Origin of the sequence: Spectribacter hydrogenoxidans, assembly GCF_031846275.1 — a bacterium.
Taxonomy (GTDB): Bacteria; Pseudomonadota; Gammaproteobacteria; order Nevskiales; family Salinisphaeraceae; genus Spectribacter; species Spectribacter hydrogenoxidans.
Map to the genome: position 1 here is coordinate 57,672 of NZ_JAVRIB010000012.1, position 57,417 is coordinate 115,088.

At 65.3% G+C, this 57,417-nt stretch carries 54 protein-coding genes, 3 tRNA genes and 1 pseudogene (2 of these 58 running past the window's edge); 42 read left to right on the forward strand and 16 right to left on the reverse strand.

Translation table 11 applies throughout. From position 1 onward, the window contains the following. From RM532_RS11870 to RM532_RS11950, 17 genes are all read left to right on the forward strand, one after another. Nucleotides 1–431 carry the end of a 2-oxoglutarate dehydrogenase E1 component gene (locus tag RM532_RS11870; protein ID WP_311653549.1) on the forward strand. It extends 2,473 nt beyond the left edge of the window, so only the last 431 of its 2,904 coding nucleotides appear in the window; its start codon lies beyond the left edge, outside the window; its stop codon occupies nt 429–431. A 9-nt stretch (nt 432–440) separates the two neighbouring features. Continuing rightward, the gene (gene odhB, locus RM532_RS11875; protein WP_311653550.1) at nt 441–1,730 is read left to right on the forward strand and encodes a 2-oxoglutarate dehydrogenase complex dihydrolipoyllysine-residue succinyltransferase; all 1,290 of its coding nucleotides are present in this window, start codon (nt 441–443) and stop codon (nt 1,728–1,730) included. 63 nt (nt 1,731–1,793) lie between these two features. After that, on the forward strand, nt 1,794–3,245 hold the full coding sequence (gene lpdA, locus RM532_RS11880) for a dihydrolipoyl dehydrogenase (RefSeq protein ID WP_311653551.1): 1,452 nt from the start codon (nt 1,794–1,796) through the stop codon (nt 3,243–3,245). Between the two features lie 173 nt (nt 3,246–3,418). After that, on the forward strand, nt 3,419–4,162 hold the full coding sequence (locus RM532_RS11885; protein WP_311653552.1) for a YebC/PmpR family DNA-binding transcriptional regulator: 744 nt from the start codon (nt 3,419–3,421) through the stop codon (nt 4,160–4,162). A gap of 5 nt (nt 4,163–4,167) precedes the next feature. Next, entirely contained in the window at nt 4,168–4,674 is a 507-nt protein-coding gene (ruvC, locus tag RM532_RS11890) for a crossover junction endodeoxyribonuclease RuvC (protein WP_311653553.1), read from the forward strand. Beyond that, nucleotides 4,671–5,270, forward strand: coding sequence for a Holliday junction branch migration protein RuvA (gene ruvA / locus RM532_RS11895; protein ID WP_311653554.1), 600 nt, complete (start codon nt 4,671–4,673; stop codon nt 5,268–5,270). Before ruvC ends, ruvA begins: the two co-directional genes overlap by 4 nt. A gap of 1 nt (nt 5,271) precedes the next feature. Continuing rightward, entirely contained in the window at nt 5,272–6,336 is a 1,065-nt protein-coding gene (gene ruvB, locus RM532_RS11900) for a Holliday junction branch migration DNA helicase RuvB (protein WP_311653555.1), read from the forward strand. Nucleotides 6,337–6,403: 67 nt separating this feature from the next. Continuing rightward, on the forward strand, nt 6,404–6,847 hold the full coding sequence (gene ybgC / locus RM532_RS11905) for a tol-pal system-associated acyl-CoA thioesterase (protein WP_311653556.1): 444 nt from the start codon (nt 6,404–6,406) through the stop codon (nt 6,845–6,847). Continuing rightward, a complete protein-coding gene (gene tolQ, locus RM532_RS11910; protein ID WP_311653557.1) occupies nt 6,848–7,549 on the forward strand; it encodes a protein TolQ in 702 nt (233 codons plus the stop codon). A 33-nt stretch (nt 7,550–7,582) separates the two neighbouring features. After that, nucleotides 7,583–8,017 (forward strand): protein TolR, encoded by a 435-nt coding sequence (gene tolR / locus RM532_RS11915; RefSeq protein WP_311653558.1) that lies wholly within the window; start codon nt 7,583–7,585, stop codon nt 8,015–8,017. After that, entirely contained in the window at nt 8,010–9,056 is a 1,047-nt protein-coding gene (gene tolA, locus RM532_RS11920) for a cell envelope integrity protein TolA (RefSeq protein ID WP_311653559.1), read from the forward strand. Before tolR ends, tolA begins: the two co-directional genes overlap by 8 nt. Nucleotides 9,057–9,071: 15 nt before the next feature. Beyond that, a complete protein-coding gene (tolB, locus tag RM532_RS11925) occupies nt 9,072–10,385 on the forward strand; it encodes a Tol-Pal system beta propeller repeat protein TolB (RefSeq protein WP_311653560.1) in 1,314 nt (437 codons plus the stop codon). Between the two features lie 68 nt (nt 10,386–10,453). After that, nucleotides 10,454–11,023 (forward strand): peptidoglycan-associated lipoprotein Pal, encoded by a 570-nt coding sequence (pal, locus tag RM532_RS11930; RefSeq protein ID WP_311653561.1) that lies wholly within the window; start codon nt 10,454–10,456, stop codon nt 11,021–11,023. Between the two features lie 8 nt (nt 11,024–11,031). Further along, on the forward strand, nt 11,032–11,883 hold the full coding sequence (gene ybgF, locus RM532_RS11935; protein ID WP_311653562.1) for a tol-pal system protein YbgF: 852 nt from the start codon (nt 11,032–11,034) through the stop codon (nt 11,881–11,883). Then, nucleotides 11,883–12,581: a 7-carboxy-7-deazaguanine synthase QueE gene (gene queE / locus RM532_RS11940; protein WP_311653563.1), complete on the forward strand. Its 699-nt coding sequence runs from the start codon at nt 11,883–11,885 to the stop codon at nt 12,579–12,581. Before ybgF ends, queE begins: the two co-directional genes overlap by 1 nt. A 3-nt stretch (nt 12,582–12,584) precedes the next feature. Continuing rightward, nucleotides 12,585–13,280 (forward strand): 7-cyano-7-deazaguanine synthase QueC, encoded by a 696-nt coding sequence (gene queC, locus RM532_RS11945; protein WP_311653564.1) that lies wholly within the window; start codon nt 12,585–12,587, stop codon nt 13,278–13,280. 65 nt (nt 13,281–13,345) lie between these two features. After that, nucleotides 13,346–13,421: transfer RNA gene (locus RM532_RS11950), tRNA-Lys, on the forward strand. Between the two features lie 13 nt (nt 13,422–13,434). Here RM532_RS11950 and RM532_RS11955 read toward each other — a convergent pair. Then, nucleotides 13,435–14,274, reverse strand: a complete 840-nt coding sequence (locus RM532_RS11955) for a prolipoprotein diacylglyceryl transferase family protein (RefSeq protein ID WP_311653565.1) — start codon at nt 14,272–14,274, stop codon at nt 13,435–13,437. Between the two features lie 175 nt (nt 14,275–14,449). Here RM532_RS11955 and RM532_RS11960 point away from each other — a divergent pair, with 175 nt between their 5' ends. Further along, entirely contained in the window at nt 14,450–14,890 is a 441-nt protein-coding gene (locus RM532_RS11960) for a PaaI family thioesterase (protein WP_311653566.1), read from the forward strand. A 6-nt stretch (nt 14,891–14,896) separates the two neighbouring features. Here RM532_RS11960 and RM532_RS11965 read toward each other — a convergent pair whose 3' ends face one another. Both RM532_RS11965 and RM532_RS11970 read right to left on the reverse strand, forming a co-directional pair. Continuing rightward, on the reverse strand, nt 14,897–16,255 hold the full coding sequence (locus RM532_RS11965) for a succinylglutamate desuccinylase/aspartoacylase family protein (protein WP_311653567.1): 1,359 nt from the start codon (nt 16,253–16,255) through the stop codon (nt 14,897–14,899). Between the two features lie 246 nt (nt 16,256–16,501). After that, nucleotides 16,502–16,588: transfer RNA gene (locus RM532_RS11970), tRNA-Leu, on the reverse strand. A gap of 312 nt (nt 16,589–16,900) precedes the next feature. Here RM532_RS11970 and RM532_RS11975 point away from each other — a divergent pair. The 15 genes from RM532_RS11975 to RM532_RS12045 all read left to right on the forward strand — a co-directional run bounded on the left by RM532_RS11975 (nt 16,901) and on the right by RM532_RS12045 (nt 37,507). Beyond that, on the forward strand, nt 16,901–18,886 hold the full coding sequence (locus tag RM532_RS11975; RefSeq protein ID WP_311653568.1) for a hydantoinase/oxoprolinase family protein: 1,986 nt from the start codon (nt 16,901–16,903) through the stop codon (nt 18,884–18,886). After that, on the forward strand, nt 18,883–19,281 hold the full coding sequence (locus RM532_RS11980) for an acetone carboxylase subunit gamma (RefSeq protein WP_311653569.1): 399 nt from the start codon (nt 18,883–18,885) through the stop codon (nt 19,279–19,281). Before RM532_RS11975 ends, RM532_RS11980 begins: the two co-directional genes overlap by 4 nt. After that, on the forward strand, nt 19,278–21,425 hold the full coding sequence (locus tag RM532_RS11985) for a hydantoinase/oxoprolinase family protein (RefSeq protein ID WP_311653570.1): 2,148 nt from the start codon (nt 19,278–19,280) through the stop codon (nt 21,423–21,425). Before RM532_RS11980 ends, RM532_RS11985 begins: the two co-directional genes overlap by 4 nt. Nucleotides 21,426–21,556: 131 nt before the next feature. Continuing rightward, the gene (locus RM532_RS11990) at nt 21,557–23,617 is read left to right on the forward strand and encodes a hydantoinase B/oxoprolinase family protein (RefSeq protein ID WP_311653571.1); all 2,061 of its coding nucleotides are present in this window, start codon (nt 21,557–21,559) and stop codon (nt 23,615–23,617) included. Next, nucleotides 23,617–24,516 carry a uroporphyrinogen decarboxylase/cobalamine-independent methonine synthase family protein gene (locus RM532_RS11995; RefSeq protein ID WP_311653572.1) on the forward strand — a complete coding sequence of 300 codons (900 nt, stop codon included), beginning with the start codon at nt 23,617–23,619 and terminating at the stop codon, nt 24,514–24,516. The genes RM532_RS11990 and RM532_RS11995 overlap by 1 nt, the downstream gene beginning before the upstream one ends. Continuing rightward, the gene (locus RM532_RS12000; RefSeq protein WP_311653573.1) at nt 24,513–25,856 is read left to right on the forward strand and encodes a phenylacetate--CoA ligase family protein; all 1,344 of its coding nucleotides are present in this window, start codon (nt 24,513–24,515) and stop codon (nt 25,854–25,856) included. Before RM532_RS11995 ends, RM532_RS12000 begins: the two co-directional genes overlap by 4 nt. An 18-nt stretch (nt 25,857–25,874) precedes the next feature. Beyond that, complete coding sequence (locus RM532_RS12005) at nt 25,875–27,065, forward strand: thiolase family protein (RefSeq protein WP_311653574.1); 1,191 nt, start codon at nt 25,875–25,877, stop codon at nt 27,063–27,065. 47 nt (nt 27,066–27,112) lie between these two features. After that, complete coding sequence (locus tag RM532_RS12010; RefSeq protein ID WP_311653575.1) at nt 27,113–28,672, forward strand: benzoate-CoA ligase family protein; 1,560 nt, start codon at nt 27,113–27,115, stop codon at nt 28,670–28,672. Nucleotides 28,673–28,674: 2 nt separating this feature from the next. Continuing rightward, the gene (locus RM532_RS12015) at nt 28,675–29,511 is read left to right on the forward strand and encodes an alpha/beta fold hydrolase (protein ID WP_311653576.1); all 837 of its coding nucleotides are present in this window, start codon (nt 28,675–28,677) and stop codon (nt 29,509–29,511) included. Next, nucleotides 29,504–30,079 carry a DUF309 domain-containing protein gene (locus RM532_RS12020; RefSeq protein ID WP_311653577.1) on the forward strand — a complete coding sequence of 192 codons (576 nt, stop codon included), beginning with the start codon at nt 29,504–29,506 and terminating at the stop codon, nt 30,077–30,079. The genes RM532_RS12015 and RM532_RS12020 overlap by 8 nt, the downstream gene beginning before the upstream one ends. Nucleotides 30,080–30,176: 97 nt before the next feature. Next, complete coding sequence (gene boxC / locus RM532_RS12025) at nt 30,177–31,880, forward strand: 2,3-epoxybenzoyl-CoA dihydrolase (protein WP_311653578.1); 1,704 nt, start codon at nt 30,177–30,179, stop codon at nt 31,878–31,880. A 24-nt stretch (nt 31,881–31,904) separates the two neighbouring features. Next, on the forward strand, nt 31,905–33,350 hold the full coding sequence (boxB, locus tag RM532_RS12030) for a benzoyl-CoA 2,3-epoxidase subunit BoxB (protein ID WP_311653579.1): 1,446 nt from the start codon (nt 31,905–31,907) through the stop codon (nt 33,348–33,350). Between the two features lie 91 nt (nt 33,351–33,441). Beyond that, on the forward strand, nt 33,442–34,341 hold the full coding sequence (locus RM532_RS12035; RefSeq protein ID WP_311653580.1) for a helix-turn-helix transcriptional regulator: 900 nt from the start codon (nt 33,442–33,444) through the stop codon (nt 34,339–34,341). Nucleotides 34,342–34,360: 19 nt separating this feature from the next. Further along, nucleotides 34,361–35,896, forward strand: coding sequence for a tryptophan halogenase family protein (locus RM532_RS12040; protein WP_311653581.1), 1,536 nt, complete (start codon nt 34,361–34,363; stop codon nt 35,894–35,896). 228 nt (nt 35,897–36,124) lie between these two features. Further along, entirely contained in the window at nt 36,125–37,507 is a 1,383-nt protein-coding gene (locus RM532_RS12045) for a DUF1329 domain-containing protein (RefSeq protein ID WP_311653582.1), read from the forward strand. A 223-nt stretch (nt 37,508–37,730) separates the two neighbouring features. Here RM532_RS12045 and RM532_RS12050 read toward each other — a convergent pair. The 3 genes from RM532_RS12050 to RM532_RS12060 form a co-directional block, all read right to left on the reverse strand. Next, nucleotides 37,731–37,818 (reverse strand) — tRNA-Leu (locus tag RM532_RS12050). Between the two features lie 63 nt (nt 37,819–37,881). After that, on the reverse strand, nt 37,882–38,715 hold the full coding sequence (locus RM532_RS12055) for an SDR family oxidoreductase (RefSeq protein ID WP_311653583.1): 834 nt from the start codon (nt 38,713–38,715) through the stop codon (nt 37,882–37,884). Then, on the reverse strand, nt 38,712–40,199 hold the full coding sequence (locus tag RM532_RS12060) for a class I adenylate-forming enzyme family protein (RefSeq protein WP_311653584.1): 1,488 nt from the start codon (nt 40,197–40,199) through the stop codon (nt 38,712–38,714). Before RM532_RS12060 ends, RM532_RS12055 begins: the two co-directional genes overlap by 4 nt. A gap of 290 nt (nt 40,200–40,489) precedes the next feature. On the opposite strand from RM532_RS12060, the gene RM532_RS12065 reads away from it, so the two are divergent. From RM532_RS12065 to RM532_RS12085, 5 genes are all read left to right on the forward strand, one after another. Further along, the gene (locus RM532_RS12065) at nt 40,490–40,933 is read left to right on the forward strand and encodes a MaoC family dehydratase N-terminal domain-containing protein (protein ID WP_311653585.1); all 444 of its coding nucleotides are present in this window, start codon (nt 40,490–40,492) and stop codon (nt 40,931–40,933) included. After that, nucleotides 40,933–41,352, forward strand: a complete 420-nt coding sequence (locus RM532_RS12070; RefSeq protein WP_311653586.1) for a MaoC/PaaZ C-terminal domain-containing protein — start codon at nt 40,933–40,935, stop codon at nt 41,350–41,352. The genes RM532_RS12065 and RM532_RS12070 overlap by 1 nt, the downstream gene beginning before the upstream one ends. A gap of 70 nt (nt 41,353–41,422) precedes the next feature. Continuing rightward, the gene (locus RM532_RS12075) at nt 41,423–42,667 is read left to right on the forward strand and encodes a PqiA/YebS family transporter subunit (RefSeq protein WP_311653587.1); all 1,245 of its coding nucleotides are present in this window, start codon (nt 41,423–41,425) and stop codon (nt 42,665–42,667) included. Further along, complete coding sequence (gene pqiB / locus RM532_RS12080) at nt 42,664–44,313, forward strand: intermembrane transport protein PqiB (protein WP_311653588.1); 1,650 nt, start codon at nt 42,664–42,666, stop codon at nt 44,311–44,313. The genes RM532_RS12075 and pqiB overlap by 4 nt, the downstream gene beginning before the upstream one ends. Then, nucleotides 44,310–44,888, forward strand: coding sequence for a PqiC family protein (locus RM532_RS12085; RefSeq protein WP_311653589.1), 579 nt, complete (start codon nt 44,310–44,312; stop codon nt 44,886–44,888). The genes pqiB and RM532_RS12085 overlap by 4 nt, the downstream gene beginning before the upstream one ends. Here RM532_RS12085 and RM532_RS12090 read toward each other — a convergent pair. Together RM532_RS12090 and RM532_RS12095 are read right to left on the reverse strand one after the other, a co-directional pair. Further along, nucleotides 44,859–46,268, reverse strand: a complete 1,410-nt coding sequence (locus tag RM532_RS12090; protein ID WP_311653590.1) for a DUF3482 domain-containing protein — start codon at nt 46,266–46,268, stop codon at nt 44,859–44,861. The genes RM532_RS12085 and RM532_RS12090 overlap by 30 nt on opposite strands. Next, nucleotides 46,265–47,641 (reverse strand): DUF2868 domain-containing protein, encoded by a 1,377-nt coding sequence (locus tag RM532_RS12095; RefSeq protein WP_311653591.1) that lies wholly within the window; start codon nt 47,639–47,641, stop codon nt 46,265–46,267. Before RM532_RS12095 ends, RM532_RS12090 begins: the two co-directional genes overlap by 4 nt. An 87-nt stretch (nt 47,642–47,728) precedes the next feature. Here RM532_RS12095 and RM532_RS12100 point away from each other — a divergent pair, with 87 nt between their 5' ends. Next, nucleotides 47,729–48,949 carry an NAD(P)/FAD-dependent oxidoreductase gene (locus RM532_RS12100; RefSeq protein WP_311653592.1) on the forward strand — a complete coding sequence of 407 codons (1,221 nt, stop codon included), beginning with the start codon at nt 47,729–47,731 and terminating at the stop codon, nt 48,947–48,949. A gap of 36 nt (nt 48,950–48,985) precedes the next feature. After that, entirely contained in the window at nt 48,986–49,306 is a 321-nt protein-coding gene (locus tag RM532_RS12105) for a 2Fe-2S iron-sulfur cluster-binding protein (protein ID WP_311653593.1), read from the forward strand. A 10-nt stretch (nt 49,307–49,316) separates the two neighbouring features. On the opposite strand, the gene RM532_RS12110 is transcribed toward RM532_RS12105, so the two are convergent. From RM532_RS12110 to RM532_RS12145, 8 genes and pseudogenes are all read right to left on the reverse strand, one after another. Then, entirely contained in the window at nt 49,317–51,863 is a 2,547-nt protein-coding gene (locus RM532_RS12110; protein ID WP_311653594.1) for a mechanosensitive ion channel domain-containing protein, read from the reverse strand. Between the two features lie 228 nt (nt 51,864–52,091). Next, nucleotides 52,092–52,289, reverse strand: coding sequence for a DUF3565 domain-containing protein (locus RM532_RS15955; protein ID WP_349255317.1), 198 nt, complete (start codon nt 52,287–52,289; stop codon nt 52,092–52,094). Nucleotides 52,290–52,396: 107 nt separating this feature from the next. Further along, nucleotides 52,397–52,764 (reverse strand): annotated as a pseudogene (locus tag RM532_RS16060) (tRNA-specific adenosine deaminase). An 88-nt stretch (nt 52,765–52,852) separates the two neighbouring features. After that, nucleotides 52,853–53,851 carry an NAD(P)H-dependent flavin oxidoreductase gene (locus tag RM532_RS12125; RefSeq protein ID WP_311653597.1) on the reverse strand — a complete coding sequence of 333 codons (999 nt, stop codon included), beginning with the start codon at nt 53,849–53,851 and terminating at the stop codon, nt 52,853–52,855. After that, a complete protein-coding gene (locus RM532_RS12130; RefSeq protein ID WP_311653598.1) occupies nt 53,832–54,713 on the reverse strand; it encodes a GTP cyclohydrolase I FolE2 in 882 nt (293 codons plus the stop codon). Before RM532_RS12130 ends, RM532_RS12125 begins: the two co-directional genes overlap by 20 nt. Nucleotides 54,714–54,753: 40 nt before the next feature. After that, the gene (locus tag RM532_RS12135) at nt 54,754–55,464 is read right to left on the reverse strand and encodes a helix-turn-helix transcriptional regulator (protein ID WP_311653599.1); all 711 of its coding nucleotides are present in this window, start codon (nt 55,462–55,464) and stop codon (nt 54,754–54,756) included. After that, on the reverse strand, nt 55,454–55,921 hold the full coding sequence (locus tag RM532_RS12140; RefSeq protein ID WP_311653600.1) for a DUF2231 domain-containing protein: 468 nt from the start codon (nt 55,919–55,921) through the stop codon (nt 55,454–55,456). The genes RM532_RS12135 and RM532_RS12140 overlap by 11 nt, the downstream gene beginning before the upstream one ends. A 13-nt stretch (nt 55,922–55,934) precedes the next feature. Further along, on the reverse strand, nt 55,935–56,285 hold the full coding sequence (locus RM532_RS12145) for a hypothetical protein (protein WP_311653601.1): 351 nt from the start codon (nt 56,283–56,285) through the stop codon (nt 55,935–55,937). Nucleotides 56,286–56,373: 88 nt separating this feature from the next. Here RM532_RS12145 and RM532_RS12150 point away from each other — a divergent pair, with 88 nt between their 5' ends. After that, complete coding sequence (locus RM532_RS12150) at nt 56,374–56,685, forward strand: carboxymuconolactone decarboxylase family protein (RefSeq protein WP_311653602.1); 312 nt, start codon at nt 56,374–56,376, stop codon at nt 56,683–56,685. Nucleotides 56,686–56,694: 9 nt separating this feature from the next. Then, a protein-coding gene (locus RM532_RS12155; RefSeq protein ID WP_311653603.1) for an NAD(P)H-dependent flavin oxidoreductase crosses the window boundary here: on the forward strand, nt 56,695–57,417 show its 5' portion. The gene runs 216 nt beyond the window's last position; the window shows 723 of its 939 coding nt (coding positions 1–723); its start codon is at nt 56,695–56,697; its stop codon lies beyond the right edge, outside the window.

Genomic DNA, 57,417 nt, shown 5'->3' on the forward strand with positions numbered 1-57,417 from the left:
GCATCAAGCGCGTGGTTTTCTGCAGCGGCAAGGTCTACTACGACCTCTATCAGGCCCGCGAGGAGCAGAAGCTGGACGACGTGGCGCTGGTACGCATCGAGCAGCTCTATCCGTTCCCGGCGGACGAGTATGCCGCGGCGATAGCCCGCTACCCGAATGCCACGCAGATCGTCTGGTGCCAGGAGGAACCCGAGAACCAGGGCGCCTGGTACCAGATCAAGCACAGACTGACCGTGCCGCTGGCGGGTAAACACACCCTGCTGTACGCCACCCGAGCCGGCTCTGCCAGCACCGCGGTTGGCTACCACAAGCTGCACGTCAAACAGCAGAAGGAGGTCGTCGACGCCGGGCTGCGCGGCGGCCTGGAACTGGTCGATCGCGGCAAGAGCCGCAACCGCAACGGCCGACAATCCCGCAAGAAGAAGTCATAAGGACGCCTCATGAGCATGGAGATCAAGGTTCCGGAACTGCCGGAATCCGTTTCGGAAGCAACTGTCGGTGAATGGCATGTGGCCGCCGGCGACAGCGTGGACCGCGACCAGAACGTGGTGGACCTGGAAACCGACAAGGTCATGCTGGAGGTCCCCGCCACTGCCGCCGGGACGATCAAGGAAATCCGTGTCGAAGCCGGCCAGACGGTCCATGCCGGCGACGTGCTGGCGATCGTCGAGGAAGGCGAGGGTGGTGCGGCCGGGGGCGCCGATGACACTTCGAGCGACGATGCCTCGCCAACGGCGTCCGATGAAGACACCGATGATGGCGAGGACAAGGACGACGGGGATCATCCAATCCCGAGTCCGGCTGCCCGCAAACTGATGGACGAGCACGGCCTGGCGGCCGGCGACGTCAAGGGCAGCGGCAAGGACGGCCGCATCACCAAGGGGGATGTGCTGTCCGCGGTGGAAGACAAGCCGGAGGCGCCGGCGCCTGCCAAATCGAAGCCGCAGGCAGAGCCCGCCGCCGACACGGACAAGGCACCGGCCAGCGCCGACAAGGCGGATCAGGCAGCGATCAAGGCCGGCGCGGGCGAACGGCTGGAACAGCGTGTGCCCATGACCCGCATCCGGGCCCGCATCGCCGAGCGTCTGCTCGAGGCCACCCAGAGCACCGCCATGTTGACCACCTTCAACGAGGTGGACATGCAGGCGGTCACCGACGTGCGGGATCGTTACAAGGAGAAGTTCGAGAAGGATCACGACGTCCGGCTGGGCTTCATGTCCTTCTTCGTCAAGGCGGCGGTGGAAGCCCTCAAGCGTTTCCCGGTGGTCAACGCCTCGATCGACGCCGAGGACATCGTCTACCACGGCTACTACGACGTGGGCATTGCGGTGTCCTCGCCGCGCGGTCTGCTGGTGCCGATCCTGCGCGATGCCGACCAGCTCAGCTATGCGGAAATCGAATCGAGCATCCGCAGCCTCGGCAAGCGCGCGCAGGAAAGCAAGATCACCATGGATGAACTGTCCGGCGGCACCTTTACCATCACCAATGGCGGCGTGTTCGGCTCCATGCTGTCCACGCCCATCCTGAATCCGCCGCAGAGCGCGATTCTGGGCATGCATGCGGTCAACGACCGGCCGATGGTGGTCGACGGCGAGATCCGCGTGCGGCCGATGATGTATCTGGCGCTGTCCTACGATCACCGCATCATCGACGGGCGTGACGCCGTGCTGTTCCTGCGCACCATCAAGGAACTGATCGAGGATCCGGCCCGTCTGCTGCTGCAGATCTAGTCCGGTCTCACGAATCTCGCGCCGGGTGCCGCGCCGTGCGGCCCGCGCCCACAGGAACTGCTTATGAGCGACAAGTACGACGTCATTGTCATCGGCGCCGGGCCGGCCGGCTACGTCGCCGCAATCCGCGCCGCCCAGCTGGGCATGCGGGTCGGCTGTATCGACCGCTGGCTGGATGATCAGGGTGATCCGTCCTTGGGCGGCACCTGCCTGAATGCCGGCTGCATTCCCTCCAAGGCGCTGCTGGAATCCTCCGAACTCTATCACCGGGCCCATCACGATTTCGCCGACCACGGGCTGGATATCAAGGATGTGACGATGGATATCGGCCGCATGCAGAAGCGGCGCGAGAAGATCGTTTCCCAGCTCACCGGCGGCATTGCCGGCCTGTTCAAGGCCAACGGCGTGGAATGGCTGCAGGGCAGCGGCAGCGTGGCCGATGCCGGCAAGGTGGCGTTCGAGCCGGTGGGCAAGAATGCCCGTAAGAAAACGCTTGAGGCGGACAACATCATCATCGCCAGCGGCTCGGAGCCGGTGGCGCTGGATATCGCCCCGTTCGACGATGAACGCATCCTGGATTCGCGCGGCGCGTTGACGCTGCCGGATGTACCCAAGCGCCTGGGCATCATCGGCGCCGGCTACATCGGGGTGGAACTGGGCAGCGTGTGGTCACGCCTGGGGGCGGAAACCGTGATTCTGGAAGCCCAGGAAAGTTTCATGCCCATCGCCGACACCCAGATTGCCCGCGAGGCCCTGCGCCAGTTCGGCAAGCAGGGCATGGATATCCGTCTCGGCGCCCGGGTGGTATCGGCGAAGGCCAAGACGGGCAAGTCTGGCAACGTGACCGTGCGCTACAGCGTGGACGGTGATGAAAACGAAGAGGTGTTCGACCGCCTGATCGTGGCCGTTGGCCGTCGTCCCTGCACCGACGGTCTGCTCGGCGGTGATGCCCAAGTGGAGCTGGATGACAAGGGATTCGTCTCGGTGGACGAGGAGTTTCGTACCAGCCTGCCGGGCGTATATGCGGTCGGCGACGTGATCGGCGGACCGATGCTCGCCCACAAGGGGATGGAAGAGGGTAGCGCGGTAGCCGAGATTCTCGCGGGACAGAAACCGCACGTGAACTACGAGACGGTGCCCTGTGTGGTCTACACCTCGCCGGAAATTGCCTGGGTCGGCAAGACCGAGGCCCAGGCCAAATCCGAGGGTATCGACTACCGCGTGGGAGCGATTCCGTTTGCCGCCAACGGTCGGGCCAAGGCGCTGGGGCAGGAAATCGGTCAGGTCAAGCTGATCGCCGATGCGAAGACCGACCGGATTCTGGGTGCGCACATGATCGGGCCCTATGTCTCCGAGTTGATTCAGGAAATCGTGGTGGCGATGGAGTTCCAGGCCTCCAGCGAGGACATCGCGCGCATCATCCACGGGCACCCGACGCTGTCCGAGAACGTCCACGAGGCAGCACTGGCCGTCGATGGCCGGCCGATTCACTTCGCGCCGAAGAAGCGGAAATAGGATTGGCAGGGCCGGCATCAGCCGGCCATCCGGGCAAGGTGAAACCGCCATTGCCCCGTTCGATACCGCAAGCGGGCTTCAAGTCCGCCCTGCACTCGACGGGGCCAAAGAAGCCGTAGCAGCGTGACTTCCGTTAAAATGGCGTCAACACTCTCCATACGACTCCGTGGACAATGGCCGGCCACAGCAAATGGGCGAATATCCAGTACCGCAAGGGTGCCCAGGACAAGAAACGCGGCAAGATATTCACCAAGCTGATTCGTGAAATCAGCGTCTCGGCGCGCACCGGCGGCGGGGACCCGGACGCCAATCCCCGGCTACGCCTGGCCATCGACAAGGCGCTGTCGAACAACATGCCCAAGGACAACATCGAGCGCGCGATCAAGCGTGCCACCGGTGATGCCGACGGCGCCCACTACGAAGAGGTCCGCTACGAGGGCTACGGTCCCGGCGGCGTGGCGATCATGGTGGACTGTCTCACGGACAACAAAAACCGCACCGTGGCCGAAGTACGACATGCATTCTCCAAGCACGGGGGCAATCTCGGCGCCGACGGGTCAGTGGCCTATCTGTTTTCCCGTGCCGGCGTGATCAGCTACGGACCGGAGGTTGATGACGAACCGGTACTGGCCGTGGCGCTGGAAGCCGGGGCCGAGGATATCGCCGAATACGACGACGGTTCGTTCGACGTCCTCACCGCGCCTGACGACTACCGGCAGGTGCGCGATGCACTCGCGGCCGCTGGCCACGAACCCAGCGCGGCCGACGTGACCATGCGGCCGGCTACCACTACCGAACTGGAGGGGGGTGACGCGGAGACCTGCCTCAAGCTGCTGGACATGCTCGAGGACCTGGATGACGTCCAGAATGTCTACTCGAATGTGGAACTCCCGGAAGACGTGCTGGCGGCGGGCTGATTCCCATGAGCCGCATTCTGGGCATCGACCCGGGTTCGCGCGTGACCGGCTACGGCTTGATCGATGGTGACGCCGGTCGCCCCGTCCTGGTGACCCACGGCTGTATCCGGCAGCCCGAGGGCGAACCGTTTCCCGAACGGCTGGCGCGCATCTTCGCCGAGGTGACCTCGGTGATTCAGGCGCATGATCCTGCCGAGATGGCCATCGAGGATGTCTTTGTAAGCCGCAACGCTGCGAGTGCCCTCAAGCTGGGCCAGGCCCGCGGGGCGGCGATCTGCGCCGGTGCGGCGGCCGGACTGCCGGTGGCGGAATATACCCCGGCCAGGGTCAAACAGGCGCTGGTGGGGCGCGGCGGGGCCGACAAGCGCCAGGTGGCCCACATGGTGGGCATGTTGATGGGCGTGCGCGAGCCGCTGCAGGCGGATGCCGCCGATGCGCTGGCGGTCGCGATCTGCCATCTGCACCACCGCCAGACCGCCGAGCGTCGTCCCGCCCGGGTTCGTGCCTCGTGATCGGCCGTCTCGAAGGTCGGCTGCTGGAAAAGCGCCCGCCCTGGCTGGTGCTTGACGTGGGCGGCGTCGGTTACGAGGTGGAGGCGCCGATGTCCACCTTCTACAAGTTGCCGGCCGTGGGAGAATCCGTGGTGCTGCGCACCCATCTGGTGGTCCGGGAGGATGCCTTCAGCCTGTTCGGATTCGGCGCGGAGGCCGAGCGCAGCCTGTTCCGTGACCTGATCAAGGTTAGCGGGGTGGGGCCGCGGCTGGCGCTGACCATTCTCTCCGGCATCAGCCCGGAGGATTTCGTGGCCACCATCCAGGAAGGCGATGCCGACCGCCTGACCGGATTGCCCGGCGTCGGCAAGAAGACCGCGGCCCGGCTGATGGTGGACATGCGTGATCGCTTGGGTGGCGTCAGCGCCTCCGGGCTGACGATGGCCGGCCCGGCCGGCGGCGGCGTGCCCGACGACCCGGCTGCCGAGGCCCATCACGCCCTGACTTCACTGGGTTACAAGCCGGCCGAGGCGACCCGGCTGTTGCGGAATTGCGATACCGCGGGTCAGTCCAGCGAGGAGTTGATCCGCCAGGCCCTCAAGCGGGCGGTGCGCTGACATGAGTGAACCCCGAGTGATTGCCGGCGACGCCGAGCCGGATGACGCGGTCGACCGGGCCCTGCGGCCCCGCCGGCTGTCGGAATATGTCGGCCAGGCGCCGGTGCGTGAACAGCTCGAGATCTTCGTTACCGCGGCCCGCCGCCGGGGCGAGGCGCTGGATCACGTGCTCATCTTCGGCCCGCCGGGGCTGGGCAAGACCACGCTCGCCCACGTCATCGCCACCGAAATGAACGTCAACCTGCGTCAGACCTCCGGCCCGGTGCTGGAGCGGCCGGGCGATCTGGCAGCGCTGTTGACCAACCTCGAACCCAACGACGTGCTGTTCGTCGACGAAATCCATCGTCTGTCGCCGGTGGTGGAGGAAGTGCTCTATCCGGCCCTCGAGGACTATCAGCTGGATATCGTCATCGGGGAAGGGCCCGCCGCCCGCTCGATCAAGCTGGACCTGCCACCTTTCACGCTGGTCGGCGCGACCACCCGGGCGGGATCGCTGACCTCGCCGTTGCGCGATCGTTTCGGCATCGTTCAGCGGTTGGAGTTCTACGATGAGTCCGACCTGCGCTCGATCGTGGAACGTTCGGCCAGGATCATGGCGGTCGGCATCGATGACGACGGCGCCCGCGAGATCGCCCGCCGTTCGCGTGGTACCCCGCGGGTGGCCAACCGGCTGCTGCGTCGGGTGCGCGACTATGCCGAGGTCAGGGCCGACGGGCATATCAACGGCCAGGTGGCCACGGCCGCCATGGACATGCTGGACGTAGATGCCTTCGGTTTCGATGTCATGGACCGCAAACTGCTGATGTCCCTGCTGGAGAAATTCGAGGGCGGCCCCACCGGGGTGGAGAGTCTGGCCGCCGCCATCGGCGAAGCCCGGGAAACCATCGAGGACGTGATCGAGCCCTATCTCATCCAGCAGGGTTTCATGATGCGCACGCCCCGGGGCCGGGTGGCTACCCGGCAGGCCTATCAGCATTTCGGTCTGCCAACGCCGGCCCGGTTCGAGAGCATGCCGGTGGCGGACTTGTTCGCTTCCGACACTCCTGACAACGAGGATAAGCAGTAACGGGTAACCTGCCGTGTCTGAAATGGTTTAAAATGGATCTGGTTGTTGATCGGAGCCATCCGGAACGATGGGTCAAGCTAACGATGACGCGGCTGGCGATGGCGGCGTGCGACGCCACTTCGAGTGGCCAATCCGCGTCTACTACGAGGACACGGATGCCAGCGGCGTGGTCTACCACGCCAACTATCTGCGCTATTTCGAGCGTGCCCGCACCGAGTGGCTGCGGGCGCTGGGCTTCGATCAGGCAAGGCTGGCCACGGAACTCGGCGCCGTATTCACGGTCGTTTCCGCAACGCTGGCGTTTCGGCGGCCGGCGCGCCTGGACGACAGGCTGATCGCCGATGTCGTGGTCAGCGAGGTGCGCCGCGCCAGCCTGAGTTTCGAGCAGACCCTGCGCCGCGAACGGGAATACGTGGCCAGCGGGCAATTCCGGATCGCCTGCGTGGATACGCAAGGGTTCCGGCCGCGGGCGGTACCGTCGGTCATCGTCGCCGACGCACAAGGAGACTGAATGAACGTCGCAACCGATCTTTCCCTCTGGGGCCTGATCGCCGAAGCCAGCATGCTGGTGAAACTGGTCATGCTCGGACTGCTGCTGGCCTCCGTGGCTTCGTGGGTGGTGATCTTCAAGAAGCGCCGGATCATCGGTGCCACCCACACCGAGGTGGAGTGGTTCGAGGACCGTTTCTGGTCCGGCGGCAATCTCAACGACATCTATCGTGAGGTGATGGAGCGCGGCGATACGCACATCGGCCTGGAGGCGCTGTTTCGTGCGGGGTTCGAGGAACTGCGCCGGCAGCGGGCCGATGGTCGCGGCAAGTCCGACGAAATCCTGACCTCGGTGCAGCGGGCCATGCGGGTATCCCTGGCGCGGCAGGTCGAACGCCTGGAGAACGGTCTGGCACTACTGGCCACGGTGGGATCGACCAGCCCCTACGTCGGCCTGTTCGGCACCGTGTGGGGCATCATGAACGCCTTCATCGCCCTGGGTAACGTCAAGCAGGCCACCCTGAGCATGGTGGCCCCCGGCATTGCCGAAGCGCTGATTGCGACGGCCATGGGCCTGTTCGCGGCGATTCCGGCTGTGATTGCCTACAACTTCTTCACCAATCGGGTGGATGGGCTGGAAAGCCGCTTCCAGACCTTCATGGAGGAGTTCGCCGGCATCGTCGAGCGGGGCATGCACGCCACGCCCGCCCAGTCCGACAAGTGATGGCCGTCCCGTTCAGGCTACGGAGAATCTGCCATGGCTTCTAAGCGGCGGTTGGCCAGCGATATCAACGTCGTGCCCTACATCGATGTCATGCTTGTGCTGCTGATCATCTTCATGGTCACGGCGCCGCTGCTGACCACCGGCGTGCAGGTAAACCTGCCGGAGGCGCCGGCCGAACCCATGGATATCAGCGAGGAGAATGAGCCGCTCATCCTCACGGTCAAATCCAACGGCGAGTTGTATCTGAATATCGGCGACAACCCCGACCAGCCGATATCGGCGGACCGGGTGCAGGAACTCGCCGCACGGGTGATCGAGCAACGCCCGGACGTACCGGTCGCCGTGCGCGGGGACACCGAAGGCCGCTACGGCGAGGTCGTGCGCGGCATGGTGCTGCTGCAACGGGCCGGTGCCAGCCGGGTGGGCCTGATGACCGATCATGCCGACGACGGCGACGAGCGTGGGTGAATTCCGAAATCTTTGGCGTGACAACCGCGGTCCGATTCTCTGGGCCGTTGGTCTGCATCTGGTACTGATTCTGCTGCTGGTGTTCAGCATTCACTTCGGCGGAATCGTGCAGGGGGGCTCGGATTCGCCCGAAGTGGTGGAGGCCGTCATGGTGACCGGCGCCGGGAGCCCGCCGCCGCGCAAAAGCGCGCCGTCGACGCACGAGCCACCGTCCGAACCGCCTCCGGCGGAACCCGAACAGCCGGACGAAGCCGCCGAGGCCGAGGCACAGCAACGCGAGGCTGAGGCCGAAGCACGCGCCGCGGAAGAAGCCAGACGACAGGCCGAAGCCGAGCGCCAGGCCGAGGAAGAGGCTCGACAGCAGGCCGAAGCCGAGCGCCGGGCCGAGGAGGAGGCTCGACGCAAAGCGGAGGCCGAGGCCAAGCGCGAAGCCGAGGAAGAAGCCCGCCGCCAGGCAGAGGCCGAAGCCGAACGCAAGGCCGAAGAAGAGGCCCGCCGGAAAGCCGAAGCCAAGCGCAAGGCGGAGGAAGAAGCCCGGCGCAAGGCAGAAGCGGAAGCCAAGCGTAAGGCCGAGGAGGAAGCCCGACGGAAGGCGGAAGCGGAGGCTCAACGCAAAGCCGAGGAAGAGGCACGTCGCAAGGCGGAGGCCGAACGTAAGGCCGAGGAAGCGGCGCAACGCCGGCGGGAAGCCGAAGCCGCCGAACGGCGCCAGGCCCTGCAGGACGCACTGGCCGAGGAGTCCAGCGCGCGACAACGGGCCGCCAACCAGGCGGCTGTCGATGAGTACGCCTCGTTGATCAAGAATCATGTCGAAAGCAACTGGCGCCGGCCTGCCGGTGTCGAAGACATCAGCTGCCGGGTACGGGTGGAACAGCTCCCGGGTGGCCAGATCGCGGGTTATGAGTTGCTGGGGTCCTGTGGCAGCGATGCCGTAGACTTGTCGGTAGAGCAGGCCATCGCCAAATCCGACCCCCTGCCGCGCCCGCCCAGCCGCGAGGTGTTCCAGCGGGAAATCATCTTCAATTTCGAACCGGATTAACCAACGAGGCACTGGATGACTGAACGACTCGTCGCATGGTCCCGGATGACGGTAGTCCCGGCCCTGATGTTGCTGCTGACCGCGTCGCCGGCGCGGGCGGCCCTGGAAGTGGAGATCACCCAGGGGGTAAGCGGGGCGCAGCCGATTGCCATCGTGCCGTTTGCCCGTGATGCCAGCGTGTCCGGGGATACCGACATTGCCTCGGTGGTGGATGCCGATCTCGAACGCTCGGGTCTGTTCGAACCGCTGGCCCGCGATGCCATGCTGGAAACGCCGGGCAGTGTGCGCGAGGTGGACTACGCGAACTGGCGCTCGGTGGAAGTGGATAACGTGGTGGTCGGTCGGGTTTCACCAGACGGCCGTGGCGGCTATCGGGTGAGCTTCGACATCATCGACGTGTACAAGGGGCGTTCGATCGGTGGGTACGAGATCAGCGCCCGCGAAGGCGGCCTGCGCGACGCCGCCCATGCGGTGGCCAACCGGATCTACGAACAGTTCACCGGCAACAAGGGGTATTTCCTTTCCCGCATCGCCTACGTGGCGGTGGCGCAGGAAAACAGCGGACCCACCTATCGGCTGGTGGTGGCGGACTACGACGGCCACAACCCCCAGACCATTGCGCGGTCGCGCGAGCCGATCCTGTCGCCGGCCTGGCATCCGGCCGGCACCAAGCTGGCCTACGTGGCCTTTGACATGAAGCGGGGCCGCTCCAGCCTGAGAATTCAGGACCTGGGTACCGGGGAGGTCAAGGAAGTCTCATCAAGGCCGGGGATCAACGGCGCCCCGGCCTGGTCGCCCAATGGCAACAAGCTGGCGATGACGTTGTCTTACCGAGGCAACCCGGACATCTATACCTACGACCTGGGCGATGAGCAGGTTCGTCAGATCACACGCAATGGTGCCATCGACACCGAGCCGTCCTGGTCGCCGGACGGTAGCCATATCGTGTTCACCTCCGACCGCGGCGGCAAGCCGCAGGTTTACCGGGTGCGTAGCGGCGGTGGCAACGCCGAGCGGCTAACCTTCGACGGCGAGAGCAACCAGCGACCCTCCTACTCGCCGGATGGTGAAAAAATCGTTCTTGTGCAGGGCGGCAACGGGTTCCGTATTGCGGTTCTGGACCTCGAAACGAATAATATGCGGGTGGTCAGCGATGGTCCCCTGGATGAAGGCCCCAGTTTCGCGCCCAATGGTCAGGTGATCATCTATGCGCGTCAGCAGGGCAACAGTGCCGAACTTGCGACAGTGTCGGCCGATGGACGTATACGCAATCGCCTGCGTCAGCCGGGCGACGTGCGAGAGCCGGCCTGGTCGCCGGCCGGATACTGATTATTTGCCGGTACGAGGCGGACTGGATACTCGAGTTTCCCCTATCACGACAATCCGAGGAGATGAGGATGGTCAATCGGTTTTCACGTCGCCGCGCCAGCTGGCGCGGTATGGTCCTGGTTCTGGTATCGGGCCTGTTTCTGGCCGCCTGTGCGGACAACCCGCCGCCGGGCGATCCCGACGATACCAGCGAGGGGGTTTCCACCGGTGACGGCGGGGTTGAAACGCGCGAGATCAACGAGCGCGGCCTGCTCGGCATCGACGAGAAGGATCGGGCGATGTTCGTCGATCCGGATAACCCCCTGTCCACACGCACGATCTACTTCGAGTACGACAGCAGCACCATCCAGTCTCGCTTCCGCGAGGCGATCCAGGCGCATGCGCGTTATCTGGCGGACCACCCGGATGTTCAGTTGCGGCTGGAAGGCCACACCGATGAACGCGCCACGCGCGAATACAACGTGGCGCTGGGCGAACGGCGTGCCGAGTCGGTCGAACGTGCGCTTTCGCTGGCCGGCGCCGGTTCCGGGCAGCTTTCCACCCTGTCATTCGGCGAGGAGCGGCCGGCGGAACTGGGTTCCACAGAAGCTGCCTACGCCAAGAACCGCCGGGTGGAACTGATCTACGTGGCCCGCTGATCATGTTGATGGCAGCACAACTCGGTCGGGTCGGGGCAGTGATCCTGATCGGCATCGTCGGTGTGGCTCAGGCCGATATCGATACGGCCACCAAGCTGCGGTTGCAGTCGATCGAGGCCCGCCTCCCCGACGTTGATCGCCTCGAGCGGTTGGAGCAGCGGGTGGCCCGCCTCGGTTCCGGCGAGGGCATCCAGGTTGCGGCCAACGAGACCGGGGACAATGGCGGTGCCAGCAGCGGTGGCATGTTCTCGTTGCTGCAGGATCTGCAGAGCGTGAAAGAGGATGTACGTTCGCTGCGGGGCGAGATCGATGAGGTCCGGAATCTGATCAAGCGCAACGAGCAGCGTCAGCGTGATCTCTATGAGGATCTCGATGCCCGTCTCCAGGCGCTGGAACAGGGCGGCGGTGGCTCGAGCGGTGACTTCGTGACCGTGCCCGAGAATGGCGCCGGCGCCGGTAGCGGTCAGGGCGAGGTCGATAGCGCGGAAGCCGAAGCTGCTTATACTGCGGCACTGGATCTGCTCAAGGCGGGGGACTACGAGCAGGCCCGGTCCAAGTTCGACCGCTTCGTCAGCGACTATCCGAACAGCGAGTTCAGCGATAACGCATGGTACTGGCTGGGTGAGGCCCGCTACGTTGATCGCATCTATGAAGGTGCCATCGCCGCGTTCCAACGGGTTATCAAACGGTTCCCCGACAGCAACAAGGTTCCCGGCGCCCAGTACAAGCTGGGCGTGATCTACGATGAACAGGGCAAGGCACAGCAGGCACGCGAGGCACTGCAGCAGGTGATCCAGGAATACCCGGATGACAATGCTGCCGAACTGGCCCGTAAGCACCTCGACGCCATGGATCGCTGATGTCGGAGGTGCCGGTTGCCGAACGCCGTCCGGCCGATCGGGCACGTGGGCGCGAACTGCAGACCCTGCGGATCACGGAGATCTTCTATTCGCTGCAGGGCGAGGCCCGGGCGGCCGGCGCGCCCACCGTGTTCGTGCGGCTCACCGGCTGTCCGCTACGCTGTGAGTACTGCGATACCGCCTACGCTTTCCACGGCGGGCAGCGTCGGGAAATGGACGATATTCTCGCTGATGTGGCGGCCTACGGCGTCCAGCATATCTGCGTGACCGGCGGCGAGCCGCTGGCGCAGCCGGGCTGCGCCACGCTGGTCCGTCGGCTATGCGACGCCGGCTACGGGGTTGCGGTTGAAACTAGTGGCGCGCTGGACATCCGTCCGATCGACACTCGCGCCTCGCGCATCGTCGATCTCAAGACGCCGGGATCCGGTGAGTGTCGACGCAACCGCTGGGACAACCTGGACGCGCTGACCGACGATGATCAACTCAAGTTCGTCATCTGCGACCACGCCGATTTCGACTGGGCGGCGGCTGTCTGCCGGGAACACAGCCTGTGGGATCGGTGCCCGGTCTGGTTTTCCCCCAGTCACGGACAGGTGGATCCGTCGGCGCTGGCAGACTGGATACTCGCCGACCGCTTGCCGGTACGGCTGCAGTTGCAGCTGCACAAGCAGCTCTGGGGCGATCAGCCGGGTCGATAACGCGTGAACCGGGACGACGAGCATGCGGTGGTGCTGCTGTCGGGCGGCCTGGATTCCGCCACCTGCCTGGCTATGGCGCGGGCCCAGGGCTTGACTTGCCATGCCCTGACCGTCGACTACGGCCAGCGCCACCAGGCGGAAATGCAGGCGGCAGCCCGGCTGGCCGTCAGCCTGGGGGCCGAACAGCACCGCGTGGTCCGGGTGGACCTCGCGGGCATGGGCGGATCGGCCCTCACCGATGCCGGCATCGACGTGCCGGAACAACCGGGCACTGGTGTCCCCGTGACCTATGTGCCGGCCCGCAACACCGTCATGCTTTCGATTGCACTGGCCTGGGCAGAGGTGCTGGATGCCCGGCACATCTTCATTGGCGTCAACGCGGTGGACTATTCCGGCTATCCGGACTGCCGTCCGGCCTTCATCGAGCAGTTCGAGCGGCTGGCCGCGGTGGCAACCAGTGCGGCCACCGAGCAGGGCCATGCCGTTCGGATCCAGGCGCCGCTCATTTCCCTGACCAAGGCGGAAATCATCCGCCAGGGCAGCGCGCTGGGCGTGGACTATGCGTCGACCGTGACCTGCTACCAGGCCGACGCCGATGGGCAGGCCTGCGGCCGTTGTGACGCCTGCCGGCTGCGTCGTCAGGGGTTCGCCGAAGCCGGCGTTGGCGACGCCACCCGTTATGCACCGGATGCCGGCTGATTCCTTTCCGCGATACCCTGGTCAAACAAGCATTTTCGGGTATCATTGCGCGCTTTCCGGCGTGCGGGCCGTTAGCTCAATCGGTAGAGCACCGGGCTTTTAACCCGTTGGTTCCGAGTTCGAGTCTCGGGCGGCCCACCATTCCGTACGCCTTTTATTCGTCGGTCGTGTCCGGCGCCCCGGTCGCTGTTCGGCGTAGCTGCTGTACACCGGCCGCCAGGGTGACGGTGGTCAGCTCGCCGAGATGCCAGTCGACGATGCGCCCGCCACGGTCCACGAACAGGGTGGTGGGCAGCATGCCGCTGCCCAGGGCCTGGCCGAGCCGGCCGTTTGCATCCAGAACCACGTTGTCCAGACGCAGCGATTGTGCCTCCAGATACTGCCGGACGGTGGCCGCGGATTCGCGCTGGTTGGCGAAGACGAAGGTGATGTCCGGATGCCGGTTCGCCGCCGCCTCCAGTGCCGGCATCTCTCGACGACAGGGGCCGCACCAGGTGGCCCAGAGGTTGATGATCCGCAGCCCCGGCTCGATATCGGTCATTACGACCGGTTCGCCGTCCAGCCGCCGCATCTCGACTGGCGGCAGCATGGCGGCGCGCGGGGTCAGCCAGGTTGTCAGGCCGGTACCGCCCAGCCAGATTAGTCCGCCGACCAGGGCTGCCGAGGTCAGCGCCCGGCGATTTTCCGGCTCGCGAATCAGGTACACAATGCCCATGGTGACTGCCACCACGGCCGCACCCGGCCACCAGAAGCCGCCATCCCAGATGTAGAACATTTCCAGGGGACGTGGCGCGTATAGCGACCAGTGTCGGGCGATAAAACCCAGCCGCGCGCCGATCAGGCCGGCGATCAGCAGCATCCAGAGACGGTCGTTAGCGGAAGGGCGCTGCGTCGATGACAGCAGACGGCCGATCACGAGCGCACCGGCGAAGGCCAGTATCAGCAACAGACGGTCGAGCGGGATGGATAGCGACCCGAAGGTGATGGTCTGCATGGTTGTTCAGGCTGGCGGAGAGAGGCGCGCGATCATGCCCGATTGTCCGTTGACTCGCGAGGTTGAGCCGGCCGGTTGCTGAAGCAATCCGCCGCGCCCGGTAAACTCTCGCGCTTTGCCTGGCCGTCGATCAGCCGCCGCCAGCCCGCTTGCCCGCCGCCACCAAGGAGACACGATGACCATCTGGCACGGTTCGCCCGACCTTGATCTGCTCAACGGCTACGCCAGCCGAGACATGACCGGCCGCATGGGCATGGTCTACACCGAAATCGGCGACGATTACCTGCGGGCCCGGATTCCGGTCACCGATGACTGGCGCCAGGCCTACGGGTTGTGGCACGGGGGCGCATCCTGCGTGGTGTCCGAATCCATGGGCAGCGTGGGAACGTCGCTTTGCCTGGACAGTGCGCGCGAGTACTGCGTTGGTATTGAAATCAATGCCAGCCATATGCGTTCCGCCACCGGTGGCCATGTCACTGCCGAGGCCAGACCGATCAAGCTTGGGCGAAATCTGCACGTCTGGGAGACACGGCTCTGGAACGACGAGAACAAGCTGATGTGCGTGTCCCGCCTGACGACCTCGATCATTGCGGGCGGTCCACCGAAAATCGGCTAGCAGCGGTCACTCCGGCCGTTCGTCGGCGTCCGGCAGCGGTTCGGGTGGAGGTTCCGGGGCTTCCACCGGGGGCGGCGAGGGAGCTTCCTCGACATCGGCCTCGGGTACCTCGCTTTCGGGCGGCGATTCGCCGGTGGTCGCCGCTTCCTCGGCCACTTCATCCCGGCTTTTCTCGATGCCGATGTGGTAGGCCGCAAAGCCCGGAATCACCACCTGATTAAGCGCCATGCCCAGCACCTGACCACGTACGGTGGAAATCACCTCAACGCGGGTATTGGTGATCGGGTCGGTGACTGTGCCCAGGACGTCGCCCTTGTCGACCCGATCGCCCAGATCGACACGACTGAACAGGATCCCGCCCGAGTCGGCCCGTACCCAGTCGGATTCGTAGTACACCGGTTGCGGCTCCCCCCACAGGCTGATGCGGCTGAGCATCTTCATGTGATTGAGCAGGGAGCGGATGCCCTTGACGCCCTGAGCTACTTCCTCCGGCTGAAAGCGCATCGGCTCACCGGCCTCAAGCGTGACGGCCGGAATGCCCGCCTCGGTGGCCGCACCGCGTAGGGTTCCGGGTGGCCCCTCGCTCTGCAGCACCGCGATCGCACCGAAACCCTGGGTAAGATCGAGTACGGCCGGATGGTCGAGATCGGCCCGCAGCTGCGGCAGGTTGGTGCGGTGGAAGGAGCCGGTGTGCACATCCACCAGTGCATCGCAGTGGCGGATGATGCCCTCGAAGAAGGCATGGGCGATGCGCGATGCCGAACTGCCATGGGCGGTGCCGGGGAAGTAGCGATTCAGGTCACGCCGGTCGGGCAGATAGCGGGAACTGCGGCGGAAGCCGAACAGGTTCACGATGGGGACGCCGATCACCGTGCCCCCCAGTTCGTCAGCATCGAGCCCGTAAAGCACCCGGCGCACCATCTCGATGCCGTTGAGCTCGTCGCCGTGGACCGCGGCCGTCAGGCAGAGCACCGGCCCGGGCCGAGTGCCATGCGACACCAGCACTGGTGTGGGCACTGAAATGCCCAGGAATGACTTACTGGCAACCCAGGACAGGCGGCGGGTCGTGCCCGGCAGCACGTCGGTATCCAGAAATCGAAACGGGCCGATCTCGTCACTGGTTGAGGATGCCCCACCTTCATCTGCGGGCGGTGCGGCTGGATCCACCTCGGTGTCGGCGGCAATTGGGGGCGGCTCCGCTTCGGCTGCGTCGGGCGGGCCGGCATCGTCACTGGTGTCATCAACCGAAGGTGTGGTCGCGGACGGCGGAGTGACAACCAGATCGTCCTCGATCTCATTGGCCCAGCCTGGCGCGGCCAGAGTGGCACAGGCGCAAGCCAGGCATCGCAACCAACAGCGAATCATCGTACTACCCCGGTAGGCCGGAACAGGCCCGCTCGCCTGCGTTGATGGTGCCGCCGGAGGGACTTGACGATTCTGTCCGGAACAGAATCGGACCGCCGACAGGCGGGGCCCGAAGGGCCCGAGCGCCATGGATGGCGCGAGTCGCATTCCGCGCCAGGAGGGCGTGCTCTTCCGACGAGCGGCCCCACGGACGGGGCGAGCAACCCCCACAGCATGCACCAGAACATGCTCCGTTCCTCGTGTTGATGGTGCCGCCGGAGGGACTTGAACCCCCACAGCCTAACGGCCACCAGGACCTAAACCTGGCGTGTCTACCAATTCCACCACGGCGGCTTGGCGCGTAGTTTACCGCTTTGTCTCCGGCGTATTCGAGCGGTTTGCGATGGTGGGCCACTGAAAACCGGTTCCCGGGTTGCATCGCATCCGGCGTTTGCGTAATGTCGGAAATGCATCATAGTGCAACAATCAAATCAGCTAGAATGGCTTGTTGACGGTTGGCGCGCAAAGAAAACAGATAAAAGAGCAGTATAGTGCATGTTCGTACCCCCAATGCCTGCAGCGGGGCATCAGCGAACAGCAGAATACGGGGCAACCGACCCCACGGGCAGATGCGGCGCGGTGCGCGCCGGGCAAGAGGAGCACAACATGTACACCGTCGATATCGATACCGGTGGAACGATGACCGATGCGCTGGTCAGCGACGGCAACCGCCGTCATTCGTTCAAGACCGATACCACGCCCCACGACTTTACGGTGTCGTTCCGCAACTGCCTGGAGGAGGCGGGCCAGGCACTGGGGTTCGATTCGACCACGGCATTCCTGCGCGAAGTGTCGATCATTCGCTGGTCTTCCACCATCACCACCAACGTGCTGGGCGAGCGCCGTGGCGCGCGCGTGGGCATTCTGGTTTCAGCCGGTCACGAGGCCGGTCTCTACGGCGACGGCGAATCCGCGGTCGTCGGCGACCTGATTGCCGCCGACCACATCATTGGCATGTCCGCTGACCCGGATCCCCAGGAAATCCTCGACAGCGTCAAGAAGCTGCTGGAAAGCAGTGTGCGTCGCGTGTGCGTATCCCGGGCCGGCTCGTTCCCGGACAACACCGTGGAAAAACGCATCAAGGCAGTGATCGAGGAACAGTATCCGGATCATTTCCTGGGTTCGGTACCGGTTCTGCTGGGCAGCGAGATGGCCCAGATCGGCCATGATCAGACGCGCGCCCATTACTCACTGATGAACGCCTATACCCATTCCCAGCTGGCCCAGGCGCTGTTCAAGGCCGAGGATATCCTGCGTGACGATTACAGCTGGGAGCGCCCGCTTTTCATTGGTCATACCAGCGGCGGCGTGGCCAAGGTCGGCAAGACCAAGTCGGTGGACACGATCGAGTCTGGGCCGGTGTTCGGCACCTTCGGCGGGGCCTATATCGCGCGGGAGTACGGCATCGACAATGCCGTCTGCTTCGATGTCGGCGGCACCACCTCCAAGGTCTCGATCATCCGCAACGGCGAACCGGTGTTCCAGCGCGGCGGCAAGCTCATGGGCATTCCGGTACAGACCTCATTCGCCATGCTGCGGTCTCTGGCCATCGGCGGCGGTTCCATCGCCCGGGTGGTGGATGGTGAGGTTCGGCTGGGCCCGGAAAGCATGGGTGCCGCGCCCGGGCCGGCCTGTTACGACCTCGGCGGGGATCGCGCCACCCTGACTGATGCGATCCTGGTGCTGGGTTACCTCGATCCCACGGGCTTTCTCGGCGGCCGCCGGGATCTCTCGATCGACCGGGCACGGGCGGCGCTGGCCGAGCATGTCGGCGACCCGCTTGGCCTATCGGTGGAAGCCGCAGCCTGTGCGGTCCGTGACCGGGCGGCCAGCGAACTTGCCGGCCTGGTCCGGGCAACGCTGGCCGAAGCCGGTCTGTCTGCCGCGGAAACCGCCCTGTTCCTGTTCGGCGGCAACGGCCCCACGCTGGGCGCATTCGTGGCGGATGCCGTGGGCATCGATCGGGCCTACGCCTTCGATCTGGGGCCGGTTTTCAGTGCCTTCGGCTCGGCGATTTCGGATGTCGTGCATGTCTACGAACGCGGCGTGGGGGCAAGCTTTGGTCCTGGCGAGCAGAGTCGCATCCGGCAGGTGGCTGCCGATCTCTATCTGCAGGCCAGCCGCGACCTGCGCGGCGAAGGTTTCGATCCCGCCGACGCGAGCTTTACCGCGGAACTGGAGTTCGGCGAGCACGAGACAGTGGCCGGCGTGGTCCGCATCGAGACCGGACCGGAGGCGGATGACGCGTGGTTCGAGGCCGCCGGACAGGCCGTGGCCGCCAGCGACATCGACACCGCCCGCTGGCCGTTGCTGCTCATCCGCCTGTCTGCGCGACACACCATCGGCACCCACAGCCTGCAGAAAAGTGACCGCCAGGCCAGCGCGGGTACCGACGAAACCCGTGTCCTGGTGTTCGGCGAGGATCAGGGCCAGCCGCAACCGGTGCGGCGCTGGGAGGACCTCGGGCCGGGCAGCGAGGTAATCGGCCCCGCCATCATCAACGGCGCCACACTCACCTGTCCGGTGCCGCCGGGCTGGGCCCTGCGCGTGGATGACTACGGCAACGCCGCGATGGAGAACAAGCAATCATGAGCTACGAACGGCTGCGTTTCACGGAATACCTCGATCTCGATCTCAACAGCGAGATGTGGATCTGCCACGACTGCGGGCACGAGTTGATCTCGGCGCGGGAGAACTACAAGAAGGGCTGCCTGGTCGCCGACCGCGAGCCGGCGGACGTCCATCCGCCGGTAATGGCTGGGGACTATGGCTTCGTGCCCGATGCCGACTGGGTACACGTGCTGGAGTTCTACTGCCCGTCCTGTTCGCGCCAGATCGAGGTGGAGTATCTGCCGCCGGGACATCCGGTCACCCACGACATCGAGGTGGATCTGGATGCGCTGAAAAAGCGTGTGGACAACCGTGAAATAGAAATCCGCGACGGCAAGATCTGCCGGCCCGGTAGTGCAGAGGAGGATGCGGGATGAGCGGGGAGACAGCACGTCAGATGCAGTCAATCGACATCGATGTCGGCGGCACCTTCACCGATCTGGTGCTGAACCTGGATGGCGAGACCACCATCGCCAAGTGCCCGACTACGCCGCACGACCTGTCCGTGGGTTTCCAGGACGCCATCGAGGCGGTGTCGGCGAAGCTCGGCACCACCATGCCGGAACTGCTGCCGCGCATCGACGTCGTGCGGTATTCCACCACAGTGGCACTGAACCGCTTGATCGAGCGCAAGGGCCCCCGGGTGGGCCTGGTCACTACCGAGGGTTTTGAGGACACCATCCTGATCGGTCGCGGCGCCCAGTGGCTGGATGGCCGCCGGGTATCGGAAATCCGCAACATTCCGGCCCAGCGCAAGCCGATGCCACTGATCACCCGGGACATGACCGTGGGCGTGCGCGAGCGCGTCGACTCCACCGGCCGTATCGTCCGGCCTCTGGACGAGGAGGATGTGCGCCACAAGCTCCGCACCCTGATGGACAAGGGGGCGCGCGCAATCGTCATTTCGCTGATGTGGTCGTTCGTCAACACGCAGCACGAACGGCGGGTGCGCGAGATCATCCGCGAGGAGTACAAGGAATATCAGCTGGGCTTCGTGCCGGTGGTGCTGTCGTCGGCCGTGGTACCCAAGATTGGTGAGTATGAGCGCACCATGACAAGTGTGCTCGACGCCTACCTGCAGCGCGACATGCAGGCCGAGATCAGCGCCACCTGGGACAAGATTCGCGACCAGGGCTATCGCGGTTCGTTCCTGATGATCCACAACTCCGGCGGCTGCGGCGAAATCTTCAAGACCAGCGCCTCGCGCACCTTCAACGGCGGGCCGATTGCGGGCCTGATCGGCTCGGCCCATTTCGCCAAGCAGCTCGGCTACAAGAACGTCATCGCCGGCGACGTCGGCGGCACCTCGTTCGATGTGGCGCTGGTGGTGGAATCCGGGGTGCGCAACTACGATTTCAAGCCGGTGATCGACACCTGGATGGTCAACATGACCATGATGCAGACGCTGTCGATCGGCGCCGGCGGCGGCTCCATCGCCGCGGTGGATCCGGTGACCAAACGGCTGACCGTGGGGCCGCGCAGCGCCGGGTCGATGCCCGGGCCGGTCTGCTACAACCAGGGCGGTACCGAGCCCACGGTCACCGACGCCGACGTGGTGCTGGGGTACATGAACCCCGGCAACTATTTCGGCGGCAAGATGAAATTGAGCGTACGCAAGGCCGAACGCGCCATCCGCGACAAGATTGCCGAGCCGCTGGGCATCAGTGTGCTGGCAGCAGCGGCACAGATCCGTCGCATCATCGACGAATCCATGGCCTCGGCCATCAAGCGCGAAGTGCACATGCGCGGATTCCGGCCGGACGACTTCGTGCTGTTCGCCTTCGGCGGGGCCGGGCCCACTCATGTGTCCGGGTTCAAGGCGGATGTGCCCCGGGCGGTGATATTCCCCTCGGCCCCGGTATTCTGCGCGGTAGGCTCATCCATCATGGACTTCGTGCACATGTACGAGCAGTCCCGGCGCATGATGTTCATGGAGCCGAAGACGGAAAACTTCGTCGCTGACCGCGAGCAGTTCAACACCACCGTCGAGGCGCTGATGGAGAAGGCGCGTGGTGAACTGATGGCCGAGGGTCTGCCGGTGGCGGATGCCATCTTCTCGCTGGAACTGGACATGCTCTATGGCGGGCAGGTGCAGGTGAAACGCTTCGCCTCGCCCCGGGTGCGGCTGGACTCGGAGGATGACGCCAGGGTGGTCTACGAAGCCTTCGAGGCCGAGATCTCCGATGCCTACAGTCCGCTGGTGGTCAACCGGCCGGGCGGTGCGTTCCTGGACAATTTCGTCCTGCGGGTTACGGTGCCCACCCACAAGCCGCAGTTGGTGGAACGCGAGATGGCGGGCGCCGATCCCGTCGCAGCCGCCAATGGTTCGCGTGAGGCCTTCTGGCCGGAAACCGGCGAGAGCGTGGACACTCCGATCTACACCTTCGAAAAGCTCGAACCCGGCAATGTGATTGACGGCCCGGTGATCATCGAGGCCGAATTCACCACCATCGTGGTGCCCCCCGGACAGCGTTTTTCCATCGACAAGCATGGTCTCGGCGTGATGGAGGCGGGTGCTTGAACATGTCGAGCTCAAACCGCCAAGGGCGCAAAAGACGCAAAGGTAAACAATTCATCATTATCTTTGCGTTCTTTGCGTCCTTCGCGGTTCAGGATTAAAGATTTTCGGAAGTAATCGAGCGGAAACTAAATATGGCAATCCCCACACTCGAACAGAAACTCAAGTGGCTCAAGCCCAACCCGGCCAGCGACAAGGAACTGGCGCTGGCCGAAAAGCTGGACGCCGCCCAGGTGGAAATTGGCTTCCAGCGCACCAACGACATCCTCTCCGAGGCCATGGAAGTATTTCAGCGCACCTGTCGCTGTGCCATGGGGGTGGCCGGCGATTCGCTGGTGGGGATCATGACTGCGGAAGGCGACATGGTGAATGCCTCCTGCGGCACCTACCTGCACTCGGTAATTCCGCCGCTGATCAGCAAGTTCGTCATGGAGACGTACGGCGACAATCCCGGGATCAGGGACGGCGACCTGTGGTTTGCCAACGACGCGGTCTACGGTGGCGTTCACAACCCGGATCAGATGGTAATGATGCCGGTGTTCTTCGAGGGCGAACTGGTGGCCTGGACCGCCGCCCTGGTCCACACCACCGAAACCGGGGCGATCGAGCCCGGCGGCATGCCGGTATCGGCGACCTCGCGCTTCGAGGAGGGCATGAACCTGCCGCCGATGAAGATCGGCGAGAACTTCGAACTCCGCGACGACATCGTCACCATGTTCGAGGCCTTCGGGCTGCGGGCCCAGTCGATGATCAATGTCGACCTCAAGGCCCGTTGCACCACCGCCGACCGGGTACGTCGGCGGATCCTGGAGGTCTGCGAGCGCGAGGGGGCCGATTACCTGCGCGGCCTGTTCCGGCGCATGCTCCAGCAGGCCGAGGCCGGCGCCGCCGACCTGATCAGCCTGTGGCCGGATGGCCATTACCGCTGCGTGACCTTCGCCGACGCCGTGGGCCTGCAGCAGGGCATCGTGCGCAACTGCTACATGGACATGGAGAAACGTGGTGACAAGCTGGTCGTCGATTTCTCCAAGACCGGCCCGGAAACCGCCAGTTCCTACAACGCCCATCCCCAGGCGGCCATCGCGCACTTCTCCAACTACATCTATGAGTATCTGTTCCACGCGCTGCCGATCAACAACGGCACGTTCGCGTCCATCGACTTCAAGTTCGGCCAGAACACCTGCCTGAGTCCCGACCCGCGGGCGGCGACGTCGAACTCGGTCATGATCTCGGCCGGGGTGATGAGCGCCAACCACAACTGCTTTGCCAAGGCGCTGTTCTCCACCTCCGACTGGCGCCAGGCCGGGGCCTCGCTGGGCAACGGCGGCAACGCCCTGGTACTGGCCGGTCAGAACCAGTGGGAAACCGATTTCGCCGACATGATGGCCTATTCCATCAACAGCGAAGGGCAGGGGGCGTTGCCGGACATGGACGGCATGGACTCCTTCGGCTTCCCCTGGGCGCCGTTCGGCCGGGCGCCGAACAGCGAGTTTGTGGAAAACGAGTTTCCGTTGCTGATCCCGGTGTCCAACCATCTGCGCGATTCCTGCGGTCACGGCAAATACCGCGGCGGCGTAGGCACGGTGCAGGTCTGGGTGGCCCACCACAAGCCGCAGGTGGCGCTGATGGCCATTGCCGACAACACCCGGCTGCAGACCCCGCAGGGCCTGTTCGGCGGCTATGCGCCGTGCACGCTGCCTGGCATCGGCATCCGCCAGGCCAACATCACCGAAATGATGGCCGAGGGCAGCGAGGCGCTGAACATGGACGCCTACGACATCCTTTCCAATCGCACCATCGGCGGTGACTACGAGGTCGAGTTCATGGGCCGTTCGGTACGTGCCTACAACGAGGGCGATATCGTGACGTTCGCCTTTTCCACCGGAGGTTGCGGCTACGGCGATCCGCTGGACCGGGACCCGCTGGCGCTGGAAGCCGATATCCAGAAGGGCGTGGTGTCGCAGGAGGCTGCCGAGTTCGTCTACAAGGTGGTCTGGGATCCCGAGCGCCAGGCCGTGGACGAGGCGGCCAGCGAACAGGCGCGCAAGGACGAACTGGCAGCCCGCGCCAGACGCGGCCTGCCCTGGGACGAATTCATGGCCTCCTGGTCGCAGAAGAAGCCGCCGGAGGAGATTCTGGTGCACTACGGCACCTGGCCGGATGCCGAATCCCGTGGCCCGCTGGTACGCGCCTGATGCCGACGGATGCCCGCAAGAGCCTGGCCGATCTGGCCCGCGGCGTGGCCGGGGAGGGCGACCCTCTCTTCGCGCCCGTGATCCACGGCGTCGGCGCCCAGATCGAGGCACTGGCGCCGGCCGCGATGGTGGTGGACGCCACCCGCCTGGGCAAGGGACTGACCGAAACCCGCCGTGTCCTGGGTCTGCCGGCGCTGTACGTGACCGTGCCGAGCCTGGCCGAAGCCGAGGCGCTCGGGGCCGGGGTCGATCTGTCGACCTGGCCGCCGCGGCTCACGCAACCGGCCGGTCCGTCGGCGCTGGAGGCCGACGAATCCGGTGCCATTGCAAGCAGCCCGCGCTTGCAGGCCGCGCTGGAACTGACCCGTCGGCTGGCCGCCACGGACGGCGAGGCGGCTCTTCTGGTGGGGCTGACGGGCCCGGCCACGTTGGTACAGCAGTTGGTGCCGACGGCAGTCGGCGACCAACAGGAAGACGCGTTCGACTACGCTGGAGGGTTCCTCACCGCGCTGGTGCGGGCCTTCGGCGAGGCCGGCGCCCATGCCGTGGTGCTGCAGGAAACCGTGGGCGCGCCGGACGATACCGACGTGCGCGAGTTGTGGGACGACGCGCTGGCCCCGGTGACCAACGTGGCCCATTTTCACAAGATGCCGGTGCTGCTGGGCTTCGTCGGCGCATCCGGGCCCGGGGCTGGCGACTGGCCGGATCAGGTGGTGCCCTGTCTGGCGCCGGCGGAGGCCGCGGCGCAGGCAGGTGACATTCACGCGGTCATGCTGCCGGCTGACCCTTCAACCTGGCGTGGGTCGGCCTACGGCGCGGCAGTGATCATCACCGCCGGCGAAGTGCCGGCCGATACGCGGATTGCGGATCTCAAGGCCGCCATCAAGGCGCTTGCATGACCGACTACTGGAGCCCGGAACTGGAGACGAAGCCCTGGTCCGAAGTCCAGGCCTGGCAGGCTCAATGTGTCTCGGAGGCGGTCCCGCGGATTCGGGAGACTTCGCGCCTTTACGCCGGACTGCTGGCCGAGACCGGCGATGTCACGATTAATGCATTCGAGGATCTGCAGCGACTGCCGTTCACCGGGAAAGAGCACCTCAAGAACGCCCAGGCGGATGCCTCGGCGACCGAGCCCTTCGGTGCGAATCAGGCCGCGCCGCTGGTGGACATCGTGCAGACGGTGTCCTCCTCCGGTACCTCGGGGGTGCCGCTGTACTATCCGGTGACGCGTGCGGATGTGGCGATGTGGACCGATGCCATCGCCCAGAACTTCTTCACCGCGGGCATCCGGCGCGAGGACGTGATCGCCCACCTGGTCGGGCTGCCCGGGGTGGCCGGCGGTCTGCCCTATGCCGAGGCATTTCGCGAAATCGGTGCCACCCTTTGCTGGCTGGGCGGTTTCCCGACCGAGCGCATCCTGCGGGAAATGCGCCGGCTGCACACCACGGCGTTGCTGGCGACCACCTCGTTCGGTACCTACCTGAGCGAGACCTGGGACGAGGTGGGTGAGACCACCGGCATCGAGTCGTCCCTGCGCAAGGTGCTCTGTGGCGGAGAGCCGGGGCTGGATCAGCCGGCCATCCGGCACAAGATCGAAACCGGCCTGGGCATCGACGGCCTGCGCGAGGTCATGGGCATGGGCGATGTGATTCCGGGCATGTGGGGCGAATGCGACGTCGCCGACGGCATGCACTTCAACGCCCAGCGGTATGTGGCGGTGGAACTGATCGACCCGGACAGCGGGGAGCCCGTGCCCTGGTCCGCCGGCGCCACCGGCGAGCTGGTCTACACCACCTTCCAGCGGGATGCCGCGCCGCTGATCCGCTATCGCTCCCGAGACCACGCCCAGGTGGTGGATGTGGCCTGTGCCTGTGGCCGCACCTCACCGCGCCTGCGCTGCATCGGCCGCACCGACGACATGCTGATCTACAAGGGCATGAACGTATTCCCCACCGCCATCCGTGATGTGGTAGCGGAATCCTTCGCCGGACGGCTCGAACCCACCCTGCGTATCTGGAAGGCGTACAAGGACCTGGTCCGCTTCGACGAGGCCATCCCGGTGGACGTCGAGGCCTGCGAGGGTCTCGCGGCCGCCAGCTATCCTGCGATCGCCGGGGCGCTGGAAAGCGCGGTGCGCTCGCAGATGCAGGTTCGCATTCGAGTCACGGTGCTCGAACCCGGCGGCCTGCCCCGCGGCGCCTACAAGAACGCGCTGGTCGCGGTACGAGAAAACAAGTGAACGTCAAACGGTTGCGATATGAAATTCGATAACGCATTCATCCCCTGCGGCTTCGCCTGGTCCTCGCCGTTCGTGCGGTGGCAGGGGGCGCTGGCGGATGTCTCCAGCATGGATCTGGGCGTGACCGTCACCAACGATGCGCTCGCCCAGCGCAATTTCGACCCCGGGCGGCTGACCCAGCTGGTCATGGGCACCACCGTGCCGCAGGAGGATTCCTTCTACGCCGTGCCCTGGACCGCCGCCCGCATCGGCGCCGAGGGCATTACCGGACCGCATATCTCCCAGGCCTGCGCCACCGCCGTGGCCTGTGTGGCCAGCGCCGCGGCCAGCGTGGACAACGACCCCGACGAGACCGTGCTGGCGCTGACCACCGACCGCACCAGCAACGGCCCGCTGATGGTCTACCCCAGAAGCCGCAGCATGGGCGGCAGCCCGGGCACCGAAAACTGGGTGCTGGACAACTTCGCCGCCGATCCGGTGACCGGCAAGGCGATGGTGGCCACGGCGGAGAACGTGGCCGCGGAAGCCGGCTTCACCCGCGAAGCCCTGGATGAGGTCGCGCTTCTAAGATACTGCCAATACGAGAAATCCCTGGCCGATGACCGGGCATTCCAGCACCGCTACATGCAGCCGGTTCGCCTGACCGACCGCAAGGGCCGGGTGACCGAGATCGATGCCGACCAGGGCATCCCACCGACCACCGCGGAAGGCCTGGCGGCACTCAAGCCGATGGCTGGCGGTGTGGTCACGATGGGTATGCAGACACATCCGGCAGACGGCACGGCCGGCGCGCTGATCTGCAACGAGGCGACCGCCCGCGAACTGTCCGGCGGCAACGGCATCGTGCGCCTGATCGCCACCGGCTTCGGCCGCGCGGCGGCCGCGCACATGCCCAAGGCACCGGTGCTGGCCGCCGAACGGGCCCTGGCCAATGCCGGCCTGACCTATGCCGACATCAAGCTGGTGAATACGCACAACCCGTTTGCGGTCAATGATCTGTGGCTGGAAAAGCAGACCGGGTTTGCACTGGATCGCACCAACATCTACGGCAGCAGTCTGGTCTACGGCCATCCGCAGGGTCCGACCGGCCTGCGTTCGATTGCGGAACTGATCGAGGCCCTGCGCCTGGAAGGGGGTGGACTGGGGCTGTTCACCGGTTGTGCGGCCGGCGATACCGCGGCAGCGTTGGTGATCGAGGTGTTTGACTAGGAAACGATAACAAGGCCCGCAGGGCCCGGAACGAGGAGGAGACGGGCATGACGCAGGGTTTCGCCGGGGTGCATCCGCCCCGCGACTACAACGCCGCGACGGACTTCATCGACCGTCACGGCCGGGAAGGGCACGGCGGGCGCACTGCGATCATCGATGCCGACGGGCCGGTTAGCTATGACGAACTGACCGAGTTGGTTAACCGGGCCGGCAATGCGCTGCTGGCGCTGGGGCTGCGCCAGGAATCCCGGGTGGCGATGATCATGCATGACAGCCGGCGTTTCCCGGCCGTGTTCTGGGGGGCGATCAAGGCCGGCATCATTCCGATCCCGATCAATACCCTGCTGCGAACCTCGGACTATCGCCACATCCTGACCGATTGCCGGGCCCGGGTGCTGGTGGTCAGCGAACCGCTGCTGGATGAAGTGCGGCCGGCACTGGCCGAGCAGCCATTTCTGGATACGGTCATCGTTGACGGTCAGCCCGGCCGCGACGAACAATCGCTGGCCGATCTACTGGCTGCGGCCGGATCGGACCTGGAGCCCGCCCCGACCACCGCCGACGACGTGGCCTTCTGGCTGTATTCCTCCGGTTCCACCGGCACCCCCAAGGGCGTGTTGCACCTGCACCGGCATCTGCCCGCCACCGCCGAGTGCTACGGCCGCGGCGTGCTGGGCATCGAGCCGGAGGATGTCATCTTTTCGGCGGCCAAGCTGTTCTTCGCGTACGGGCTCGGCAACGGGATGACCTTCCCGTTCGCGATCGGTGCCACCGCGGTTTACTTGCCCGGCCGACCGGCGCCGGATGCCGTGATGGCGGTCCTGCGTGAACACCAGCCGACGATTTTCGGCGGTGTGCCAACGCTTTACGCCGCCATTCTGGCCGATGACGCGAACAATCGGGACAGCGCTTCACCGGTCCTGCGGCGCTGCATTTCCGCCGGCGAGGCCCTGCCGAAGGAAGTGGGTGAGCGCTGGCAGGCGCGCTTTGGTGCGGAAGTGCTGGACGGGGTCGGCTCCACCGAGATGCTGCACATCTTCTTGAGCAATCGTCCGGGCCGGGTCTGCTACGGCACCTCCGGCGAGCCGGTGCCGGGCTATTCGGTGCGGCTGGTGGACGAAAGCGATCACGAGGTGGGACAGGAGGAAATCGGCGAACTGCTGGTCAACGGTCCCTCGGCCTGCACCGGCTACTGGAACCGGCGCGACAAGAGCCTGGACACCTTTCAGGGCCACTGGACCCGCACCGGGGACAAGTACTACCGCGACGCCGAAGGTTGCTACCACTACTGCGGGCGCACCGACGACATGTTCAAGGTCAGCGGCCAGTGGGTGTCGCCGTTCGAGGTGGAATCGGCGCTGATCGCCCACGATCAGGTGCTGGAAGCGGCCGTGGTACCCCATGACGAAGGCGACAACCTGCTCAAGCCCCGGGCCTTCGTCGTGCTCAAGAACGGCTGCACCGCCAGCGACGATCTGGCCGCGGAGTTGCAGGGCTTCGTCAAGGCGCGCATTGCCACCGTGAAGTATCCACGCTGGATCGATTTCCTGGACGAATTGCCAAAGACCGCCACCGGCAAGATCCAGCGCTTCAAGCTACGGGCCTGACCTTGAAACGGCACGGGATCCAGATCATCGCCGACGGCAAGCGTCTTGAAGCCTGCTGGCTGGGACCCGGCCCGGGGCAGGCGCCGACGCTGGTGTTCCTGCACGAGGGGCTGGGCTGCGTGGGGCTGTGGAAGGATTTTCCCGAACGCCTGGTGGCGGCCACCGGCTGCGGTGCCCTGGTCTACAGCCGGGCCGGCTACGGCGGCTCGGACCCCGTCGACCTGCCACGGCCGCTGACCTACATGCATCACGAGGCGCAGGTGGTGCTGCCGCAGGTACTGGATGCCGCCGGCATCCAGCGGGCGATCATGGTGGGCCACAGCGACGGTGGGTCGATTGCCCTGATCCATGCGGGCAGTGTCGACGACCCACGTGTGGCCGCCCTGGTTCTGATGGCGCCGCATGTGTTCAACGAGGATGTGTGCGTTGCCGCGATCGAGCAGGCCCGCCACGCCTACGAGCAGGGCGATCTGCGCACGGGACTGGCGAAATACCACGGCGACAATGTCGATGTGGCGTTCCGGGGCTGGAACGACGCCTGGCTGGATCCCGCTTTCCTGGACTGGAATCTCGAATCATTCCTGCCCGGGGTACAGGTGCCGGTATTGCTGATCCAGGGCGTTCAGGACCAGTACGGCACGGCGGCCCAGATCGAGGCAATCGAACGCCAGGTGTCCGGCCCGGTGCAGACCCTCTGGCCCGAGCCCTGCGGTCACGCCGCCTATCGTGATCAGCCACAAGCCGTCATCAGTGCCACCACGCAATTCCTGGAAAATCGCATGAAGTCGCGTCCGCCAACTACCAACGCATCCGCATTGACGTCACGTGGCGGTGTCTGACGTGATCCCCGATCGCTGGCATTTCGACGACGTCGACACCGATCACGGTGGCCATCATCACGCGCCGGCCGTGCCGGGGGATGCCGGTCTCGAGGGCTGGTCCGGACCACGCTATTCAGCGTTGCCGCTGCCGGCATTCCGGTTTCTGCCGGGGCGCGATGCGCGGCCGGATAGCAGCCATATGCCGGCATTCGACATCTCGGCCGCCGACCCCGCCGACTGGCAGCACTGCGGACCCTATCGGTACGGCGTGGACTGCTTCAACCAGGGCTTCTGGTGGGAGGCCGCTTCCCTCTGGACGGCACTGGCATCCGGCACCGATTCGGCCGATGTCCGCCGCCACTGTCTGAACGGTCTGACCCGGGCGGCCGAGGCCCTGCTGCGGCGGCGGATGGGCTGGCGGTCGGCGGTGGCCCGTCTGCGGCTGGAATCAGGGCAGGCGTTTGCACGGGTACCACAGGCGACGCTCATGGGCCTGCATCTGGCGACATGGTGGCCATGCCTGGACCGCTGTCTGCGGCCTGGCGGGGTGGATTTTCCGCGGATAGAGCTCAATGGCGCCGAGTAAGGAGCACTATAATGCATAATACTGCATTGACCATGCTTGCATAGTGCATTATAGTGCGGAAACAGGGTGAAAATGAATGCCGGCAAGGAGCAACAACATGAGTGCAACGGCAATGACCGGAGCAACCGATGCAGCAGACCACCCGGTGGATTTTCAGACCCATCCGGATCAATACCGTCACTGGCGGCTGTTGTTCGACGGGGAGATTGCCCGGCTGGACATGGATGTCAGCGAGGACGGCGGACTGTTCCCCGGTTACGACCTGAAGCTGAATTCCTATGACCTCGGTGTCGATATTGAGCTCAACGACGCCATCCAGCGGCTGCGCTTCGAGCATCCGGAGGTCAAGACGGTGGTGTTGTCCTCGGGCAAGGAGCGCATGTTCTGTGCCGGTGCCAACATACGCATGTTGGGCAGCTCCAGCCATGCGCTGAAGGTGAATTTCTGCAAGTTCACCAACGAAACCCGCAACAGCATCGAGGACGCCAGCGACAACTCGCAGCAGAAGTATTTGTGTGCGATCAACGGCATGGCCGCCGGCGGTGGCTACGAGCTGGCCCTGGCCACCGATCACATCATGATGGCCGATGACGGCAACGCGGCGGTGGCGCTTCCGGAAGTGCCATTGCTGGCCGTGTTGCCCGGCACCGGCGGGCTGACCCGAATCCTGGACAAGCGCAAGGTCCGCCGTGATCTGGCCGACGTGTTCTGCACCATCGAAGAGGGCGTCAAGGGCAGACGCGCGGTGGACTGGGGTCTTGTCGACGCCGTGGTGCCGGCCTCACGAATGGATCAGGCGGTGCTCGAGCAGGCGCAGGCCATGGCCGCGCAGTCCGATCGCCCGGGTACATCGGCGCAGGGCGTCGAGCTCAAGCCGCTGCAGCGCCGGTTCGGCGATGACGTGATCGAGTACGAGCACATTGCTGCCCGGCTGGATCGGGACGCGGCCACCGCGGACATCACCCTCAAGACGCTGGCCGAGGAAGTGCCATCGACGATGGACGAGGTAGTGAAGCAGGGCGCCGGTTTCTGGGTGCTGGCCCTGGCCCGCGAACTGGACGATCTGCTCCTGCACCTGCGGGTCAACGAACTGGAAATCGGCTCGCTGCTGTTGCGTACCGAGGGCGATGCCGAACAGGTAGCCGCCTATGATGCGTTGCTTGGTGCACATGCCGACCACTGGCTGATGCGCGAAATCCGGCTGTACTGGAAACGGGTGATGAAGCGCCTGGACCTGACCTCGCGCAGCCTGTTCGCGCTGGTGACTCCGGGAAGCTGTTTCACCGGCTTTGTGGCGGAAATCCTGTTCGCGGTGGACCGCAGCTACATGCTGGACGGCGTCTTCGAGGATGAAGATCCGGATCAGACCCCGGCCACCATCCGCCTGACCGAATCCAACTTCGGCCTGTATCCGATGAGCAACGGCCTGACGCGGTTGCAGACCCGGTTCTACGGGCATGACGATCAGCTGGTCGCGGCCGGCAAGCTGATCGGCAAGGACATCGATGCCAGGGCTGCGCTCGATGCCGGTCTGGTCACCTTCGCCCCGGACGATATCGACTGGGAGGACGAGGTTCGCCTGGCGCTGGAGGAGCGCCGCGCGTTCTCGCCGGACGCCCTTGTCGGCATGGAAGCGAATCTGCGCTTCGCTGGCCCCGAAACCATGGAAACACGAATCTTCGGCCGCCTGACCGCCTGGCAGAACTGGATCTTCCAGCGACCCAACGCGGCGGGCGAACAGGGCGCGCTGCGGCTTTATGGCAGCGGCCGCCGCGCGGATTACGACAAGGTCAGGGTCTGACGCTGACGCACCGGAGAATTAGATATGGCATACGAAGCAGTCGATTACGAGACAAAGATCCCAAACAACGTGAATCTCGCCGGCGATCGCAGGCTCCAGCGTGCCCTGGAAAAATGGCACCCCGGGTTCATCGACTGGTGGCTCGGCATGGGTCCGGAAGGCTTCCAGGACAACGAGGTCTACCTGCGCACTGCGGTGGGCGTGGACCCCAAGGGCTGGGCCCAGTTCGGCTACGTGAAGATGCCCGAGTACCGCTGGGGCATTCTGCTGGCCCCGGCCGAGGAGGGCCGCACCATTCCCTGCGGTGACGACAAGGGCAAACCCGCCTGGCAGGAGGTCCCGGGCGAGCACCGGGCCACCCTGCGGCGCCTGATCACCATCCAGGGCGACACCGAGCCGGCATCGGTGGAACAACAGCGGCTGCTGGGCCAGACTGCTCCCTCGCTGTACGACATGCGCAACCTGTTCCAGGTCAACGTGGAAGAAGGCCGCCACCTCTGGGCGATGGTCTACCTTCTGCAGGCCCATTTCGGCCGCGATGGGCGCGAGGAGGCGGAAGCCCTCCTGCAGCGCCGTTCCGGTCATGAGGACACGCCACGCATTCTCGGGGCTTTCAACGAGGCCACACCGGACTGGCTGGCTTTCTTCATGTTCACCTTCTTCACCGATCGGGACGGCAAGTTCCAGCTCGAATCGCTGGCCCAGAGCGGCTTCGATCCGCTGTCGCGCACCTGCCGGTTCATGCTCACCGAAGAAGCCCACCACATGTTCGTGGGCGAGGACGGGGTCAAACGCACCATCCAGCGCACGGTGGACGCCATGAACGAGGCGGGCGTCGAGGATCCCCACGATGTGGATACGGTACGCAAGCTGGGGGTCATCGACCTGCCGCTGATGCAGCGTTACCTGAACTTTCACTTCACCGTCAGCGAGGATCTGTTCGGCTCGGAAACCTCGACCAATGCCGCCAACGCCTTCACCGCCGGCATCAAGGGACGTTACAAGGAAGCCGATATTGACGACGACCACCAGCTGCACAACGACACTTATCCGGTGCTCGAGGCGGTCAACGGCGACTTTGAATTCGTCGACCGGCCGGCGCTGCATTCCCTCAACGCCCGGCTGCGTGACGATTACATCCGCGAGTGCGCTTCCGGCGTCAAGCGCTGGAACAAGGTGATCGCCAAGGCGGGGATCGACTTCGAGCTGGCGCTTCCGCATCAGGCCTTCCGCCGGCAGGTAGGGCAGTTCGCCGATCTCAACGTCACCCCGGCGGGCGAGATCGTCAGCGCCGATGAGTGGCAGGCGAACGCGGACGAATGGCTGCCCGGCGACGATGACTACGCTTACGTGACTTCGTTGATGAAGCCCTGCTACGAACCCGGGAAGTTCGCCGGCTGGATCGCGCCGGCCAAGGTGCCGGTGGACAAGAAACCCGGCGACTTCGAGTTCGTGCGCATCGAGGGCTGAGTGAACCGGTCGGGCGCCGGTGTACGGGGGCCTGCCGGGCGCCGCGGTAATGCGGTACGGTATGCATTATATCTCCGAAGCCGTACGTCTCTTGGCCGACGAACTCGAACCACAGCTTGACGGTTATCTGCTGGCGCTTAGCGACCGGCTGCGTGGTTTGCGCGCAGCCCGCGGCATGACGCGACGTTTGCTGTCCCGGCATTCGTCTATCTCCGAACGCTATCTGGCGCAACTCGAAGGGGGCAAGGCCAACCCTTCGGTAACCGTGCTCTGGCAGCTGGCCTCGGCCCTGGGCGTGGATTTCGGCGATCTGGTGTTGGCGACAAACGAGGGCAACCGCACCATGGATCCGGAGTTGCGCCGTCTGCTGACCCGGCTACCGCCGGATGCGGTGGCCGGGGCGCGGGAACTGTTGCGGGAGTACCTCGGCGAACGCCGTGACAGCCGCGGCGGCATTGCCCTGATTGGCCTGCGCGGGGCCGGCAAGACCACCCTGGGTTGTCATCTGGCGGAAGCGCTGGGCATGCCGTTCTTCCGACTGAGCGAACTGATCGAGGAACTGGGTGGTATGCAGCTCGGGGAACTGTTTTCCCTGGGCGGCCAGAAGAGCTACCGGCGGCTTGAGCGCCAGGCGCTGGAGAACCTGGTGGCCGGCCATCGCCAGTCGATTCTCGAAGTCGGCGGGAGTCTGGTTTCCGAACCCGCGACGTATCAGTTGCTGCAGGGCAGCTTTCGCACCGTCTGGTTGCGGGCCAGTCCCGAAGAGCACATGGACCGGGTTCGGGCCCAGGGTGATCTGCGTCCGATGGAAGAGAGCAACGAGGAGGCCATGGCCGATCTCAAGCGTATTCTTGCGGAGCGCGAGGCCGAATACCGGCGGGCCGATGCGGTGGTGGACACCAGCGGCCGGCGCGTGGATGAATCGCTGGCCGAGCTGAAGCAGACAGTGGCGCGCCTGCTGCCGGCAACCGACGACGCCATCGGCGCCTGATCGAGGAGCAATAGCGAACATGACCGGAACCGCGAAGACCGTACCGCAGAATCCGCCCGACAACGTGTTGATCATCGGCGGTGGCACCGCCGGCTGGATGGCCGCGATTCTGCTCGCCCATGCCTGGCGGCAGCACGGCACCCGGATTACGCTGATGGAGTCGGCGGCGATCGGCACTATCGGCGTGGGGGAGGGGTCGACGCCCCGCATGCGAGTCTTCTTCGAACGTCTGGGCATTCCCGAAAGCGAGTGGATGCCGGCCTGCAATGCGACCTACAAGTGCGGCATCCGGTTTCCCGGTTGGTCGACCCGCCAAGGCTATCGCAGCTACTACCACCCCTTCTTCACGCTCGACGACAATCCGTTCATCCAGCCGTTCTTCCATAACGCCGACCTGCGGCGTCGCAAGAGCGTGGCAGTCGACGCCCATCCCGATTCATTCTTCGTATCCCAGCATCTGGCCCAGGGCCGCCGGGCACCGGTGGCGGGGCGCGGCAACTACAGTACCGACTACGCCTACCATTTCGATGCGGGCCTGATCGGTGAATTCCTCAAGCGCAAGTCGCTGGCCATGGGAGTTCGCCACATCGAGGACACGGTCAACCAGGTCGAGCCGACCGGCACCGGCGACATCGCCGCGGTCCACACCGAACGTCACGGCCGGATGGCGGCCGACCTCTTCGTCGACTGCACCGGCTTTGCCGGATTGCTGATCGGTCGTACGCTGGAGGTACCGTTCCATTCCTACCGGGATCACCTGTTCAACGACAGCGCGGTGGCACTGCCCACGCCCACGGAGTTGAACGTCGGCCTGCCCTCGGAGACGCTGTCAACGGCGCTGCGCCACGGCTGGGCCTGGAAGATTCCGCTGACCAACCGGTTCGGCAACGGTTACGTGTATTCGTCAGATTACTGCTCGCCGGAAGAGGCCGAGCGCGAATTGCGTGAACACACCGGCCAGCATGATCCCGCGGTGGAAGCCCGGCATCTGAAGATGCGCATCGGGCGGCGCGAGGACTGCTGGGCCGGCAACTGCCTGGCCGTGGGGCTGTCGCAGGGATTCATCGAACCGCTGGAAGCCACCGCCCTGATGCTGGTGCAGGAAACGCTGGAACAGTTCATCACCGCCCACGGACAGGGCGAAGCGGCGCGGGCGGCATTCAACCGCCGGATCGGCCAGACCTTCGACGGCGTGCGGGACTACGTGTTCATGCATTACAAGCTCAATACCCGCACCGATACGCCGTACTGGATCGACAACCGGGAGAATGGGCCCTGCTCGGATGTGGTCGAGGCGTTGCTGGCCACCTGGGACAGCCGTGGCGGGGATATCCTGGCCGCACTCAATGAACGCAGCGAACAGCTGGTGTACTCGCATACCTCGTGGATCTGCATTCTCGCGGGCATGGGGCGGTTCCCCCGCAACACCCGCAAGGCAGGACACAAGCACCAGCCCAGCGACGCCCGGGCCGTGGCCCGTACCTGCCAGGGCATGGTGCCGCTGCTCCCGGATCACCGGGCAGTGATCGACGCCATGCTGACCGAGGCCGCGTGAGTACCCGGCCCACCCTGTCGGGTAGTTTTTCACGAATATTGAAACTCGGCGGGTTCGCACCGCGTATAGGCAATATAATTCACGCGGTGTACGTCCGCTAGAGACGTATAACTGTCGGGCGGGAACCAGAACACGTCCCGTACCGGTTTTTGGGGTCTGATCGTGTGCGCGCACGCAGTCAGGCAATCAAGCTGCCGTCGCTAAAATGCGATGTCTGGAGGAGGCGATATGCATATCCGCAAGTACGACGTTGACTACGGTCGTCGAAAAATGATGGAGAAGACCGCCAAGGGGCTCGGCTATGCCGGCGTGCTTGGCAGTGTCTGGCCGATGCTGGCCAAGGGCCAGTCGACCGACATCAAGATGGCTTACCCCGATGAGCAGATCTCCATCGAGGAGCACACCAAGGGCAAGATCTCCGTCGGCGATACCATCACGGCCGACAACCTCGAGCACGTGGAACACCTGCTCGATCCGATTGCCGTGGAAGAGGTCCGTAATGACGGCCGCCAGATCAAGATCCGCGAAGCTACCACCGATGTGCTGGATCTCTTCGAGGAGCCATTCCTCGAGCAGACCATCGCCAATCGCGGCAAGACCGTGGTCGACGACGACGGCAACATCTGGTACGAAAAGCAGGGCACCCCGGCCAAGGGCGGTCTGCCGTTCCCGGAACCCAAGAACGCCTACGAGGCCCAGGCCAACATCAACTACGGCTGGGGTCGTCACAACTACTCGCAGTACGCGATCAAGGACTGGGACATTGGCCCGGACGGCGACGTGCAGTACCAGTACGAATTCGTCTGGTCCGAACTCCAGGTCACGGTGCGTCCGGACGGCAAGGTCTGGAACAACGAAGAAGACATGCTGCGGTACCAGTCGGTGTTCTTCACCGCGCCCAACGAGCAGTCCGGCACTTCGTTCCTGAACACCTGGCCGTATGACCAGCGCCAGTTCCCGGGTCTGGTGGGTTACCTGCCGGCGTTCAAGCGCGTGCGTGAATATCCGACCAACCAGCGCTTCGAGCCGCTGGTGCCGGGCATTACCATGTTCCTGTCCAACGCCTGGGCCGCCGGCGATCCGCTGGCCACCTGGGGCAACATGAAGATCGTCGGCCGTCAGCCGATGCTCGGCGACTTCCATGGTGGCTGGGACGAAGGCCAGAAAGATTCCCCGAACTGGGCGCTCGGTGTGCACGGTGGCCCCCAGGGTCAGACCTACTTCGATACCACCCAGGAACTCTGTCCGGAATGCATCGTGATCGACCTCGAGCCGGTCAAGTATCCGCGTTCCCCGGTGGGCAAGCGCCGCACCTGGCTGGACGCGCGTAACGGCGAATTCGTGCGCAGTGTCGACTACGACCGCAAGGGCAAGATCTGGAAGACCTGGCAGGCCGGCTTCTCCAAGTACACCGGCTTGAAGACCGGTGAGGGTCACGAGCCCTGGAGCTGGCGCTGGGTGCACTGCCACGACATCCAGTCGGGCCGCATGAGCCGCCTCTTCCAGGCACAGGAAGTGACAGGAGGGTACAAGTCCGAGTGGAACACCAGTGGTGATGACGCTTACGACAAGTACCTGACTACCCAGGCGATGCGTCGACTGGGCGCGTAAACCGGCACGGGCCGTTGCGGGGGGTCACCTGATGTGCCCCCCCGCCAGCCGGCTCATCGCGGTTTCAATGGCGGTCCTTCGGGACCGCCTTTTTTATGAACAAAACAGGGTAATGCCCGGCAACGGGAGATGCCAGTCCGGCTGCGCGTCGGTGGCAGCGGATGCGGCAGGCACACGAATCCCGTCGATCCGACGGAATCGACCCGATATCAACGAGAAGGGGTGGTGCGCCGGGGGAGACTCGAACTCCCAAGGGCTATTCGCCCACTAGGCCCTCAACCTAGCGCGTCTACCAGTTCCGCCACCGGCGCAAGCGCGCGCAAGTGTAGCAGACGCGGTCCCGAAAGCGGAGCCCCGGTCGTGGCGAGGCCGCATCATCCGCTAGCGTCGGTCTCCGCCAGCATCGCCCCGATCACCTGGGTCCAGATGCCGGAACCCCGCAGCATCATGCCGCCGTCGGCGGCCACCACGTTGCCGGTGACATAGCCCGCCAACGGGCTGGCGAGGAAGCAGGCGAGAGCGCCCACATCCGTCGTGTCGCCCATGCGGCGGATGGGCACCTCGTCGGCAATCCGGTGCTCACTGCCGGGCGGCGCCAGCCGCTTGAGCCCCTCGGTATCGGCGATCCAGCCAGGCAGCACACTGTTCGCACGGATGCCGTAAGGCCCCCATTCCAAGGCCAGCGTCTTCATCAGGTTGTCCACGCCCGCCTTGGCCGCGCCCGCGTGCGCCTGAAATTCGAACGGTGCCTGGGCCTGACCGGCGGAAATGAAGATCAGGCAGCCACGGGTTTGCCGGAGTTGCTCGAACGCGGCCCGTGCCGCGTTGAAGGCGCCGACCAGATCGATGTCGATCACGGTGCGGAAACCATTGCTCGACAGCTTTTCCGTGGGGGCGGTGAAATTGCCGGCGGCCCCCGCTACCAGCACGTTGATCGGCCCGAGCTGGCTCTCGGTGGTTGCCATGGCCTCCGCCAACGCGTCCATGTCGCGCACGTCGGCCGCCTGGGCGACCACCTCGGCGCCGAGCGTCTCCAGCATCGCCGCCGCATCATTTAGTTTCGACTGGGTCCGGCCGCAGATGGCGATATTGGCGCCGAGGCGGGCGAAACACTGCGCCACGCCCAGGTTGATGCCGCTGCCGCCGCCGGTGATGAATACCGTCTGGCCGTCAAAGAGTGTGGTGGCGAATATATCCTCGAGATTCAAGATGGTTCTCCTCCTGCTGGTGGGGCCTGCTCGTTGTCCGGTGATGCCGGCCCTGTCCTGAGCAGGTGTTTGCGGATCCGGCCGGCCGCCGTCCGCGACAGTACGGGCAGCGGAAAGATCTCATTGGGGTGATGGCTGACGGGCAGGCCGTCGCAACAGAACGTCCGTAGCGACTCGGCATCGAATCCCGCTCCCGCCGCAGGCACCACCCATGCCCGGATGCCGCCCCGGTGAGCAATCACCGCGGCATCGGCAACATCGGAATGCATCGCCAGCCGCATCTCGATGGCGCGAAGATAGACCGGGTCGTCGTTGCGCATCAGCACATCCCCGGCGCGTCCGGCCAGGTGGAGCCTGCCGCTGTCGTCGAAATGGCCGATGTCGCCGGTGTCGAGCCAGTCGGCGCCGCCGGGTCCGCGAGCCAGAATGCTGCCGATCTGTCCGGACGGACAATCAAGGTTTGCCTGATCCCTAACCCGGATGTCGACATGAGGAGCAGCGCCCCCGACCGGTGTAGTCGATTCTCGTGGTTCGGCAGTCAGTCGGGGGCCGAGGCTGATGAAACCAGCGGTTTCCGCATTGCCGTAGAGCGGACGCAGGCTGACCCCGGGCAAGACGGCAAGCGTCCGGCCAACAAGGGTGTCGTCGGCAAGATCACCGGCCAGCAGGATGCGATCCGGCAGGTGGCCGGCGTCGTCCGCGGCCTGCCCGGGATACGCGCGCAGCCATGCCGGTGTGGTCAGGAGGTCGGTCACCGCGGCCGGGCCATGCGCGCATTCCCATTCGCCTGCCTCAGGCATCACCAGGCACCCTGCCCGCATCATCACCGCCATGGCCGCCGTCATCACGGTAGCGTTCGAAAGCGGTTCGGTGGTGGAAAGTATGGGCGTATTCGGCAGCCCGCCCTCGGCCAGTAGTGATAATGCCGCCACGACGAAATCCTGGTGCCGCAACGGCACCGGACGTGGCCGCCCGCCGATGCCATCGGTGTGAAACCGCCCGAGTGCATGTATTTCGGCGGCATCCGGCGCCGGTAGTGGATCGTGGCCGGTGACCAGCGTCGTCAGCGGGATCGCTTCGGCCGGCGCGGCATCCCGGCCGGCGTGGACCAAGACGCGCAGATACGGGCAGCGATCCAGCAGTTCGCCAATCCGTCCGCCGTTGGCATCATCAACGACCAGGCCGACCGCCGCCGTATTCCGCAGGGCCGCCACGGCGGCATCGCTCGACCCGCGTGGATCGATGGGCACCAGCTCGGCCCCGGCCCAGGCAACGGCCAGGCTGGCGACCAGGGTGTCGCGATGCTGCGCCGCCAGGACCGCTACCGGATCCGTCGGCCGCACGCCCAGTTGCCGCAATCCCCCTGCCAGACGCGCCACACGATCGGTAAGCGCGGCGTAGGTCCATGTGTCATCGCGATCGGTGATCGCCGGCCGGCACGGCCACTGGGCCGCGGCGCGTTCGAGTAGCTGGATACAGTTCATTGAAGGGCGGTTCTCGCTTGATCCGGTCGCTAAGACAATAGCTTCCCGCGAATCGCCATCGTCAGGCGGGCTGGTCTCGACAGTATCAAATGGCATGTCATGCGCATCATTGATGCCCCTGTCGGCGGGTGATGCGAGGCGACTCACGCGCCCGGACCATCACGCCGACCGATTTACCCGGCGGACACATTGCGGGAGGACACGGCCCGGCAACCCAAGCCAAAGGGCGGGTATCGCCCCGCGCGACGGATTAGGCTACCGTTGCCGCAACATCCGAATTCGGTGAGGACATGATCGATACTAGCCACATCGGGCGGGAGTTGCCCGTCCACAGCGTCGACGTGGAACGGGGACGGCTGCGCTTCTTTGCCAGGGCGATCGGGGAAACCGATGCCGTCTACTCGGAACTGTCGGCCGCCCAGGCCGCCGGCCATCCGGATCTGCCGGTACCGCCCACGTTCCTGTTCTGCCTGGAAATGGAGGTGCCCGACCCGTTCGCCTTCTATGCCGACATGGGCATCCACGTCAGCCAGATCCTGCATGGCGAGCAGCACTTCACCTATCACGCACCGGTGCATGCCGGGGATCGGGTTACTTTCCGCGCCCGCATCAGCGACATCTACAGCAAGAAGGGCGGCAAACTGGAGTTTGTGGTGAAGGACACCGAGGTCAGCAACCAGGAGCAGACGCCGGTGGCGACCCTGCGCTCCGTGATCGTCGTGAGGAACCCGTGATGGCACTGCCGAGCTTTGAGGATATCGAGGTCGGGGACGCATTACCCGAGCTGACCCATCCACCGATCACCCGGCTGCAGCTGGCCCTCTACGCAGGAGCATCGGGCGATCACAACCCGATGCACGTGGACATCGACTTCGTGAAACAGGCCGGCCTCGAGGATGTATTCGCCCACGGCATGCTCGGGATGGCCTGGCTCGGCCGGCTGGTGACGCAGTGGGTCCCACAGAGTGCGCTGCGGCACCTGGAGGCACGTTTCCTGGACATCGTGCCGGTACACGCCGAGGTCACCACTCGCGGTCGGGTGGCACGCAAGTTCACCGAGGACGGCGAGAACCGCGTCGAGCTGGAGATCGAGAACGTCGACGGCGAGGGGCGGGCCAGCATCAGCGGCGTGGCGGTCGTCGCTCTGGACTAGAACGGCTCGGGGCGCGGCCGGGCTATCGTCGACTCGCGTATGCTGGCGGCGTGATGTTTGACGCTGCCCCATGAGCACCGCCGAAAGCCACGTCTGCCCGGTCTGCGACTGGGTCTGTGAGGTCCCCCATCTGGCCGCCTGGCAACGGGCCCGCTGCCCGCGCTGTGCGCATCGGATCACCCGCGGTGGCGGGCGGACCCATGCCGGAACGGTGGCGCTATCGCTGGCCGGGCTGATCCTGCTCGGCCTGTCGGTGAGCTTTGATTTCCTGTCGTTCGACGTACAGGGCCGGGGCCACACCATCGCGCTGCTCGACGCCGGCACCGTGCTGCTGGATCAGGCCTTCCTGTTCCTCGGCCTGCTGGTGCTGGCCACCACCGTGTTCCTGCCCGGGTTGTATCTTGCCGGGGCTTTGTACCTCAGCTTGGCCCTGGCGCGGGATCGGCCGTTGCCGGGCAGTATGACCGTGTCACGCTGGCTGTCCCCAATCGAACCCTGGATGATGAGCGACGTGTTCATCGTCGGCATCCTGGTCAGCCTGATCAAGATCGTGACCATGGCCAACGTGGTGCTGGAGCCCGCCTTCTACACCTTTTGCGCGTACTCGGTGGTGATGCTGGCGGTTACCGGCCGCTTCCATCCGGCCGACTACTGGCAGCGTTTCGTGCCCGCCGGACGCTGGGCAGCCAGGCTACGACCCGGCGCCAGCGCGGCGGCTCAGGACTGTGCCTTCTGCCGGGCCTGCGGGCTGACATTCGCAGCCGCTAACAGACACGCCTGTCCGCGCTGCCGTCATCGTCTGCCGGCACCGGCGCACCTGCGCTTGCAGCGGACCTGGGCGCTGCTGCTGGCGGCCGCGGTGCTGCTGTTACCCGCGAACTTCCTGCCGATCATGGCGACGGTCAGCCTGGGCTACACCACGCCGGCCACCATCATCGGCGGCGTGGTCCACATGGTGGAGACCGGCAGCTGGCCGATCGCGGTGATCATTTTCGTGGCCAGCATCGTGGTGCCCATGGCCAAGATCGGCATGCTGGGCTGGCTGTGCCTTAAACTGCAGACCGGTCGGCCGGCGGCGCGCCTGGGCGATCTCCGCGTGTACCGGCTGACCGAAATTATCGGTCGCTGGTCGATGATCGACATTTTCGTGGTGGCGGTGTTGACCGCATTGATCCAGGCGGGGCAGTACATGGCGGTGGCGCCGGGGCCTGCGGCGGCCTCGTTCGCCGCGGTGGTGTTGCTGACGATGCTGGCAGCACAGAGCCTGGACCCGCTTCTGATCGCCGAAAGACACGAGAACCATACAGCGACATGAACGATTCCGAGCTGCAAACGGCAACCATCGATCGGGGGCGGGGTCCCTGGCTGTCCGCGGTCTGGATCATTCCGTTGGTCGCCGCGCTTATCGGTGGCTGGCTGTTCTATCAGAACGTGCTGTCACGAGGACCGCTCGTGACGCTGGTGTTGCCTACGGCCGAGGGGCTCCAGGCCGGTCAGACCACGGTCAAGATCCGCAACGTGGAAGTCGGCAAGGTCGAGGATGTGCGCCTGACCGAGGATTACTCCGGCACCATCGCCGAAATCCGCATGGATCGCGAGGCCACCGGTCTGCTGGTCGAGGACACCCGCTTCTGGGTGGTCAAGCCCCGCATCGGCCGGCGGGGCATCAGCGGATTGAACACCATCCTGTCCGGCGCCTATGTCCAGATGCAGCCCGGTGAGTCGGACGAACCGCGCTACCGCTTCGAGGCGCTGGAACAGCCGCCGGTGATGGAATCGGATGCACCAGGGCTGTCCCTGCGGCTTACCGGCCGAGAGCAGGCGGCATTGAGCGTGGGCGATCCGGTGCTCTATCAGGGCCGCGAGGCCGGGCGGGTGGAAACCGCGGAGTTCGATGCCGAGACCCAGCAGATGCGATACCAGATATTCGTCGATCAACCCTATGATTCGCTGATCCGCCGTAACACGCAGTTCTGGAATCGTTCCGGCGTGGATGTGGAGTTCAGCTCCGAGGGTGTACAGGTGAATCTCGGCTCGCTCGAGGCCATGCTGGCCGGCGGCGTGACCTTCGGCCTGCCGGAGGACGTCCCGCCCGGCGGCTCCGCGTCCAACGGCGACCATTTCGACCTGTTCCCCTCGCGGGACGCTGCTCAGCAGGACCGCTTCGACCAGCAGATCGAGTACATCGTGCTGGTGCGGGACTCGGTACGCGGTCTCAACCCCGGGGCGCAGCTGGCCTTTCGCGGCATCCGCGTCGGCACGGTGACGGATGTGCCGTTCTTTACCGAGGCGGTCAGGGAGCAGGACTTCGAGGATTTCCGCATTCCGGTGCGGATCCTGTTCGAACCTCAGCGACTGGGCCCGGCGTGGGCCGACCGGGATCTGGCGGAGTGGCGCGAACGCCTGGATGCATTGTTCGATCGCGGCCTGCGGGCCAGTGTGCGGCCGGGCAACCTGCTGACGGGGGCGATGTACATGGACCTGCAACTGGTCGAGGACCCGGAACCGCGAGGCGTGGCAAGGGTGGGCGACTACCCGGTATTCCCCAGCACCGTCGGGGGCTTCACCGGCATCGAACAGAAGATTTCGACGCTGCTGGACAAGCTCAACAACCTGGATATCGAGCCCACCCTGAATCGCCTGGGTGACACTCTGGCGTCGTCCGACCGCACCTTCGAGGAGATGGCCGCTACGCTGGATACCCTCAACGAGGTGCTCAAGAGCGACGAAGCCCGCAGCCTGCCGGCGGAACTGGAAAAGACCCTGCGCGAGATCCAGCGCACGCTGGGCGCCTACCGCGAGGGGCAGCCGGTCTATGATCAGCTTGATCGCGCCCTGCAACAGCTCACCCGTGTCCTCGATGACCTGGGACCGCTGGCGGATACGCTGCGGGAGCGTCCCGACGCCCTGCTGTTCGGCCGCGAACCCGAAGAGGACCCCACGCCGAGAGCCCCCCGATGAACCGATGCCAGATGCTGATGCTCGCGCTGCCGCTGATTGCCGGCTGTGCCACCTCGGTGCCGGCCACGCACCACTACCTGCTGACCGGCCCCGAGGCCGATTCCGGGGTATCGGAAGGCGCCGCGAGCCTGACGCTGGCCGGCGTGAGCACGGCGGCCTACCTGCAGACGCAGGGAATCGTCATCCGGACGACCGAAACGGAGGTGGAAACCGCACGGCACCACCGCTGGGCGGAACCGCTGCCCGAACAGCTACGGCGCCGGATCCCGGCGCATCTCGGCCGGGCACTGCCGAGGATTCAGATATTCACCCAGCATGCGCCAAGCGCCGGTCCCCGGCTGTTCGTTCACTTCGACCGCTTCAACGGTCATTTCGATGGCGCGGCGATCGTCGGCGGCACCTGGCATCTCGAGAGCGAGCGCGGGGAACTGCTGGTCCGCCGGCATTTCACCGTCCGCCAGCCGCTGACCGACGACGGCTATCCGGCGCTGATATCGGCATTATCGGCCGCCACCGCGGATGTCGTCGATGACATCGCCGGTTCGCTAGCCCCGGTACTCGCTGACGGGACCTGAGGGCACTTCATCCAGTGACTGTTCCACCGCTTCGGCAATACCCTGGACCACCCGCGGCGGGGCACCGCCCGAAAGCGACTGATTGAGCCGCGACCAGCCCGGATGGGTCCGGCAACGCAGCACCCGGCGGCGCAGTCGCGTGCCGGGCCAGCCGCCGCCCGGCGCCTCGGATTGCAACGGCCGGGTGGCCGCGTGTCCGCGACGGAGCAGGGCCCGCACCAGCATCTGCTGACGCGCTGCCAGCAGCGCCAACACCGCGACGTCCGGTGTCAGCACCTGCCTCCCGCGGAGTCGTCCCCACCAGGGCCGGATCAAGCGATCGGTGGCGCCGGCCGCCGCCCCAAGGCCGGCGCCGATGGCGGTCGCGGCACCCAGACTCAGACCCCCGGTCATGGCATCCACGCCCAGGCCGGCCATGCCACCGGCGGCCACCGCCGACCCGGTGCGGATGCCGAATTCCCGGAGATGATCAGGGTCGAACAGGTCCTCGCGCCAGGTACCGTCAATCAGCGGCAGGGCGGGTGGCTGGCAGGCCCCCAGCTCGAAGTGGAACAGGTCCAGCAGCGCCGCTACCGCGGCCTGTTCCCGCTCGCGCAGCTGATCGCGCATCGCCGTCCGGATCGGCACCGGATCCTGGTCCGTTGTGGTGGTCCGCCGCAGCGCCGCCGCATCGACGAGCAGTTCCGCGACCACGCGGCAGGCGGCCATGATGGTGGCGCGGCGTTGTTCACGACGCTCGGCCTGCAGGGCCGTGAGCCGGTAGCGATGGGCGTCCAGCATCAGCCCCAGCTTTTCGAACAGCCAGTCCTCGGCGCGGGCGTCGAACACCACGGTGTCGAATTCCGCCAGAACATGCTGTCCCTGTCGCGCCAGTTGCGCTCGCCAATCGGCCGCGTCGGCCTCGGGGTCGGCGACGAAATTCAGTACCGGCAGCAGCGGTCGACCACAGGCGGCCAGCAGTTGCAGCTCGTCGCGATGCTTGGCGCGCATCGGTTCGCGGCTGTCGATCACCAGCAGCGCAGCGTCGCTTTGCAGCATCTGACGCAGCACCCGCGCCTCCTGTTCGTAACGGCCCTGAGCATGATCGCCCTGTAGAAACGCCTCGATACCCGCGACCGGATCGACGGCCCGTTCGAGCTGTTCGCCCAGGTGCGAGCGCAGGCCCAGCGCATCCTCCAGCCCGGGCGTGTCGAATAGCGCGACGGCCGCGGCCGGATCATTGCCGAGGTTGATACGTGCCACCTCGCGCGTGGTGGCCGGCCGCTCGGAAACCTCGCCGAAACCGGCGTCACGTGTAAGCGTGCGCAGCAGCGACGTCTTGCCCGCATTGGTGTGGCCGACGACGGCCAGCTGAAGTGGATTTCGGTTGGTCACGTTCATGCCGACAGCCGCTCCGGCCCGCTGCCCGGTAACCAGAACACGCCCAGATCGGCGCCGGCAGCCGCGGCCAGGTCCTGCCAGGCGTTCCGGCGTGCCGCCGTCGGTGGCTGACCCACCAGCAGGATTGCGCCATTGGCGCCCGCAGCGGCCAGGGCCTCGCCCAGAAAGCGTTCGACGCTCCGATCCGGAGTGGTGCGGACGCCGACCATCAGCAGCAACCGATCCACATGGAGGCGGGGAAGCCGCGCCAGCAGGGTCTGGCGGCTATTCAGGTCGTCCACCCCGCCCAGCCAGTGCCACTCGGCACCGGGCGGTGCCGGAGGCGGCATTTCCAGTTCCAGTCCTATGGCCTGCCAGACACCTTCGGGTGCCGCGGGCGCATCCGGACTCGCCGGTTCCATCGCAACGGCCCGGGTCGCCCCGGAGGGCGTTATCCCCGGTGTCGCCGTTGCCGACATCAGACGCGATCGCAGCCGCGCGAATCCGGGCCGCTGTTCATCGCGGCTCGCCCGGGCCAGCGAAATCCGCGCCAGGCCCAGTGAAATCACCAGCGCGATCAGACGGGGCAGGGCGCCGTAGACAGCGGTGGCCACCAGCAGCCAGGCCGCCCAGCTCTGCCGGGCCGACCGGGCGGCCTCGCCCTGCAACGGGAGGCTGTCGGGCCCCGGCACGCCGAACAGTGCCGGACCCAGTGAAAGCAGTTCGGCCCAGCGTTGCAGGGTGGTGTCGTTCAGCAGGGTGGTTTCCCACACCAGGACGGTCTCTCGCAGGCTCAGCAGGACGGTCAGTGCCAGCAGGGCCGCCAGGGTGAAAATCAGCCACAGTCCGTGAACCCAGGCGGAGAACAACCATTTGCCGGGGCGTTCGGTCATCAGCAGCCGCGTGGCGATCAAACCGGCCGGGGGATGGCCGGATGTCGGCATTCGGCGCCAGCGGCGCCACCACCCCCACAGGTGGTCTCCGAACCCGCTACCGGCGCGAACGGTCAGCGGCAACAGCAGCAGCCATAGGCCGAGCGACGCCAGATTCACGCCCACCAGCAATGCCAGCACCAGCGGCAGATTCACTGGCGGTGGCGACGCCAGGGCGGCCGAGGCCGCGGACAGACCGGCCAATCCGGCGAGCACCAGGCCGGCAATGGCCGCCAGGGCCAATCGCCGGGTGGCCCGGCGAATCTGATCAGCGCGGCCGTCGGCCTCGGTAAGCCGCCGCGCGCGAACACGGATGCGGGTATGAAAAGGCCCGCCGGCGCCCGCCGCGGCACTATCCGCATCGCTGAAAGTCTGGGGATGGCCGGCCAGTTCCTCCTGCCGGCCGACGACCAGCGCCAGAAACGCGTCCCGGATCCGACGGTTGGGTTGCGCCGCGTTCATGGCGCGACTATACAAAACCGACCTCTCCGATCGCGGCCGAATCCATGGCAACATACGTCACTGACATTTCACCAATCGATACGCCCGATGTCCGAAACCACCGTCATCGTCGGGGCCGGGCATGCCGCCGGCATGCTCACCACGACCCTGATCCAGAAGAAGTATGACGGGAAAATCGTCATCGTCGGGGACGAACCGCATCTGCCGTACCAGCGCCCGCCGCTTTCCAAGGCCTACCTGTCGGGCGATGTGGAATTGTCTTCGCTTTATCTGAAGCCGCAGGACACCTACGACAAGGCGGGCGTGTCGCTGACGCTGGATACCCGCGTCGAGTCGATCGACCGCGACAGCCGCGAGCTGGCACTGTCCGGCGGCGACATCCTGTCATACGACAACCTGGTGCTGGCTACCGGTTCCAGGGTGCGCCGGATTCCGGTGCCCGGGGCGGACCTGAGCGGTATTCACTACCTGCGTGCGATTGCGGATGTCGATGCCCTTCGCCCGGCGCTGACCGCCGGGCAGCGGCTGGTCATCGTGGGCGGCGGCTATATCGGGCTGGAGGTGGCGGCGGTGGCCGCGAAGCTGGGTGTTTCGGTCACGGTGCTGGAAACCGAGGAACGCGTGATGGCGCGGGTCACCGGCGAGACCATATCCCGCTACTTCGAACGCAAGCACCGCGAGGCGGGGGTGGACCTGCGCACCGGCACGCGTGTGGTGGCGTTCGAAGCGGGCGACAATGGCCGGGTTGGCGGGGTGACCTGTGACGACGACAGCACGGTGCCTGCCGATCTGGTGCTGGTATCCATCGGCATCCAGCCGGAAACCGCGCTGGCGGAGGCCGCGGGACTGCCCTGCGACGACGGCATTCTGGTGGACGAGTACACCCGAACCGATGACCCTCACATCCTGGCCATCGGCGACTGCACCCGGCATCGGAATCTTTACTTCGACCAGCCGGTACGCCTGGAATCCGTCGCCAACGCGGTGGATCAGGCCCGCACGGCGGCGGCGACGCTGACCGGCGCTGATCAGCCCTACAACGCCGCGCCCTGGTTCTGGTCCAACCAGTACGATCTGCGTCTGCAGATGGTGGGCCTGTCGGAGGGGCACGACGAGACCGCGATCCGCGGCAACCCCGACGACGACGCCTTCGCGGTGTTCTACCTCCAGCAGGGAACCGTGATTGCCGTGGACGCCGTCAACCTGCCACCGGCCTTCATGGCCGGCAAGAAACTGGTCGGGGCCCGGGCTGCCGTCGAGCCTGCGACACTGATCGATCTGGATGTGGACCTGAAATCGATCATGTAACATAGTGCATGTTTGACACTAATTATAGTGCCTATTATGCCCAGAATTACCTTCATTGATTTCAGCGGCGCCTCCCATGAAGTGGAGGCCAGAACCGGCGGCACCATCATGGAAGCGGCCATCGAAGCCATGGTGCCCGGTATCGAGGGGGACTGCGGCGGCAATTGCATCTGTGCCACCTGCCATGTCTACGTTGACCCGGCGTGGCTGGGTCGTCTGCCGGACCCGGAGGGCGATGAGGAGGCCATGATCGAGTACACCTCCGAGCCCGAGGACAACAGCCGTCTGACCTGCCAGCTCACGGTCACCGACGAGCTGGACGGCATGGTCGTCCGGGTTCCCGAGACCCAGTACTGACCGACTCGGCTCAGGCCGGGTCCTGCCTGTCTGACGGGTCGCCGTCCGGCAGGTTGGCCGGCCCGATGATGTGGATGTCGCGCTGAGGGAAGGGGATCACGATGCCGCGCTCGGCCAGGGCGGCGGCAATCGAGGCCCGCATTTCGTGGCCCAGCAGCATGATGTCGAGAATGCTGGTGACGAAGGCGCGAATCTCGAAATCCACGCTGCTGTCCCCGAAGTTCACGCAGAAGACAGCCGGCGGTGGATCGTCCACCACGCGCTGGTTAGCGTTGGCCAGCTCCTGCAGCAGGCGCTGCACCTGGTTGATGTCGGAGCCGTAGGCAACCCCCACCCGGATGATCACGCGAGTGATCGAGTCCGACAGGGTCCAGTTGGTGACTTCCTGGGTGACGAACGTCTTGTTCGGGATGATCTGTTCCTTGCGATCCCAGTCGGTGAGGGTGGTCGCGCGAATGCGGATGCGGGAGACGGTGCCCGTGTGCTGGCCCACGGTCACGGTATCGCCGACGCGCACCGGCCGTTCGAACAGCAGAATCAGACCGGACACGAAGTTGGCCACGATCTCCTGCAGGCCGAAGCCCAGCCCCACACCCAGCGCGGCCACCAGCCACTGCAGCTTGGACCACTGGGCGCCGATCACGCCCAGCGACATGATGATGCCCACGATCACGATCCCGTAGGTGGAGATCGTGGTCACGGCGTAGCTGGAACCGGGCGCCAGGTTCAGCCGGCTGAGCACCGCCACCTCGAGCATCCCGGGCAGGTTGCGAGCGGCGAAGAAGGTAAGCGTGCCTATCAGCAGGGCCAGCAGCAGATCCTGCAACGTGATGGGGATAGGACTGCCGTCCTGGGTGACCGCCGGTACGGTCCACAGCGTGAGCTCGTCGAACACCGAAAACGCGGGGATGAAGTTGGACCAGAGTATCCAGAAGCCCACCAGCGCCATACCGGCCATAATCATGCGCAGCAGGGCGTGGGTCTGGTGGTTGATCAGATCCAGATCGAGATCGGGTGTATCCAGGTTCTCGGGCATGCCTTCGCCGGAATTGTCGGCGGCCTCGCGGGCTTCGCTCAGGGAGCGGTCCAGTTCCCGTTGGGCCAGCAGCCGTTCCAGCGCCAGCCGCCGCTCCCGGATGCCCAGGGCACGAACTGCCAGGTAATAGAGCAGGTTAACCCCCACGATCCAGCACGCAGTGATGAACAGCGTGGACTGCAATGCCACCGCCGTATGCTGATAGCCGACCAGAGCCAGTCCCATGTGGGTGATCGGCGCAGCCACCGTGGCGGCATAGAAAAGGTAGAGCCAGCGGCGTGGATTCCGCTCATGGGTGCCTTCGATAATGGGCCTCACGATGCAGTGCGCGAACCAGGCCAGGGCGAGGCTGGCGATCGCGAACAGCAGCCGACCAAGGCTCGACTGATAGGCTTCGCCGATATCCACGTGCGCCATGCGGCCGAACACCACCACCGGCAGCAGCACGGCCAGCAGCCACACCACGCTGTTGCGGAGTGCCAGCAATACGCTTTCGCGCCACCGGAAATGGCGATAGGCCAGACCCCCTTCGGTGGCAATATGCCGCAGGAACCAGAACAGGAAATAGACCAGCGCCGCGTCAAACAGCCCCTGGGCCAGCGCCCGGCCGAACGGGCTGCTGTCTGCCACCAGTACCCCAGCAAGCAGAAATGCCACCGAGCCGGGCAGGGCGTGCAGACTGGTGTAGAACAGGGCGGCCAGAGTCAGACCGAAGTGGTCACGACGTACATGGCCGACGTTTTCGGCCGTGGCAAGCAGGCGTTTACGCAGGGTGCCGCGCGCCGCTAGCAAGCCGGCGAGTACCGCCAGCAGCAGCCAGGCCAGTGGCTGGCCCGCCAGCGAGGGTCCCATGTTCACCGCCAAGGTCTGCCAGTGCTGGCGTTCCGCCAGCCACTGGAAGCCGGCGGCGGTGTCGCGCAGCGTCTGGGGGTTTATCGGGTCAGCGCTGGGCAGCCAGAACAACCGTTCCGACAGAAGGTTGCTGTAATCCCGAATCAGCGTCTGCAGCTTGCGAACCTGCACGAACAGCGCGTTGAGCGCGTCGATATGCTCGGCCGTCGTCTCCCGCAGCGTCTTGATCAGTGATCGACGATTTGCGGCAAGGGCTTCGGCCGAAGCCGATGTTGGGGCATCAGAGGTTGCGGCATCCAGTTCCTCGACCGCGAATAACGCAATACGCGCGTCTTCCAGCGATGTCTTGATCCCGGCGATCACAGCGCTGTCCAGATGCTGCGTCTCCATCCGGTTCAGCCGCCTGCGCAGCAGCGCCGCATACTCACCCGACACATCCAGGCCCGCTGTCTGCAACCGGGTCTGCAGTTCCTCGAATTCCTGCTGGAGATCGGTGACCCGAGTTTCCACCGATGCAATGCGTTCCTGCGTGATTTCCAGCGCGGCGCGGCGCTCGTCGAGCGAGGTCCGGAGCGCGGAAACTTCCTCGCGAAGTCCACGCTCAGTCTGCGATGGTGCCGAGATGTCGATCTGTTCGGACAGGCTCGCCGGTTTGTCATCGGCAGGCACGTCGAGGACCGGTGACGGCGCTTGTGCTGACGTCGCGCCGCTGAAAGCGATGCTCAGCGCCAGTATCGCCATCGCCAGAAAGTTAAAAGCAAAACGACTTTTACTGTTTGAATCAGAGCTATCGAACACGATCTTGAAGCGCCGGGTTAGCGTGATACGGAGGTCAGCTCCGGATAATCGCATGCCACCGCCATGGACGCGATAACGATCAGATCATTCTGCGTACTCTCAATGGCGCAAGGTGAGTACTGTGCGTAATGTGCTGTAGATAACGGTAGGCAGTCGCTCGGCTCGCCCCGCTCGCACTGCCGCCGTCGTCACCCAGGGTCGCTGGGCCCAGGGCAGGTTCTGGCGCACATGTTGGTTATGGCCGCAGGCCAGCTCGGCCACCCAGTGCCGCTCTTCGCCCCGGTGATAGTCGACGATGGCTTGCCGCGTGGCTTCGCTGTTCCTGCCAAGGTCTCAGGCTTCGCCCTGCCGTGCCCAGGCCTCGTACAGATCACTCTGCCCGGCGGGGCGCAGCGGCCGGTTGACTATCCGCAGGGGGGGCATCCAGGGTTTATGCCCAGCTCGTCGTAAATGCCTGCCGTGGAGAGTCCGAACGGCACGCCGTCCTCGTTGGCATAGGCGTAGTGGACCTCGCGGATGCCGGCCATATACATCGCCGCCAGGCACATGGGGCAGGGATGGCCGCTGGCTGGCATGCATGACATGTTCGTCGAGCCGGAGTTCACGGCGTGCGCGGGCGACGCTGCGGATGGCCTGCATCTCGGCAGATGCCGGTGGCGACGATTTCGCCGTCGTGCACCAGTACGGCGCCGAACGGGCGACCGCCGTGTTCCTGCACGTTTTCCAGTGCCAGGTCGATGGCCAGAGCGAGCGGGTCTTGCGATAAGGACATTGCTTCCTCCCGAAAGTAGCACCGCTGGTTAATCGGGATTGGGTATAGACGATGCGGCCGTTGCGATCGTGGACAACGGTATGATCGCTTAGGTCTCGTAGCCCTTGGCCAGCTCAGCGACCACCTCGACGGCGGGCCGGATATCATAGATCTGGGCCACGCCCGCACCGGCATAGAGTGGCGTGGTATCAATCCGTGCCGGCATGGATCGAGTCAGGGGAAAGGGCGAGAAAAACGGCCGTCCAGGGCTTTGTAGCCGGATAAGCGATTCCGCGAGTCTGAGGGGTAACAGCCGGGTAGGCGCCTCGCTGAGCCGGTTGAAGATTGACAGCCAGCGCGGCACGCTGCCGTCAGCGTCACACCAGCGGCGGGTGGCCGCATTGGCCGCGACCCGGTGCGGTGCATCCCAGCCCAGGCTAAAAAGCCGGGTCAGCAGGGTGCTGTCAGCCTCGAGCAGCCTCTGCTTGTAGGCCTCGTGGGCGTGGGCTTCGGGTGTGAGCAGAAACCGTGTGCCTACATTGACGCCGTCTGCCCCTGCGGCATGGGCGCGCCTAACCGAGGCAGCATCGTGGATGCCGCCGGCGGCCAGCATCGGTACCCCGGGATGGGCCGGGCGGATTGCTGCCAGCAGAGGCCACAGGGACTCGGTGGCGCGCACATGGCCGCCGGCCTCCGTGCCTTGCACAATCAGCGCATCGGCGCCTTCTCGCACCGCCAGGTCGGCCTCTTCTCGGGAACCAATCTGGTAGATGACATAACTGCCGGCGGCGCGCAGCTTGTCCACCAGGCCTCGTCGGTAGCCGTAAAACAGCGAAACCACGGGCACCTGCTGATCGAGGCAGGCCTGAATATGCCCGCGCCGCAGCAACGGCATGAGCAAATTCGCAGCGAACGGGGTATCGCCCAGGGCCGCCCGGGCCTTGGTAATCTCCTGCGCAAACTGGCCTTCGGGCAGCAATCCGATGCTGCCCAGGCCGCCAGCGCGTGAGACCGCCGTGGCCAGCTCGGCGGTAGCAATGCCGCCGCCCATCGCCGCCTGGATGATAGGCCAGTGCAGGCCCAGTGACTTATGCCATGCGTTGTTCATCGCTGGCCTCCCTAATCCACGCTGGAGTGCCGACGCACGTAGCGGCGTCCACCACGGCGTAGGCTTGGTGGTTGTGGATGGACTCCTGGCTTTCCACCCGTACGCTGATTTGTGCCCCGGCAAGTTCGGTCAAGGCCTGTATGTACACCGCCCGAGCGACGTCCTCGACGAACATCGGGTTTTCGTAGGAGTATTCCGTTACGTACTTCTCGTCGGCGCGTTTGAGTACGGGATACACTGGCGAGGACGCGCAGGACTCGATAAGCGCAGTGAGTTTTCTGATGGCGTGAACCTTGGTGTCGTCAACGGCCAATGTGACCAGCGTGCGCTGATTGTGGGCACCGTAGTCGGAAATGGCTTTCGAACAGGGGCACAGGGTCATGACCGGCACCGTGAGCCATTGCCGCGGTAAGGGTGTGCCATGCGTATTGGCAGCCACGTGGTAACCCGCGTCGATATCCAGACTGCCCGTCTTGCCCGACACCGGAGCCTGCTTGGTAACAAAGCAGGGGAAGCGCATGCTCAGACTGCCCGAGGGGGCGCCCAGCAGGGGCAGTAGTCTGTCTGTCAGACGCCCAATCTCGGCCAGGTCGAGCCCGTGCCTGTGCTGCTGTTCAAGGAATTCGACAAACCGGGACATGTGCGCACCGCGGGTACGACCCGGTACCGACACGCCGGCCTCGGCTTGCACCACGGACTGCCAGCGGTAGCCATCGATGTCGGTTATCTGCATCGGTAAACGCAGGCCGCAAATGCCCGCACTCCGGATCGCGATATCCGGGGCGTCGTCACGCGCCTGGATGTCCGGCAGGTCGACCGGTTGGGCGGTGACGCTATCGAGGCTGTCAAACTCAACTTTCATGTGCTTTCTCTTTGGGGATGGCCGGTGTCGCGGCTAACGCCTACTCGCCGGCGGACTGGAAGTCGGCCTCTAGCTCGAACGCGAATCGATCCGCATCGACCGGCTGATGCCGGAGCACGCGGAACACGCAACGGTGATCACCGTCCTGGAAGCGTTTCTCCCGCACCACCCGATAGCCGAGCAGGCGGGTCAGCGTGGACACCGTAATGCTGCACATTTGCGGCCGCTGCATGGCCACGTTGAGGTAGGGGCAATTCTTCTCGATCAAGCGATACTCGCCGCCCGAGTCATCGACTTCCGTATAGGGGTCGTCCTCGAAATAAATGCCTCGCAGGGCCTGGATGCGGTCGGCTAGATCCAGATCAGCCAGTTGCTGGTGCCACTGCGCCACGCCGGCGTCGGTCAGGTCACGCATGGTCTGGTGCAAGGCGGCCTCGCCGTGGCGCCTTTCGACCATGTCGAGCAAGATCACCGTAAGGTCGTCATAGTGCTTGGGAAAAAGATGGTCGCCAGCCGACGTCAGCGTATAGCGCATGGCCGGCCGGCCGCGTCCATCGGGGGCCGCGCGCGCCTGGCCCCTGATCCAGCCCCCTTGCTTTAGTTCCTGCAACTGCTGGCGTGCATTCTCCCGGGTCTGATCCAGGGCGGCAGCCAGTTCCCTCAGGCTGGCGCTGCCGGACGCCTTGATCAGGCGCAGGATCCGGGCCCGGGTCGGTGGGAAGGCATCGAGATCGGTCTGGCTAATGTCCATGATGGTCCTGATAAGTTGCGTGCAAACCCTGCGGGCTATGTACCAGTCGCCCGGCCTGGTGGGCACCCCAGGTCATGCAGGCGAAGCCCGTCAGGCTCAATCCCAGGGCAATGGCCCCGATAGTTGATGATGGTGGTTGTGCTTGTACCAATGCCAGTTCAATCGCGAAACAATTCCACGCAGCCGCCATCCAGCGCATGTGGGCGAAAGCCATGTGGAACGCCGGGCTGTGCCGGGGAAATCGCCGCCGGTCGGCAAACTCCAGAACCCCGGTGGCTGCGGCAAGCGCGCCGAAAATGACACCCAGAAGTACCAGCCAGTAACCCATGGCCCACAGGCCGGCATGATCGAATACCAGCGCGGCGGCTTGCGCCGCCGCAGCCAATGACCACAGGGCAACCGGGAAGTGGACCAGGGCCGGGTGGATTGGTACCCCTTGGATGTGCAATCGGAGCATGCTGGGCGACCCGTCATTCATAGCCCAGGAGTGCTAACAGCAACAAGGCTACGCCGAATACCGCAACCAACGCATGAGCCAAGGCATGCGGCAGGCGTACGCGGTCGCTGAACAAATGGCTTCCCAGCAAATAGAAGCCGCCCAAGGCCGCGAGCACCAGCGCCACGAAGCCCATGCGGATGAAGTCGGTGCCGCTGCCGGTGACCACCAGAAAACCGACCAGTACCAGCCCCGTTGCCGCCAGCAGCCCGTGCAAGCCGGCGACAAGCAGCGGCGGACGCTTACCACGGGCGATATAGCCACCCACCATCAGCAGGCCGCCGAGCGCGGCCAGTACGAACAGGATTACGGCAGTTAACAGCATGATTGTCTCCATTTATTATGCAAGTGTTTACTTGTATAATTTAATCACTATACTGTCAAGCCACAATCAGCCGCGAAGGAGTCGCCTTATGGCCCAAAGCCCAAGCAAGCGTAGACAGGAGCTCACCGCCGACGCGGATTCCGCCTGGAAGCAATTCAGCAAGGCGGTATTCGCCCCGGGCGCGCTGGACGCCAAAACCAAGCAGTTAATTGCGGTGGCGGTGGCGCACGTCACCCAATGCCCTTACTGCATCAAGGGCCATACGCCGGCAGCAAAAAAGGCCGGGGCGAGCGAAGCCGAGCTGATGGAAGCGATCTGGGTAGCCGCAGAGATGCGGGCCGGCGGTGCCGTGGCGCACTCGCACTTGGCCTTTGAGGCCTACGATAAAGCCGGCGGGTAGTAACCGCCCATGCAGACACTGCTGACCGAGCTGCTCGGTATCGAGCACCCGATCCTGCTGGCACCGATGGGTAACGTCTCCGGCGGGGCGCTGGCCGCGGCGGTCAGTCATGCTGGCGGGCTGGGGTTAATCGGTGGTGGCTACGGGGATGCCGACTGGCTGGCCCGAGAGTTCGATGTCGCCGGCAGTGCGCAGGTCGGGGTGGGCTTTATCACCTGGTCGCTGGCACGCCAGCCCAAGCTATTGGACCTGGCTCTGCGCCGTGAACCGGCGGCGGTGATGTTCTCGTTCGGCGCTTGTTCGCCGTTTGTTGAGCCCGTGCGCGCGGCCGGGGCGAAGATCATCTGCCAGGTGCAGACCCTGGCCCAGGCGCGGGAGGTCGCCGAGCTCGGTGTGGACGTGATTGTGGCGCAGGGCACCGAGGCGGGTGGTCACGGCGGCGGGCGTTCCACCTTCACACTGGTGCCGGCGGTGGCGGACGCGGTGGCGCCAATACCCGTAGTGGCCGCCGGCGGCATCGCTGACGGGCGCGGCCTGGCGGCTGCTCGGATGCTGGGCGCGGCCGGCGCGCTGATCGGTACCCGCTTTTTCGCCAGCGAAGAGGCACTGGGGCATCCCAACGCCAAGCGCTTTATCGTGGCCAGCGAAGGCGACACAACGCTGCGCACTCGTGTGTTCGATATCGTGCGCGACTACCCGTGGCCGAAGCACATCACCGGCCGGGTGCCGATC

Coding starts and splice junctions, on each gene's coding strand:
- odhB (WP_311653550.1), top strand. CDS start 441: ATGAGCATGGAGATCAAGGTTCCGGAACTGCCGGAATCCGTTTCGGAA.
- lpdA (WP_311653551.1), top strand. CDS start 1,794: ATGAGCGACAAGTACGACGTCATTGTCATCGGCGCCGGGCCGGCCGGC.
- RM532_RS11885 (WP_311653552.1), top strand. CDS start 3,419: ATGGCCGGCCACAGCAAATGGGCGAATATCCAGTACCGCAAGGGTGCC.
- ruvC (WP_311653553.1), top strand. CDS start 4,168: ATGAGCCGCATTCTGGGCATCGACCCGGGTTCGCGCGTGACCGGCTAC.
- ruvB (WP_311653555.1), top strand. CDS start 5,272: ATGAGTGAACCCCGAGTGATTGCCGGCGACGCCGAGCCGGATGACGCG.
- ybgC (WP_311653556.1), top strand. CDS start 6,404: ATGGGTCAAGCTAACGATGACGCGGCTGGCGATGGCGGCGTGCGACGC.
- tolQ (WP_311653557.1), top strand. CDS start 6,848: ATGAACGTCGCAACCGATCTTTCCCTCTGGGGCCTGATCGCCGAAGCC.
- tolR (WP_311653558.1), top strand. CDS start 7,583: ATGGCTTCTAAGCGGCGGTTGGCCAGCGATATCAACGTCGTGCCCTAC.
- tolB (WP_311653560.1), top strand. CDS start 9,072: ATGACTGAACGACTCGTCGCATGGTCCCGGATGACGGTAGTCCCGGCC.
- pal (WP_311653561.1), top strand. CDS start 10,454: ATGGTCAATCGGTTTTCACGTCGCCGCGCCAGCTGGCGCGGTATGGTC.
- ybgF (WP_311653562.1), top strand. CDS start 11,032: ATGGCAGCACAACTCGGTCGGGTCGGGGCAGTGATCCTGATCGGCATC.
- queE (WP_311653563.1), top strand. CDS start 11,883: ATGTCGGAGGTGCCGGTTGCCGAACGCCGTCCGGCCGATCGGGCACGT.
- RM532_RS11955 (WP_311653565.1), bottom strand. CDS start 14,274: ATGCAGACCATCACCTTCGGGTCGCTATCCATCCCGCTCGACCGTCTG.
- RM532_RS11960 (WP_311653566.1), top strand. CDS start 14,450: ATGACCATCTGGCACGGTTCGCCCGACCTTGATCTGCTCAACGGCTAC.
- RM532_RS11965 (WP_311653567.1), bottom strand. CDS start 16,255: ATGATTCGCTGTTGGTTGCGATGCCTGGCTTGCGCCTGTGCCACTCTG.
- RM532_RS11975 (WP_311653568.1), top strand. CDS start 16,901: ATGTACACCGTCGATATCGATACCGGTGGAACGATGACCGATGCGCTG.
- RM532_RS11980 (WP_311653569.1), top strand. CDS start 18,883: ATGAGCTACGAACGGCTGCGTTTCACGGAATACCTCGATCTCGATCTC.
- RM532_RS11985 (WP_311653570.1), top strand. CDS start 19,278: ATGAGCGGGGAGACAGCACGTCAGATGCAGTCAATCGACATCGATGTC.
- RM532_RS11990 (WP_311653571.1), top strand. CDS start 21,557: ATGGCAATCCCCACACTCGAACAGAAACTCAAGTGGCTCAAGCCCAAC.
- RM532_RS11995 (WP_311653572.1), top strand. CDS start 23,617: ATGCCGACGGATGCCCGCAAGAGCCTGGCCGATCTGGCCCGCGGCGTG.
- RM532_RS12000 (WP_311653573.1), top strand. CDS start 24,513: ATGACCGACTACTGGAGCCCGGAACTGGAGACGAAGCCCTGGTCCGAA.
- RM532_RS12005 (WP_311653574.1), top strand. CDS start 25,875: ATGAAATTCGATAACGCATTCATCCCCTGCGGCTTCGCCTGGTCCTCG.
- RM532_RS12010 (WP_311653575.1), top strand. CDS start 27,113: ATGACGCAGGGTTTCGCCGGGGTGCATCCGCCCCGCGACTACAACGCC.
- boxC (WP_311653578.1), top strand. CDS start 30,177: ATGAGTGCAACGGCAATGACCGGAGCAACCGATGCAGCAGACCACCCG.
- boxB (WP_311653579.1), top strand. CDS start 31,905: ATGGCATACGAAGCAGTCGATTACGAGACAAAGATCCCAAACAACGTG.
- RM532_RS12040 (WP_311653581.1), top strand. CDS start 34,361: ATGACCGGAACCGCGAAGACCGTACCGCAGAATCCGCCCGACAACGTG.
- RM532_RS12045 (WP_311653582.1), top strand. CDS start 36,125: ATGCATATCCGCAAGTACGACGTTGACTACGGTCGTCGAAAAATGATG.
- RM532_RS12060 (WP_311653584.1), bottom strand. CDS start 40,199: ATGAACTGTATCCAGCTACTCGAACGCGCCGCGGCCCAGTGGCCGTGC.
- RM532_RS12065 (WP_311653585.1), top strand. CDS start 40,490: ATGATCGATACTAGCCACATCGGGCGGGAGTTGCCCGTCCACAGCGTC.
- RM532_RS12070 (WP_311653586.1), top strand. CDS start 40,933: ATGGCACTGCCGAGCTTTGAGGATATCGAGGTCGGGGACGCATTACCC.
- RM532_RS12075 (WP_311653587.1), top strand. CDS start 41,423: ATGAGCACCGCCGAAAGCCACGTCTGCCCGGTCTGCGACTGGGTCTGT.
- pqiB (WP_311653588.1), top strand. CDS start 42,664: ATGAACGATTCCGAGCTGCAAACGGCAACCATCGATCGGGGGCGGGGT.
- RM532_RS12085 (WP_311653589.1), top strand. CDS start 44,310: ATGAACCGATGCCAGATGCTGATGCTCGCGCTGCCGCTGATTGCCGGC.
- RM532_RS12090 (WP_311653590.1), bottom strand. CDS start 46,268: ATGAACGTGACCAACCGAAATCCACTTCAGCTGGCCGTCGTCGGCCAC.
- RM532_RS12095 (WP_311653591.1), bottom strand. CDS start 47,641: ATGAACGCGGCGCAACCCAACCGTCGGATCCGGGACGCGTTTCTGGCG.
- RM532_RS12100 (WP_311653592.1), top strand. CDS start 47,729: ATGTCCGAAACCACCGTCATCGTCGGGGCCGGGCATGCCGCCGGCATG.
- RM532_RS12105 (WP_311653593.1), top strand. CDS start 48,986: ATGCCCAGAATTACCTTCATTGATTTCAGCGGCGCCTCCCATGAAGTG.
- RM532_RS12125 (WP_311653597.1), bottom strand. CDS start 53,851: ATGAACAACGCATGGCATAAGTCACTGGGCCTGCACTGGCCTATCATC.
- RM532_RS12130 (WP_311653598.1), bottom strand. CDS start 54,713: ATGAAAGTTGAGTTTGACAGCCTCGATAGCGTCACCGCCCAACCGGTC.
- RM532_RS12135 (WP_311653599.1), bottom strand. CDS start 55,464: ATGGACATTAGCCAGACCGATCTCGATGCCTTCCCACCGACCCGGGCC.
- RM532_RS12140 (WP_311653600.1), bottom strand. CDS start 55,921: ATGCTCCGATTGCACATCCAAGGGGTACCAATCCACCCGGCCCTGGTC.
- RM532_RS12145 (WP_311653601.1), bottom strand. CDS start 56,285: ATGCTGTTAACTGCCGTAATCCTGTTCGTACTGGCCGCGCTCGGCGGC.
- RM532_RS12150 (WP_311653602.1), top strand. CDS start 56,374: ATGGCCCAAAGCCCAAGCAAGCGTAGACAGGAGCTCACCGCCGACGCG.